The organism is Rhodanobacter lycopersici (assembly GCF_040812335.1).
Lineage (GTDB): Bacteria > Pseudomonadota > Gammaproteobacteria > Xanthomonadales > Rhodanobacteraceae > Rhodanobacter_A > Rhodanobacter_A lycopersici.
Genome location: NZ_JBFOHK010000001.1, coordinates 945,795 through 1,001,683, shown reverse-complemented (window position 1 = coordinate 1,001,683; position 55,889 = coordinate 945,795). Strand labels below are relative to the sequence as shown.

Sequence of the window (55,889 nt, the reverse complement as noted above, 5' to 3'; positions counted from 1 at the left end):
CCAGCAGCACCGCCACCCCCGCGGCGATCGACAGCAGGCTGTAGCCGAGCAGGGCGATCGCCACGTGCAGGCTGATCTGCCAGTCCAGCGGGTTCGGCGTGGTGGGCGGCGCGAGGAACACGTCCAGTCCCAACAATAGCGCCGCCAGCGGGAACACGATCACGCCCAGCCCCGCCACCGGCCGTGACAGGTTCACCAGCAGGGTCAGCGCCGCCACCACGCAGGCGACCAGCGACAGCGCGGCGAAGAAGTGCAGGTCCAGCCGCCCGCCGTGCGCGCCTAGCAGCACTGCTATATGCAGCAGCACGGCCAACGTGGCGATGGACAGGCCCAGCCGCTGCGGCGTGCGCGGGCAGCCGGTCAGCGGAGCCGCCAGCAGGCTGGCGCCGCCGAGATAGAACACGATGGCGAGGATGGAAAGCAGGGCGAGCGACATAGCTTGGAAGTGTCGCACAGCCCTTCACCAAGCCGGAATGGTTCTCATCGGCACACGATGCTTGACATATTTAGAAAAATATCTAAATATCTAGACAAGTTCCGCGAACGATGTACCTCATGAAGCAGCAGGAAGTGTTCAAGGCCATGGCCGATCCCACCCGGCGCGCGATCCTCAAGCGCCTGCAGGATGGCCCGCTCACCGCCGGCGAAATCGGCGAGGCGTTCGACATCACGCCGGCCTCGCTGTCGCACCACTTCGCCGTGCTCAAGCACGCCGACCTGGTGCGCACCGAGCGGCGCGGCCAGTACATCGTCTATTCGCTCAACAGCACCGTGTTCGAGGATCTCACGCGCATGGTGCTGGATCTGTTTCCGTCGGTCGGGAGTCGTGGGGGCAAATGATGAAACTGCAACGCAATCTGTGGGTGTCCGTGGTCTTTGTCGCGGTGGCGGTGGCTGCGGGTGCGTGGCTGTATCCGCAGTTGCCAGCCGAAGTGCCCACGCATTGGGATCTGCACAACCACGTCAACGGCATCACGTCGCGCTTCTGGGCAGCCGCCTTCCCGACGCTGGGCGTGCTCGCCGTGGCAGTGCTGTCCGTGGTGTTGCCGGCGGCTTCGCCGCGCCAGTTTGCGATCAGGCGGTTCGGAGACGTGTGGGGCGTGCTGATGCTGGTCATGCAGGGTTTCGTGCTGGTCGCCAGCCTGGGCATGTTGCTGGCCGGGGCCGGCTATGCCGTGTCGATGCCGACCATCGTCATGCTGGCGACCGGCGTGTTGTACCTGCTGCTCGGCAATTACATGGGCAAGCTGCGCCGCAACTTCTTCATCGGCATCCGCACGCCATGGACGCTGGCCAGCGATGCGGTGTGGGAACGCACGCACCGCTTCGGCGGCCGCCTGTTCATGCTGGGCGGCCTGGTGACGGTGCTCATCGCCCTGGTCGATCCCGCACCGTGGCTGCTGCTGATCGTGCTGGCGGCGATGTGGCTGATCGCGGCGGGTTATTCGTATTTCATCCACCTGCGGCTGGAAGGCAGCCGCTGATCGGGAGGGTCGGGACATGGTCAATCGGGCAAAGGGCATGATGACGGCGCTGCTGGGCCTGACGCTGGCGGCACCTGCGGGGGCGAAGCCGGCCGATGCCTGCCGCGCACACGGACAGGCGGCGCTGGAAGCGTGGACGCAGGGACACTACGACCAGGCCGGCAGGGATTTCGCCCCGGCGATGGCCGCCAAGCTCACGCCGGAGATGCTGCGCCAGGTCTGGGGGCAGCTGCAGGTGCAGGCCGGCAGCTTCAAGTCGTTGGGTACCCTGGTGCCACGGTCGCTGGGCGGGCAGGACGTGCTGGTCGCGCCGCTGACGTTTTCCAGTGCGTCGCTGGCGGCGGTCCTCCACTGCGACGCGCAGGGCCGCATCGACGGTTTCCGGGTGGTGCCGGCCGCGTCGGTGGAGCCAGCCGCCGCCGCGCCGGAGCCGGCGATACCCGGCGCGGTGTCGCGGGCATTGCCGGTGCCTTCGCCGCTGGGACCGCTGCAGGGCACGCTGACCCTGCCCGAAGGCGAGGGGCCGTTCCCGGCGGTGCTGCTGGTGGCCGGCTCCGGGCCGCACGACGAGGACGAGACGATCGGCCCGAACAAGCCGTTCCGTGATCTGGCCGAGGGACTGGCCAAGGCGGGCGTGGCCACGTTGCGTTACGACAAGCGCACCTACGCCTACGCCGCACAGGTCGCCGGCAAGCCCATCACCGTGGACGACGAGGTGACCGACGACGCGCTGGCTGCCGCGCGCCTGCTGGCGCGGCAGCCGGGCATCGATCCGCACCGCGTGTTCGTGCTGGGGCACAGTCTGGGCGGGTTGATGGCGCCCCGCATCGGCGAGCGTGACCCGCACCTCGCCGGCCTGATCCTGCTGGGAACGCCGGCGAGTTTCGGCCTGGATACGCTGGTGCGCCAGATGCGATACATCGGGCACCTGCAAGGCACGCCCACGGCCGAACTGGACAAGGAGCTGGCGCCTGTCATCGACGCCCGTGACGCGATGGCCCGCGCCAATCCCGCCAAGCCGCCGGAAGGTTCGTTCCTGAATGCGCCGGCCAGCTATTGGCTGAGCCTCCGGGACTACAACGCGGTCACTGCGGCGGAATCCCTGCACATGCCGATGCTGGTGCTGCAGGGCGGCGGCGATTACCAGGTGACGCCCGAAGGCGACTTCGTCCATTGGCAGGCGGCTTTCGCGCACAGCCAGAGAGTGCGGCTGAAGGAGTATCCGGGCCTGAGCCACCTGTTCATGCCCGCCGGCCAGCCGCCATCACCGGCGGATCTCTACAAGCCTGGGCATGTCGATGCCCGGGTGGTCGACGATGTCGCCCGCTGGATCAAGGAGCAGCCTGCCAGTTCCTGAGGCGGCGATCCGGACCGTCACGCCGGCAGCGGTGGTGCTGCGTGGTCTCAAGGCCTGGCGCCGGCCTCCGGCAGACGGAGTGGTTCTCATCGGTGCAATGGCATTTACAATATTTAGAAAGATATCTAAATATCTAGATAATCTCCCCGGGCGATACATCCGATGAAACAGCAGGAAGTGTTCAAGGCCATGGCCGATCCCACCCGGCGCGCGATCCTCAGGCGCCTGCAGGACGGCCTGCTCGCCGCCGGCGAAATCGGCGAGGCGTTCGACATCACACCGGCGTCGCTGTCGCACCACTTCGCCGTGCTCAAGCAAGCCGACCTGGTGCGCACCGAGCGCCGCGGCCAGCACATCGTCTATTCGCTCAACAGCACCGTGTTCGAGGATCTCGCGCGGACGCTGATGGATCTGTTCCCCGCCAAGGGCAAGGCTGGAGGCAAGTGATGAAACCCGCACGTACCTTGATCGTTTCCGCCATTTTCGTGGCCATCGCCGTCGGCATGGCGGTCTGGCTCTGGCCGCACTTGCCGGCACGCATACCTTTCCACTGGGGTCCTGGCGGACAGGTGGATGGATACGCCCCGCGGTTTCAGGTCGCGGCCATGTGGCCTCTGGTGATCATCGGGATGGCCGTGCTCACGGTGGCATTGCCGCGCATCTCGCCGAAGCGTTTCGAGATGGAATCCTTCGCCGGCATCTACGCCGTGCTGATGCTGGCAGGCCAGGGCATGGTGCTGGTGCTCGGCATCGCGATGCTGCTGGCCGGCGCCGGCCATGCCGTGCCGATGGCGACCATCGCGCCGCTGGCAGCCGGCGTGCTGCTGACGGTACTGGGCAATTACATGGGCAAGCTGCGCCGCAACTTCTTCGCCGGCATCCGCACGCCATGGACGCTGGCCAGCGAGGCAGTGTGGGAGCGCACTCATCGGCTGGCCGGCTGGATGTACGTACTGGCCGGCGTGGCGATGGCCGTCCTCGGCTTGGCAGGCGCCCTGTTGGGCTGGGGGCTGGCGGTCGTGGTGATCCTGGCGCTGCTTCCTCACGTGTGTTCGTACTTCATCTATCGACGCCTCGAAGGGCGCCATCTGTCGGAAGGAGATGTGCCATGAAGCTGTGTTCGATCATGCCGGCTGTTGCAGTCGCAGCCATCCTGTTCACGCCGGTGGTTCGCGCCGCCGATGCGCTCTCGCCGGCTTGCCTGGCCCGTGCAACTGCGTCGCTGGATGCCTGGGTGCACGGCGATTATGCCGGTGCGCGCAAGGATTTCGGCGGCACGCTCGCCAGCAAGGTGGATGCTGCCAAGCTCGAGCAGGGGCGGGAGTTGCTTCAGGATACGCTCGGCGCCTACCGCTCACACGACCCGCTGCAGCAGAAAGTCCTCGCTGGCCATGTCGTTGCCGTCTCGAAGCTGAGTTTCGCCAACATGCAGTTGGGCTTCATGGCGGCATGCGACATGCAGGACAAGATCGTCAGTTACAACTTCATGCCTGTGGAGGAGCTTGACGCCACTGCCGTGCAGGCGCACGTCGAAGCCGATGGCGTGCGGGTGTTGCCACTGGACGTGCCGACGCCGGTCGGTCCATTGCGCGGCGCATTGACCCTGCCATCGGGAAGCGGGCCGTTTCCCGCCATGGTGCTGTTGGCAGGCTCCGGCCCGCACGACATGGATGAAACCGTTGGACCGAACAAGCCGCTCCAGGACATCGCCGAGGGGCTGGCACATGCGGGCATAGCCTCGCTGCGCTACGACAAGCGCACTTTCGATCACCCCAAGAGCGGCGCCGGTCTCGTGGTCGATGCAGAGGTGACCGACGATGCCGTGGCGGCGGCCCGGCTGCTGGCGCAGCAGAAAGCGGTCGATCCGAGACGCGTGTTCGTACTCGGCCACAGCTTGAGCGCAATGATGGCGCCACGCATCGGCCAGCGCGCCCCGCAACTGGCTGGATTGGTGCTGCTGGGGGCGCCGGCCCGATCCTTGCTCGACGTATCGGCCGAGCAGGTGCGCGTACTGGGGCAGCGGGATCACGCTACGGCGGCGCAGATTGCTGCCCGCGAACAGGCGATCGCCGCGGAGCAAAAACTGCTGGCTGGCGCCGATCCGCGGCATCCGCCGGCCGGTTCGTTTGCGAGCATACCGCATGCCTACTGGCTGAGCCTGCACGAATACCATCAGGTAGTAGCGGCGAAGGCGCTGTCGATGCCCATGCTGATCCTGCAAGGTGGTAGCGATTTCCAAGTGTCGCCCACATTGGACTTCGCGCGCTGGCAGCAGGAACTGGCCGGTCGACCGCAGACGACGTTCCGCCTGTATCCCGGCCTCAGTCACTTCTTCATGCTTGCGGGCAAGACGGGGACGGCGGCCGACTTCAAGGTACCTGCCCATGTGGATGCAAAAGTGATCGACGACATCGCTACATGGGTCAAGGCGCAGCCTGCGCATTGAGCGTCGAACAGGCCCCGGGCGGCCTCGGTTATAATCACCCGTTCGCTCATACCGATGCCGCGCCCATGTTCGAATCGCTCAGTCAACGCCTCTCCACCACCGTCAACCGCCTGCGCGGCCGCGGCCGGTTGACCGAGGAGAACATCCGCGAAGCCCTGCGCGAAGTGCGCATCGCATTGCTGGAGGCCGACGTGGCGCTGCCGGTGGTGCAGGCGCTGATCCAGCGCGTCAAGGTGCGCGCGGTGGGCCAGGACGTGATGAGGAGCCTGTCGCCGGGCCAGGCGCTGGTGAAGGTGGTCAGCGACGAGCTGACCACGGTGATGGGCACGGCCAACAGCGAGCTGAACCTCGCCGCCACGCCGCCGGCGGTGGTGCTGATGGCCGGCCTGCAGGGCGCCGGCAAGACCACCACGGTGGCCAAGCTGGCGCGCCTGCTGACCGAGCGCAAGAAGAAAAAGGTGATGGTGGTGAGCTGCGACGTCTATCGTCCGGCCGCCATCGAGCAGTTGCGCACGCTGGCCGGGCAGGTAGGCGTGAAGTTCTTCCCGTCCGAGGCCGGTCAGGATCCGGTGCAGATCGCGAAGGACGCGATCGCCGCGGCCCGCCGCGAGGTGGTCGACGTGCTGCTGGTCGACACTGCCGGCCGCCTGCACGTGGACGAGGCGATGATGGCCGAGATCAAGGCGCTGCACGCCGCGATCACGCCGATCGAGACCCTGTTCGTGGTCGATTCGATGACCGGCCAGGATGCCGCCACCACGGCCAAGGCCTTCGCCGACGCGTTGCCGCTCACCGGCGTGGTGCTGACCAAGACCGACGGCGATGCCCGCGGCGGCGCGGCGCTGTCGGTGCGCTACATAACCGGCCGGCCGATCAAGTTCCTCGGCGCCGGCGAGAAGACCGACGCGCTGGAGCCGTTCCATCCGGACCGCCTGGCGCAGCGCATCCTCGGCATGGGCGACGTGCTGTCGCTGGTCGAGGAGGTCGAGCGCAAGGTTGACCACGAGAAGGCGCAGAAGCTGGCCCAGAAGGTGATGAAGGGCAAGCGCTTCGACCTCGAGGACATGCGCGACCAGCTGGAGCAGATGAATAACATGGGCGGCCTGGCCGGTCTGATGGACAAGCTGCCCGGCGTCTCCGGCCTGCCCGACAGCGTGAAGTCCAAGGTCAACGACGGCGAGATCAAGCGCATGGTGGCGATCATCGGCTCGATGACACCGAAGGAGCGCCGCCACCCCGACCTGCTGAACGGCTCGCGCCGTGCCCGCGTGGCCAAGGGCTCGGGCACCCAGGCCGCCGACGTCAACCGTCTGCTCAAGCAGTACATGCAGATGGAGAAGATGATGTCCAAGCTCTCCCGCGGCGGCGGCAAGGGCCTGCTGCGCCAGATGAGCGGCGCGCTGAAGGGCATGGGCGGGATGGGTGGCATGGGCGGACTTCCGCCGCGCTGACGCGAATGCGGAGGCGGGCCATGGATGGCCCGCGCGTTCCCATCGCCATGGCGATGGGAACGGAGCCAAGGCCGGCGAGCCGGCCTTGGCGAGCCCTGGAAGGGCAGGAAAGCCCTTCCAGGGCTTTCAGGCAAGGCTTTGGCTTTTCGAGCCAAGCTGCGTCGCGAACCGCGTAACCTCTTCCTTTTTCAATCACATCCCCCTAAAATGCCGCGTTTACCGCGCACGTCCACGTGCGTGTGGCCGGCGATTCCGGCATCTCTGGAGCTTTCATCATGGTCAAGATTCGTCTTTCGCGCGGTGGCGCCAAGGGCCGCCCGTTCTACCACGTCGTGGTCACCGATCAGCGCAACAAGCGCGACGGCCGCAACATCGAGAACGTGGGCTATTACAACCCGGTTGCCTCGGGCAAGGACAAGCGCCTCGAGCTGAACGTCGCGCGCGTGCAGGAGTGGGTGGGCAAGGGTGCCCAGCTGAGCGACAAGGTTGCCGCGCTCGTCAAGGAAGCCGGCAAGCAGCAGGCGGCCTGAACGTGACGACAGCCGGTCGGCGCGTCCCGGTCGGGCGCATCGTCGGGCTGTATGGCGTGCAGGGCTGGGTCAAGATCGAATCCTGGACCGAGCCGCGCACGAAGATCTTCGACTACCACCCCTGGCTGCTGGCAACGGCGCCGGGCGAGGTCACGGAGATCGCGGGAGCGAAAGGGCGCCCGCAGGGCAAGGGCCTGGTGGCCTGCCTGCCCGGCGTGGACGACCGCGACACGGCAGCCGCCCTCGTCGGCAGCGACATCCACGTCGCCCGCGAGCAGCTGCCGCCTCCTGGCAAGGACGAGTATTACTGGGTCGACCTCGAAGGGCTTGAGGTCGTCACCATCGAAGGCGCGGTGCTCGGACGGGTCAGCCACCTGTTCGCCACCGGTGCCAACGACGTGGTGGTGGTGCGGGACGGCGAGCGCGAGCGGCTGATCCCCTTCGTCCAGGGCAATTACGTGCGTGCGGTGGACTTGTCCGGCGGACGCATGGTGGTGGACTGGGACCTCGAATTCTGAAGACTGGAGTTTGAGGTCCATGCGCATCGACGTCGTCACGCTGTTTCCCGACTTCATGCGCCAGTGCGCCGCGGTCGGTGTGGTGGGACGCGCGCAGCAACGCGAGCTGCTGCAGGTGGAAACCTGGAACCCGCGCGACTACGCCACCGACAATTACCGTACCGTGGACGGCCGCACCTGCGGCGGCGGCCCTGGCATGGTGATGCTGATCGAGCCCTTGCGGACGGCCCTCAAGGCCATGCGCGAGGCGGCACCGGAACCGGTGCGCGTGATTTACCTCAGTCCGCAGGGAGCGCGGCTGACGCAGGGCAGGGTGGAGGCGCTGGCAAAGCTGCCGCGCATCGCCTTGCTCTGCGGGCGTTACGAGGGCGTGGACGAGCGCCTGCTGGCGCACGAGGTCGACGAGGAGCTTTCCATCGGCGACTATGTGCTGTCCGGCGGCGAGCTGGGTGCCGCGGTGGTGATCGATGCGGTGGGCAGGTTGCAGGATGGCGCGTTGAACGATGCGCAGTCCGCCGAGCAGGACTCGTTCTCGAACGGCCTGCTGGACTGCCCGCATTACGCGAAACCGGTGCGGGATGCCTACGGCGAGGTGCCGGCGGTGCTGCTCTCCGGCGACCACGCGGCGATCCGCCGCTGGCGCCTGAAACAGGCGCTGGGCCGGACTTGGCTCAGGCGTCCGGAGCTGTTGGCGCAACGCGCGCTGGATGCGGAATCCCGCGCGTTGCTGGAAGAATTCCGTCGCGAATATTTCGCGGTGGGTAGACAATAAACAATCGCGGTCATGGATGGCCGCTGACAGAACTACCGCGGCATGGAACGTCGCAAACCACTGAGGTCGCCATGAACAAGATCATCCAGCAGTTCGAAGCCGAGCAGATCACCCGTCCCTTGCCGGAGTTCGGCGCCGGCGACACCGTGGTGGTCAACGTCAAGGTGAAGGAAGGCAATCGCGAGCGCGTGCAGGCCTTCGAGGGCATCGTCATCGCCAAGCGCAACCGTGGCCTGCATTCGGCCTTCACCGTGCGCAAGATCTCGCACGGCACCGGCGTGGAGCGCGTGTTCCAGGCGCACAGCCCGGCGATCGACTCGGTCGAGGTGAAGCGCAAGGGCAAGGTGCGCGGCGCCAAGCTGTACTACCTGCGTGGCCTGGAAGGCAAGGCCGCCCGCATCAAGGAAGACATCGCCGCCGCCGCCGCGATCAAGGCCGCGAACAAGGCGGCTGCCAGCGCCGAGTAAGCGCGGGCGCTGCCGTCGCACAGAACAAGAAACCCGCGGAGCGATCCGCGGGTTTCTTGTTGTCTGGTACCTGCGGCGGATGCCTGGAGGCGTCGCGATCAATCCAGCCGCTGCGGCACCTGCAGGAAGTTGCCCTGCACGAAGTCCACGCCGGCAGCGAACAGCAAGGATGTGCTGGTCGCGTCCTCGACCCACTCGGCGATGGTCTGCTTCTTCAGTGCGTGCGCCTGCTGGCAGAGCTCGGCCACCTTCTTCTGGTTCTCGGGATGTTGCGGCAGATCGGCCATGTAGCTGCGGTCGATCTTGAGGTAGTCCGCGTCGATGTGGTTGAGCAGCTGGAACGAGTTGAGGCCGGAGCCGAACTGTTCCAACGCGAAACGGCCGCCGAGCTGCTTCCATGCCGTGACGAACTCCTGCGCGGGGCGCAGCAGGGTCATCACCTTGCTCTCGGTCATCTCCAGCACCAGTCGGCTACGCTTGAACCCGGCCTGGCCGAGGCGTTCGCCCAACCACTTCAGCAGCGTGTTGTCCTGCAGCGAGGCGGCGGTGAGCTTGACGAAGAACGTGGTCTGCTGGCCCTGGCCTTCGCGCTGCCGCAACGCACTGATGGCATGGTCGAGCACCCAGCGGTCGACCGCACCGGTGAGGCCGTGCTTCTCGGCGATCGGCATGAAGAATCCCGGCAGCACTTCGCCCTGCGGGCCATTCATGCGCAGCAGGATTTCCGAATAATCGCCTTCGGCGTCCTGCAGGCTGATGGTCTGCTGGTGGTAGAGCACCAGGCCCTCACCTTCGAGTGCCTTGCGCAGCAGGTCCAGCCAGTAGCGCTCGCGCTCCTCGTCGGCCTTCTCGCGCGCGGCGGGATCGTGCAGCTCGACCTGGCTGCTGCCCAGGCTCTGGGCGGTGCGCAGGGTCTGGCTGGCCTGGTTGAGCAACAGTTCGGTATTGGCGTTCTTCTCGCCGAGCAGGCTGCCGCCAACGCTGGCGGTGACCGTGATCGAGCGCGATCCGGCGTCGAAGATCCCGCTGCCGATGTCGTGCTGCAGCCTGGCGATCCATTCCCTGATCGCCTCGTCCGGGCGAGAGTCGAGGATCACGCCCAGCGTGTGCTCGGCCAGCATGCCGGCGACGTCGTCGGCGCCCAGCAGCATGCGGACGCGGTCGGAGAAGCCGGCCAGCAGTTCGTCGGCCTTGGCCAGGCCGATGCTGCTCACCAGCGCCGTCCAGTTGTCCGGTTCGATCAGCAGCAGCGACTGGCCCTTCTTGCCCTTGGCGGCGTCGATCACGGCGTGGTCGATGGCTTCCAGCATGTGCGCGCGGTTGTACAGACCGGTGACCGGGTCGCGCTGCAGCTGCTCGAGCATGGCCGGATCGATCGCCTGGCGGCGGAACACGATCTGCAGGCAGGGTTCGCCCTCGAACGTGGCGGGGGCGAATTCCACGGTGGCGTCGAACGGACTGCCGTCGGCGCGGCGGGCGCGCAGGCTGACCTGGTTCGGCAGCTTTTCCTGGCGGGTGTGGCCGCGCAGCAGGTTCTTGAACTCGTCGACGTTGGCGGCATCGATCATGTCGAGGATCGGCATGCCGAGCAGGTCGTCGAAGCTGGCGTGGCCGAAGGTCTCCAGGTAGGCCTGGTTGGCGCGTACATGCACGCCTTCGTGCACATAGGTGATGGCATCGCGGGAAGAGTCGAGCAGGGCGTCGCAGCGGCGTTCCAGTTCGCGTTGCGTGGCCTCCAGCCGGCGCAGCTGGCGCCGGGTCTGCAGGGCCTCGAACTCGCGCCGCAGCACGGCCAGCAACTGACCCGGCATGCTGCGCGCGGCGACGCCGTGCACACCCTGTTCGAACAGCTCCGCCACCTCCCGGTTGTCCACCGAGCCGACCAGGCCGAGCAGGGAGTAGTCGCTGCCCAGGGCGTCGAGCATGCGCGTCACCTCGGGCAGGGTGATGGCGCCGTTGGCAGGATCGAACATCACCAGGTCCGGCTCCAGTTCGTTCAGCGCGGCCTGTACCTGCTCCCCGGTGGTGGCGCGTGCCGGGCGCACCGCGATGCCGGTATTGCGCAGCAGGCTGATGATCTGCTCCGCCTCCTCGACCGAGTGCTCGATGAAGAGAATCCTGATGACGAAGTCTTTTTTCATGGGCTGCCGGTGTCGCGGAAAACTGGAAGGATCGCTCGCCTTCCGGACGGGACGATCCGCAGGCTCGTTGTAACGGATTGGCGGCGGAACTGCCAGCGAATGGCCGAACGGACGTGACCTGTCGCCAGTTTACAGCGGGCGTTTGGACGGCTCGCCGCCGACTTCGCGCACCAGCTTCGGCACCAGGTAGCCGGGCAGGCGGGCACGGATCGCTTCCAGCAGCGCCAGCGCACGGTGGTCGTCCACCTCGAAGTGCGAGGTGCCCTGCACGCGATCGAGCTGATGCAGGTAGTAGGGCAGCACGCCGGCGGCGAACATGCGCTCGGACAGTGCGGCCAGCGCCGCGGCATCATCGTTGACGCCGCGCAGCAGCACCGACTGGTTCAGCAGCGTGGCGCCCGCCGCGCGCAGGCGCGCGCAGGCGGCATCCACCTTGGCGTCGAACTCGTTCGCGTGGTTCGCGTGCAGCACCACCACCTTCTGCAGCGGCAGGGCCTCCAGCCAGGCGGCGAAGGCGTCGTCGATGCGCTCGGGCAGCACCACCGGCAGGCGGGTATGGATGCGCAGGCGGGTGACGTGCGGGATGTCGGCGAGGCCGCGCGACAACTCTTCCAGCTTGGACGTGGACAGTGCCAGCGGATCGCCGCCGGACAGGATCAGCTCGCCGATCGATGCGTCCTGGCGCACGTGTTCCAGTGCCTGCCGCCATTGGCCGGCGGCGGCCATTTCCTCGCCGTAGGGAAAGTGCCGGCGGAAGCAGTAGCGGCAGTTGATCGCGCAGCTGCCGCTGGCGATCAGCAGGGCGCGGCCGTGGTACTTGTGCAGCACGCCCTGCGCCTCGCGGGCGGCCAGGTCGCCCACGGCGTCGGCGACGAAGCCGGGCACCTCGTCCAGCTCAGCCAGCTGGGGCAGCACCTGCAGCAGCAGGGGGTCGCGCGGATCGCCGTGGCGCATGCGGGTCACGAAGCCGCGAGGCACGCGCAGGGCGAAACCGGCGTCCGCCGGTGGCAGTATCGCGGCGTGTTGCGGCAGGCCCAGCAGGGCGAGCAGCTCGGACGCGTCGGTGACCGCCTCGCGCCACAGCTGCCGCCAGTCGCCGGCACGCCCGGCGGGGGCAGGTGTAATGCGTGCGCCGGGGCTTGCGGTTATCATGTGTGGCCTTGTCCGGGCCGTACCGGACCCTCGAACCGTCCATTCTAGCCGCCCGCGGCGGCGCAGGGGGCCGTTCGGGCCCTGACCATTCACCTCCTGGAGTTCACCGCATGGCCACCGCTGGTCTCAACGACGTCAAGAAGGGCATGAAGATCCTTCACAACAACGATCCGTGGATCATCACCGAAGCCGAGTTCATCAAGCCCGGCAAGGGCCAGGCGTTCACCCGCATTTTCATCCGCAACCTGAAGACCGGCCGCACCACCGAGCAGACGATGAAGTCCAGCGACAGCTTCGAAGTCGCCGACGTCACCGACACCGACATGCAGTACCTGTACTCCGACGGCGAGTTCTGGCACTTCATGCACCAGGAAAGCTTCGAGCAGCACCAGGCCTCCAAGGCGGGTATCGGCGATACCGCGAAGTGGCTGAAGGGCGAAGAGGAGTGCGTGGTCACGCTGTTCAACGGCGAGATCATCGCGGTGCAGGCGCCGAACTTCGTCGAACTGAAGATCACCGAGACCGACCCCGGCGTGCGCGGCGACACCTCCGGCGGCGGCGGCAAGCCGGCCACGCTGGAAACCGGCGCCGTGGTGCGCGTGCCGCTGTTCGTGAGCCAAGACGAGCTGATCAAGGTCGATACCCGCACCGGCGAATACGTCAGCCGCGTCGGCAAGTGACGAACCGGCGCGCGGGCGCTGCCCGCGCCTTTGCCGGTTCGTCATCCCGGCGAAAGCCGGGATCCAGTAAAACACTCGTGCGCAGCACCCATTACTGATTGATTTCGTGTGCTTCGCACGAGTACCAAACTGGATTCCGGCTTTCGCCGGAATGACGAGCCAAGGGGCGGCGCCGCAAGGTTGGCCGCCCTTCGCTTATCCGCTTGATGGAGTTTTTCATGAGCGACACGCAGCCCCAACCCGTCGACCTCCTGATCGAAGCCCGCTGGGTCGTCCCGGTGGAGCCGCATGGCGTGGTGCTGGAAGACCATGCAGTGGCGGTGCAGGGCGACCGCATCGTCGCGTTGTTGCCCATCGCGCAGGCACGTGCGAACTACGCCCCGCGCGACACCGTCCGCCTGCCCGAGCACGCGCTGATCCCCGGCTTGGTCAACGCCCATACGCACAACCCGATGACCCTGCTGCGCGGCCTGGCCGACGACCTGCCGCTGATGGTGTGGCTGCAGCAGCACATCTGGCCGGCCGAAGCGAAGGTGATCGGATCGGAGTTCGTGCGCGACGGCGTGGAACTGGCGGTGGCCGAGATGCTGCGCGGCGGCACCACCTGCGCCAACGAGAACTACTTCTTCCCCGACGCGATCGGCGCCACCTACCGCAAGCTGGGCTTCCGCGCCGTGGTCGGCCTGCCGGTGATCGAGTTCCCCACCGCGTGGGCGAAGTCGCAGGACGAATACTTCGAGCGTGCCAGCGAAGTGCACGACAGCTTCCGCGGCGACGCGCTGGTCTCCACCGCGTTCGCGCCGCACGCACCCTACACCGTCTCCGACGAAAGTTTCGCGCGCATCCGCGTGCTGGCCGACCAGCTCGACATCCCGGTGCACCTGCACCTGCACGAGACCGCGCACGAGGTCGAGGAAGCGAAGCAGAAGAGCGGCCTGCGCCCGTTCCAGCGTCTGCAGAAGCTGGGCCTGGTCAACGATCGCCTGATCGCCGTGCACATGACCCAGCTCACCGACGGCGAGATCGCCGCCTGCGCCGAGGCCGGCGTGTCGGTGGTGCACTGCCCGGAATCCAACCTCAAGCTTGCCTCCGGCTTCTGTCCGGTGGAGAAGCTGCGCAAGGCCGGCGTGAACCTCGCCATCGGCACTGACGGTTGCGCCTCCAACAACGACCTGGACATGTTCGGCGAATTGCGCACCGCTGCGCTGCTGGCCAAGGCGGTGGCGCAGGATGCCGCCGCATTCGATGCTGCCAGCGCGCTGCGTGCGGCCACGCTGGGCAGCGCCAGGGCGATGGGGCTGGATGCGAAGATAGGCTCGATCGAAGCGGGCAAGCAGGCCGACCTCGCGGCGGTGCGCCTATCGGATCTGGAAACCCAGCCGCTGTACCAAGTGGCCTCGCAGCTGGCCTATGCCACTGGCCGCCACCAGGTCAGCGACGTGTGGATCGCCGGCCACCGCAAGCTCGCTGCGCGCGAGCTGGTGGACATGGACGTCGATGCGATCCTTGCCCGCGCACGCGCCTGGCGCGAGCGCATCGCGAGCCATTGAGCTGGCGCCCGGTCCCGGGTGCGAGGATCAAGAAGCGGCCATCCCTGGCCACACTTTTCAATGGACTCTCACGATGAACCGTTATCTCGTCATGCTGATGCGCCGGCCACAGTGCGATCCGGCGGTCGTCCCGCTGCACCGCGACTTTCTCGAGACCCTGCGTGCGCAGGGGCGCAATGAAATGTCCGGTCCGTTTGGCGACAAGAGCGGTGGCGCCTACCTGCTGCATGCCGACTCGCTGGATGAGGCGCTGGCGATAGCCCATCGTGATCCGGCCCACACCAGTGGCGGCTGGAACGTCACGGTGCATGAATGGCTTGTGGCTTAGGCTTTTCGCTCATCCTTGAGCGCGAAATTCGGGAAGCGGCCATGCATGGCCACACTTTCAATAAACTCATGTGCTCACCGTGGACCAGAACATGACCGCTGCCAACGTCAGCCCCGCCGAGATCGCCCGTTTCGACCAGCTGGCCGCGCGCTGGTGGGATCCTGACGGCGAGTCGCGCCCGTTGCACGACCTCAATCCCGTGCGCGCCGACTACGTCGCCGCGCGCGTGGACCTGCGTGGCGCGAAGGTGGCCGACGTGGGTTGCGGTGGTGGCCTGCTGAGCGAGGCGCTGGCACGCGCTGGCGCCCAGGTCACCGGCATCGACATGGGCCTCAAGGTGATCGAGATCGCGCGCCTGCACCTGCACGAATCCGGCCTCAGGGTGGACTACCGCAAGCAGTCCTCGGCCGAGCTGGCCGCGGCCGAGCCGGCAGCGTTCGACGCGGTGTGCTGCATGGAGCTGATCGAGCACGTGCCCGACCCCGCCGCGCTGGTGCATGACCTCGCCGCCATGCTCAAGCCGGGCGGCCGGCTGTTCCTGTCCACGCTCAACCGCACGCCCGCCGCGTTCGGCGCGGCCATCCTCGGCGCGGAATACCTGATGCGCCTGCTGCCGCGCGGCACCCATCACTACGCGCAATTCCTCAAGCCCTCCGAATTGGCACGCCTGCTGCGCCACACGGGCCTGGAACTGGAGGACGTCAGCGGCCTCGGCTACAACCCGCTCAGCCGCAAGGCATGGCTGAGCCGTATCACGGCCGTGAATTACATCCTCTGCGCAAGGAAGCCGGCATGAAACCGTTGTCTGCGAAGCTCGAGGGCGTGCTGTTCGACCTCGACGGCACCCTGCTCGACAGCGCTCCCGACCTCTACGCTGCGCTCGCGGCCTATTGCGCGGAAGTCGGCGAGGCCGCGCCGGATTACGGCGCCATGCGCGAGGTGGTTTCGCGCGGCAGCCGGGCGATCCTGCGTTGCGCGTTCGCCGAGAGCGACGAGGCGCTGATGGCGCGCATGCCGCGCTATCTCGAGATCTACCAAGGCATGCTGGCGATGCACACGCGACCGTTCGACGGCATCGCGCCATTGCTGGAAGCGATCGAGGCGCAGGAGCTGCGCTGGGGCATCGTCACCAACAAGCCAGGCTTCCTCACCGAGGAGCTGATCCAGCGCATGGACTGGGATCTGCGCGCCAGCGCGGTGATCTGCGGCGACACCCTGCCGGTGAAGAAGCCCGACCCCGCGCCGGTGCTGCTGGCCTGTGAGCGGGCCGGGATCGAACCCGCGCGCTGCGTGTTCGTGGGCGACGACGCGCGCGATGTCGAGGCTGGTCGCGCCGCCGGCCTGTACACCGTGGCGGTGCGCTGGGGCTACCTCGACGGCGGCAACCCGGAAAGCTGGGGAGCCGATGCGGTGCTCGACCATCCGCGCCAGCTGGCCGAGCTGCTGAAACTGCCGGTGACGGTGTGAGCGAGCTGGCGATCCCGCACGGCGCGCTGCAGAGCTACGTCGACAAGTGGCTGGCGGTGCAGCCGGCCCAGCGCATGGCGCTGGTCTTCGTCGATCCGGCGAAGTATCCAGGCCACATCGCGCTGGCCGCGCTGGAGCAGGAACTGCTTTCCGCCGCCTACGGCATCCGCGAGCCGCAGGTGGCGCTGGGCAAGCTCAACTGGTGGGCTGAGGAGCTGTCCGCCGCTGCCGCCAGCGGTGGCCGCCATCCGTTGACCCAGGTGCTGTTCGACGACGAGCGCGCCCAGGCCATCCCTGCCGAATGCTGGCTGGCCCCGGTGTTGGCCGCGATGACGCAGCTGGAGGAGGGCACGGCAGCGGATTTTTCCGCCCAACTCGCGGCGGCGGGTCAGTTGCACGGTGCGCTGGCGACGCTGGAAACCGCGTGGTGGTACGGCACCACGGCGGTACCGGAGCGCGCCGCGCGGGTGGCTGCACTCAGTCATTTGTTGTACGCCCTGCGCCGGCTGGAGGACGACGCCGAGCGCGATCGCCTGCCGCTGCCGATGGCACAACTGGCCCGCTACGGCCTTGCCCGCACCACCCTGCGCCAGCGCAGCGCGGTGCGCGACGAGGCGGTCAAGGCGCAGTTGGCCGATCTGCAGTCGGCCTGGCGCGAGTCGGCGCGTCTGCCTGGGCCGCTCAGCGTATTCCGTGCGCTGGAGTCGCGCGAATCCGAACGCCTGCTGCGTCGCGCGCGTAGTGCGGGCGATCCGCTGGAGGTGCTGCAGAAGGGCGGCCAGGGTGGTTTTGGCGCGACCCTCGCCGCATGGCAGGCGGCTCGCCGCTGGCGTGCCGGCGAAGCGGGCTGAACGCAGCGTTTCCCCACCATCGGCTGTTGCAATGCGGCAGGCCGGCCCAAAATAGATGCCTTCGACGGCGGCAACGCCGCAGCGCTTCGCGAGAACATCCATGCACAGCCACGAAAACACTGCTCGCCTGATGCCCGACGTCGCCGTCCAGGCGCAGCCGCATCTGCGTGGTGCGCTGGACTGGGTGGGCATGGACGGCATCGAGGTGCCGGTGCGCTTCGACGCCGGCGACGGCGAGCTGCAGCGCGCCAACGCCCAGGTCGGCGCTTTCGTCAACCTGGTGCATCCGGACAAGCGCGGCATCCACATGTCGCGCCTGTACCTGCTGGTCGACCACCATCTCGGCACGCAGCCGCTGAGCGCGGCGATGCTGGAAAACCTGCTGCGCGCCTTCCTCGAATCACACGTCGGCTTGTCCGACCACGCCCGCCTCAGCATCCGCTTCGACGCCCTGGTACGCCGCAACGCCCTGCGCAGCGGCCACAGCGGCTGGCGCAGCTACCCGGTGTCGGTCGAGGCCAGCCTTGGTCCGGACGGCTTCCGGCTGGAGCTGGGCACCGAGGTGGTCTACTCCTCCACCTGTCCCGCCTCCGCCGCGCTGTCGCGCCAGCTGATCCAGGAGCAGTTCGCCAGGGACTTCGACGCGGCGCAAGCCGTCGACCATGCCGCCGTGCTGGCCTGGCTGGGCAGCGAGCGCGGCATCGTCGCCACCCCGCACGCGCAGCGCAGCGTAGCTCGGCTGCTGGTGCGCCTGAAGGAAGGCGTACCGTTCGACCTGATCGATACCCTCGACCGCGTGGAGCAGGCGCTGGGCACGCCCGTGCAGACCGCGGTCAAGCGCGAGGACGAACAGGCTTTCGCGCTCGCCAACGGCGGCAACCTGATGTTCTGCGAGGACGCCGCGCGCCGCATCCAGCTTGCACTGGACGCCGACGAGCGTCTCGCCGATTTCCACGTGCGCGTCGAGCACCAGGAAAGCCTGCATCCCCACGATGCGGTGGCCTACGCCAGCAAGGGCGTGCCCGGCGGTTTCGGCGCCTGATTCCCAGTTTCCTTCGCGGGGCGCCACATCCCATGCGGGACGTTGGTCCGGCGGCGGTGTGGCCGCGCATGCCGCGCATTTCTAATGCGCGTGGTGATCTCCCTGCGGGCGGCAGGGCCGGAAATGGAAGCGCTCGGGCACGGGATCCTCGCCGCCCTCGCATAGCGGCTGGCATCGCAGCAGGCGCCAGGCAGTGAGCAGGCAGCCGCGCCAGGGGCCAAAGCGCGTGACTGCGATCCGTGCATAATCGGAGCAACTGGGGTAGAAACGGCAGCGTTGTCCCAAGAGGGGGCTGAGCCAGCGTTTGTAGAGGCGCAGCAGGAACAGCAGGAATCGGGTCAGGACATTCACGTTGCCGGAACAACTCGTCGCCGGTAGTGTTGCCAAGTATCCCGGAAACCGGCTTGCCGGTGTAGGGTACATGGGCTATAACACCCGGCCGCCAAGACCAAAAATGGTGAAGGAATATGGCGAAAACCACGCGCAGTTCGACCACCGCCAAGGCTTCGAAAGGGAAAACGCCGGCCCGGTCGCGTGATGCTGCGTCCGCCAAGGCGAAAGCCGCCGGCGCGCGGGCATCGAAGGCTTCCGTGAAAGTGCCCGCGAAAAAGGCTGCCGCAAAGAAGGCGGCCAAGCCTGCCGTGAAGAAGCCGGTGGCGAAGAAGGCCCCGGCAAGGAAAGTGGCGCCCGCGCACAAGCCGGTTGCGAAACCGGCATCGAAAAAGGTGGCCAAGCCGGCAGCGAAGAAAGCGGCGGTCAAACCTGCCGCTGCCCGCAAAGCGGTGGCCAAGCCGGCGCCGAAGCCGGTTGCCAAGAAGGTCGCGAAGCCGGCGGCCAAGCCGGCAGTGAAAAAAGTCGCCAGCAAGCCGGCAGCCGTCGCCAAACCGGTCAATGGCAAGTCCGCCGCTTCCCGGCCGGTGACAGCGCCGGTCAAGGCGACACCCGTCGAAAAGAAACCATCCCCGCCCGCTGCCTCGCCGTTCAAGGGCAAGGTGGCGAGTGCCACGGCCATGGTGCTTCCGCGTACCGCGGGCACCACGGCTCACGCATCCCCCAAGCAATCGAAAAACGCATCGCCATCAATGAATAAACAGGCTGCAAAGATCCTCGACAACGGCGTCACCCGCGAAGACGGGCGCTACGCCTTGCCCGCCACCACCCAGATCGCATTGCCCAAGGGTTACCGCCCCTCCAGCAAGGAGGAGTACATGAACCCGATGCACCTGGCCTATTTCCGCAACAAGCTGCGTGACTGGCGCGACCAGCTGGTCGAAGAGTCGCGCCAGACCATGGACAACCTCCGCGACGAGGTGCGCGACGTGGGCGACGAGGCCGAGCGGGCCACCCGCGAGACCGAGAACTCGCTGGAACTGCGCACCCGCGATCGCTACCGCAAGCTGATCTCCAAGATCGACAAGGCGTTGCGCCGCATCGAGGAAGGCAGCTACGGCTACTGCGAGGAGACCGACGAGGAGATCGGCGTCGATCGCCTCGATGCGCGCCCGATCGCCACGCTGTCGCTGGATGCGCAGGAGCGCCGCGAACATCTGCAGAAGCAGATGGGGGATTGATGGCGGTTCTTTTGCGCTCCTCCATGAGCGCAAAGATCAAACCGGCATCCATGCCGGACTCCTCAATCAAGGCCCCGCCTTGAGCGGGGCTTTTTGTGGCCGCCATCCCTGGCTGCTGCCCGTGGGCCATCGCTGGCGCGATGTCAAAAATCGCTCCCGGCGATTTTTTGTGAGCGGGAAACGGAAAAGGGGCTGTTCTTTTCTTATTCCTTGCTACCTGTGGCCGCAGCGGCATAGCCCTTCAGCTTGGCCAGCATCGCGGCCAGGCCGTTCGAGCGTGTCGGCGAGAGGTGCTTGGCCAGGCCGATGGCCTGGATGAAGTCCGGCTCGGTGGCCACGATCTCGGCGGCCGGGCGGTCGGAATACACGCGCAGCACCAGGGCGATCAGGCCCGAGACGATGGCCGAATCGCTGGCCGCCTCGAAATGCATGCGCGAGGCATCACCGCTGGGCACCAGCCATACCATCGACTGGCAGCCGTGCACGCGCCAGGCTTCGGTCCTGGATGCCTCCGGGAACGGCGGCAGTTGCTTGCCGAGGTCGATCAGGTACTGGTAACGCTCGCTCCACTCGTTGAAGTAGGCGAATTCCTCGGCGATCTCGCGCTGCGCCTCGTCGGCGCTGTGGGTGGTGCTCGTGACGATGTCGTTCATGCGTACATTATCGCGCGCATGCCGGCGATGCGCGAAATGTCCCCGGCACGGCAGTCACGCCTTGGCCACGCTCCAGCGCGTGCCCTGCGGGCCATCCTCGATCGCCACGCCCATTGCGGCCAGCTCGGCGCGGATCGCGTCGGCACGGGCGAAGTCGCGGGCGGCGCGGGCGGTGTGGCGTTCCTCCAGCAGGGCTTCCACCTGGGCGGCGTCGATCGCGGCACCGCCGGCCTGCTTGAACCACGCTTCCGGATCCTGCTGCAGCAGGCCAAGCAGGGCGCCGCCGCCAAGCAGGGCGGCCTTGGCTTCCGGCGTGCCTTGCACGCGCGCGGCATCGGCCAGCACGGCCAGTTCGGCCAGCGCCTGCGGCGTGTTGAGGTCGTCGCAGAGGGCGGCCTCGATCGCTTCCGGCACCGGCAGCTGCGCGGTGTCCACGGCGAGGTCGGCGAGGTCACGCAGCACGCGGTACCAGCCGTTGAGCGTGCTCACCGATTGCGCGATCGCGGCGTCGGACCAGTCCAGCGGCTGGCGGTAGTGGCCGCTCATGAGGCGCAGGCGCAGTGCCTCGGCCGGATGGTGCTTGAGCATCTCGTGCAACTGCAGCACGTTGCCCAGCGACTTGGACATCTTGCGACCGTCGAAGGTCAGCATGCCGTTGTGCAGCCACCAGCGTGCGAAGACCTTGCCGCCATGGGCGCAGGTGGACTGGGCGATCTCGTTCTCGTGGTGGGGAAACAGCAGGTCGTTGCCGCCGGCGTGGATGTCGATGGTTTCGCCCAGGTGCTTCTCGGCCATCGCCGAGCACTCGATGTGCCAGCCGGGCCGGCCGCGGCCCCAGGGGCTGTCCCAGCCCGGCAGTTCGGGCGTGGAAGGCTTCCACAGCACGAAGTCGCCGGGCGATTTCTTGTACGGGGCCACTTCCACGCGGGCACCGGCGATCAGCTCCTCGGTGTCGCGGCCGGAGAGCTGGCCGTAGGCGGGGAATGAGCCCACGTCGAACAGTACGTGGCCTTCCGCTGCATAGGCGTGGCCACCGGCAATCAGCCGCCCGATCATCGCGATGATCGGGCCGATGTGCGCGGTGGCGCAGGGCTCCACATCGGGCGGGGCGATGCCGAGCCTGGCCATGTCCTCGCGGTAGGCGGCAGTGAATTTGCCGGCGATCGCCTCGATGCCCACGCCCTGTTCCAGCGCGGCGCCGTTGATCTTGTCGTCCACGTCGGTGATGTTGCGGGCGTAGACCACGTCCGGGTAGTGCCGGCGCAGCAGCTTGGCCAGCACGTCGAACACCACCGGGCCGCGCGCGTTGCCGATATGCACGTAGTTGTACACGGTGGGGCCGCACACGTACATCGTGACGCGCCCGGAGTCGAGCGGAGCAAACGATTCGGTACGGCGGGTCAGGCTGTTGTAGAGCGAAATCGGCATCGTCGGGGTCCGGGCGGTGGCGGCGGATGCAGGCCAGCCGCACATCTTAACAAGGTGTAAGTGGTGCGGCGGCATGGCGTCGCACCCCGGGAATTCTAAGCCGCGATTCAGTGTCCATTTGCTGCAATCAGCCATGTGCCGAAGTTGCGCCCAAAACACCTTCCGGAGTCCGTGAGATGCCCAAGTTTCTCCTTGCCACACTGGTGCTGGCCCTGGTGGCCACCGGCGCCCAGGCGCAGGACGCGCGTTACCCGAGCCAGCCGCCCCCGGGTAGTCAGCCTCCCCCGGGCCAGGACGACAATGCCCATTACGGCTGGGCCGACGTGCTGCGGGTCGATCCGGTCTACGGTGTCGTCCGTACCGAGGTGCCGCGCCAGGAATGCCAGGATCAGACCGTGGTCCAGCAGCACCCGGGCAACACGACGGCCGGCTCGATCCTGGGTGCCGTCGTGGGCGGTGTGCTGGGCAGCACGGTCGGGCGGGGCAACGGCCGTACCCTCAGCACCGCGGTGGGTGCCGTGGCCGGTGGTGCGGTAGGCGGTCAGGTGGCGGCAAACAGCGGCAGCCAGACCGCGCAGACAGTGACCAGTTGCCGTCAGGTCAGCGCGGTCAGCGAGCAGCGCCAGATCGTGGGCTACGACGTGGAATACCGCTATCGCGGCGATGTCTACGAGTCACGCCTGAACTATGACCCCGGCGAGCGTTTGCGCGTGCGGGTGAGTGTGACTCCCGCCGATTGACGATATGCCGCCGCCTCCGGGCGGCGTCTTTGCCTATGCCTTTGCGATCATCCTTGATCGCAAAGATCAAACGGGCGGCCATCCATGGCCGCACTTTCAATGGCATGTTGCATGGCAGCGAAAATCCCGTCATGATGGCGCTTCGCCCGACTGGAACCCCCATGTCCACAGCCGTCTATACCGCCAATGTCCTGACCAGCGCCCGTATGGCCGCCGGCATGACCTCGCGCGCGCGCCGACCGCTGGATGAACATCCGGCCGGGTAGGCTGTCGCACGCTGCTGCATCACGTATCGACGAAAACCCGGCCAATGCGCCGGGTTTTTTTGTTTTTGGTTTCTGGAGTCACTTCACGCGGTTCCATCCGCGAACGGCAAAACCGGCCATCCATGGCCGGACTACTCACCAAGAGCGATCCCATCCATGAGTATTCGTCATTTCCTCACCACCCAGGACTGGAGCCGCGCCGAGATCGATGCGCTGCTGGAGCAGGCCGCCGCGTTCAAGCGTTCGCCCGCGGGTACGCAGCTGGCCGGCAAGTCGGTGGCGCTCTTGTTCTTCAATCCCTCGATGCGCACCCGCACCAGCTTCGAACTGGGCGCGTTCCAATTGGGTGGGCACGCGGTGGTGCTGTCGCCCGGCAAGGATGCATGGCCGATCGAATTCGAGGTGGGCACGGTGATGGACGGCGACACAGAGGAGCACATCGCCGAGGTGGCACGCGTGCTCAGCCGTTACGCCGACCTGATCTGCGTGCGCGCCTTCCCGAAGTTCCAGGACTGGTCGGTGGATCGCCAGGACAAGGTCGTCAAGGCGTTCGCGCAGTACGCCACGGTGCCGGTGATCAACATGGAAACGATCACCCATCCCTGCCAGGAGCTGGCCCACGCGTTGGCGCTGCGCGAGCACCTGGGTGACCTCACGAAGAAAAAGTACGTGCTCACCTGGACCTACCATCCCAAGCCGCTCAACACCGCGGTGGCGAACTCCGCGCTGCTGATCGCGACCAAGATGGGTATGGACGTGACCCTGCTGTGCCCCACGCCCGACTACGTGCTGGACGAGCGCTACATGGAGTTCGGACGTCTGAATGCCGAGCAGAACGGCGGCTCGCTCAAGGTCAGCCACGACATCGAGGAGGCCTACAGCGGCGCCGATGTGGTGTACGCCAAGAGCTGGGGCGCGCTGCCGTACTTCGGCAAGTGGGAACAGGAGAAGCCGATCCGCGACGCGCACAAGCACTTCATCGTGGATGAGGCCAAGATGGCGCTGACCAACCACGGCCTGTTCAGCCACTGCCTGCCGCTGCGCCGCAACGTCAAGGCCACCGACGCGGTGATGGACGCGCCGTACTGCATCGCCATCGACGAGGCCGAGAACCGCCTGCACGTGCAGAAGGCGGTGATGGCGTCGCTGATCGGCCAGCGCTGAGCCGCCCATGTACGTGCCAAAGCATTTCGCCGAAACGCGTGTCGAGGTCCTGCACGGGCTGATCCGCGACTGTCCGTTCGCCACCGTGCTGGTGAACACCGCGGACGGCCTGGCCGCCAACCACCTGCCGTTCGAGCTGGTGGGCAACGCGCTGCACGGCCATGTGGCGCGCGGCAACGAACTGGCGCGGCTGGATGGTGCCGAGGTGCTGGCGGTCTTCCGCGGCCCGGACGGCTACGTCAGCCCGAACTGGTATCCGACCAAGCAGGAAACGCATCGCGAAGTGCCCACCTGGAACTACGCGGTGGCGCACGTGCACGGGCGGCTGAAGGTGGTCGAGGACGCGGCCTGGCTGCGCGCCTTGCTGGAGCGCCTCACCGACCATCACGAAGCCACCGAGCCGCAGCCATGGCGCGTCGGCGACGCGCCGACGGATCATGTCGAGAAGATGCTGCACGCGATCGTCGGCATCGAGATCGCCATCGAGCGCATCGAGGGCAAGTTCAAGCTCAGCCAGAACCACCCGGAACGCAACCGCCTCGGCGTGATCGCCGGCCTGCGTCGCCGCGATGGCGATGGCGACGCGGAGCTGGCCGCGCTGATGGCCCTGCAGGAGGAGTCGAAGGCATGAGCCACCCGCATCGCTATCGCGTCGACGTGGAATGGACCGGCAACCGTGGCACCGGCACCGACGGCTATCGCAACTACAGCCGCAACCACGTGATCCGCGTGCCCGGCAAACCGGAGCTGGCCGGCTCGTCCGATCCCACCTTCCGCGGCGATGCCACCAGACACAACCCGGAAGACATGCTGGTGGCTGCGCTGTCCGCTTGCCACATGCTGTCCTATCTGCACATGGCCACCGTGGCCGGCGTGGTGGTCGTGGCCTACGACGACGCTGCCGAAGGCACGATGGCCACCGAAGGCGACGGCGGCCGTTTCACCGAAGTGGTGCTGCGCCCGGTGGTCACCATCCGCGCCGACAGCGACCCCGGCAAGGCATTGGCCGCGCATGAAGACGCGCACCACGCCTGCTTCATCGCCAACTCCGTGAATTTCCCGGTGCGCTGCGAACCGCGCATCGTCGTTTCCTCCAACTGACATCTTCCCCGACCAGGATTCGCAAGCCATGAGCAAAGACATCGTCCTCGCCTTTTCCGGCGGCCTCGACACCAGCTTCTGCGTGCCCTACCTCAAGGAACGCGGCTGGGCCGTGCATACCGTGTTCGCCGATACCGGCGGCGTGGATGCGGAGGAGCGCGCCTTCATCGAGAACCGCGCGAAGGAGCTGGGTGTGGCCAGCCATGTCACGGTGGACGGCGGCCCGGCGATCTGGAACGGTTTTGTGAAGCCCTTCGTGTGGGCGGGCGAGGGCTACCAGGGCCAGTATCCGCTGCTGGTGTCGGACCGCTACCTGATCGTGGAGGCTGCGCTGAAGCGCGCCGCGGAACTCGGCACGCGGGCCATCGCACACGGCTGCACCGGCATGGGCAACGACCAGGTGCGCTTCGACCTCGCGGTGAAGTCGCTGGGCGACTACGAGATCGTGGCGCCGATCCGCGAGATCCAGAAGGAGCACACGCAGACGCGCGCCTACGAGCAGAAGTTCCTTGAAGAGCGCGGCTTCGGCGTGCGCGCCAAGCAGCAGGCCTACACCATCAACGAGAACCTGCTGGGCGTCACCATGTCCGGCGGCGAGATCGACAAGTGGGAAGCCCCGGGCGAGGGCGCGCGCGGCTGGTGTAAGCCGCGCGCCGAATGGCCGGCTGCGCCGCTGCGCGTGAAGATCGGCTTCGAGCAGGGCGAGGCGGTGTCGCTGGACGGCGAGAAGCTCGCCGGTCACAAGATCCTGGCGAAGCTCAACGCGCTGTTCGCGCCCTACGGCGTGGGCCGCGGTCTCTACACCGGCGATACGACCATCGGCCTCAAGGGCCGCATCATCTTCGAGGCGCCTGGCCTGATCTCGCTGCTGACGGCGCACCGCGCGCTGGAAGAGGCCGTGCTGAGCAAGCAGCAGAACCGCTTCAAGCCGGACGTGGCGCGCAAGTGGGTGGAAGTGGTGTACGAAGGCTTCTTCCATGATCCGCTGAAGGCCGACCTGGAAGCCTTCCTCGCTTCCAGCCAGTCCACCGTCAACGGCGAGGTCACGCTGGAGACGAACGGCGGCGTGGTCAACGCCGTGGCCGTTGCATCGAAGCACATCCTCAACGCCAAGGGCGCCACCTACGCGCAGTCCGCCGACTGGGGCGTGGCGGAGGCCGAGGGCTTCATCAAGCTGTTCGGCATGAGCAGCACGCTGTGGGCGGAGGTCAACCGCTGACATGTTCGCTTCCCTGTTCGCGTACAAGGCGTGGGCGAATGCGCAGATGCTGGAAGCCATGACCGCCATCGACGGTGATCGTCATGCGGAGCAGCGCCGCAAGGCCATCCGCGTGATGAACCACACGTTCGTGGTGGACCGGATCTTCGCGGCGCATCTGCTGGGCGAGCCGCATCCGTACACCGCCACCAACACCGGGGAAACGCCGGAGCTTCCGGCGTTGACGGCAAGCATCCGCGCCAGCGATGCGTGGCTGGTCGACTATGCGCGCGAATTGCCTGCGGAACGCATGGACGAACGCATCCGCTTCCATTTCACCGATGGCAAGGCGGGCGAGATGTCGCGTGCCGAAATGCTGCAGCACCTGATCGTGCATGGCGCGTATCACCGCGGCGCGGTCGGGCAGATCCTCGATGCCTTGTCGCTGCCGCGTCCCGCCGACACGATCAACGTCTACCTGCATGCGGCGGAGCCGTGGCGCCGCGAACAGGGAGGCGCTGCCGGATGAGCGCATTGCAGGTCAGCACGGACAAGGACAGCCTCGATATCGGGCTGATCCACCGTTTCCTCACCACCGAGGCTTACTGGTGCCGCGGTATCCCGCGCGAGACGGTGGAGCGGGCCATCGCCGGTTCGCTGTGCTTCGGCGGTTACGTCGACGGACGCCAGGTGGCGTTCGCGCGGGTGGTCACCGATGGCGCCACGTTTGCCTACCTGGCGGACGTGTTCGTGCTGCCGGAGCATCGTGGGCAGGGCCATTCCAAGGCTCTGATGGTGGTAGTGATGGCGCATCCGCAGTTGCAGGGGCTGCGGCGTTTCAGCCTGGCCACCGGTGACGCGCATGGCTTGTATGCCGGCTTCGGTTTCACCGCGCCCGAGCGGCCGCAGAACCTGATGGAAAAACTCGATCAGGACGTCTACACGAGAGCATCAGGCCAGCCATGAATCCGTTGCTGCAATCCACCCTGGAACACCTCAAGGCGCTGGTGTCGTTCGACACCCGCAACCCGCCGCGGGCGATCACCACGGGCGGCATCTTCGACTACATCCGCGCGCAGTTGCCGGGCTTCGACATCACGGTGACCGATCACGGCGCCGGCGCGGTGGGGCTGCATGCGGTGCGCGGCCGGCCGAAGCTGCTGTTCAACGTGCACCTGGACACGGTGCCCGACTCGCCGGCATGGACAGCCAGCCCGCACGAACTGCGCGTGACGGCGGATCGCGCCATCGGCCTCGGCGCCTGCGACATCAAGGGTGCAGCGGCAGCGCTGCTGGCGGTGGCGAACGCCAGCAGCGGCGACATGGCGCTGCTGTTCACCACCGACGAAGAGGCCAACGATCCGCGCTGCATTGCCGGTTTCCTCAAAGACAAGCCAGCCTACGACGCGGTGATCGTGGCCGAGCCCACCAAGGGCGAAGCGGTGCTGGCCCATCGCGGCATCCAGTCGGTGCTGATGCGCTTCGCGGGCCACGCCGGGCATGCCTCGGGCGAGCAGAAGCCCCGCGACAGTGCGTTGCACCAGGCGGTGCGCTGGGGCGATGCCGCGCTGGATTTCGTGGCCGCGCAGGCGCACGAGCGTTTCGGCGGGCTCACCGGCCTGCGCTTCAACATCGGCCGCATCGAGGGTGGCATCAAGGCGAACATGATCGCGCCCAGCGCCGAGGTACGCTTCGGCATGCGGCCTTTGCCCACGATGAGTCCCGACGGTTTGCTGGAGCGTTTCCGCACCCTGGTCGAGCCCATGCCGGCCGAGTTCGCCGAGACCTTCCGTGGTCCGTCGCTGCCGGCGGGCGACACCGCCACCGCCGAGGCACGCCGGCTGGCGGCACGCGACCTTGCCGATGAATTGGATATCCCCGTGGGCAATGCGGTGGATTTCTGGACCGAGGCCTCGCTGTTCTCTGCCGCCGGTTACACCGCCTTCGTCTATGGCCCCGGTGACATCGTCCAGGCGCATACCGCCGACGAGTGGGTGGCACTCGACCAGTTGCAGCATTACGCCGAAGTGATTTTTCGCCTTATCGAGAAGTGCGGTCAGGGACAGCCGCTTTTTGACTCTCGCGTCCAGGGATGAACGCAAAGGACATGACCGTGGAAACGCACAAGCACACCCGCAAGACCATCGTGCGCCTGCTCTCGGCGATGGGCAGCGCCAAGGAAATTCAGCAGTACCTCAAGCGCTTCTCCGAGGTGGACGCCAAACGCTTCGCCGTGGTGAAGGTGGGCGGCGCGGTGCTGCGTGACGAGCTGCAGGATCTCGCTTCCTCGCTCACCTTCCTGCAGCAGGTGGGCCTCACGCCCATCGTGCTGCATGGCGCCGGCCCGCAGCTCGATGAGGAGCTGTCCGCCGCCGGCATCGAGAAGCGGACGGTGAACGGCCTACGCGTCACCTCGCCGAAGGCACTGGGCATCGTGCGCCGCGTGTTCCAGCAGCAGAATCTCAAGCTGGTCGAGGCGCTGCAGGCGATGGACACGCGCGCCACCTCGGTAGCCTCCGGCGTGTTCATGGCCAGCTACCTCGATCGCGACGCCCTGGGCATGGTCGGCAAGGTGGAGAGCATCAACCTCGCGCCGATCGAGGCCGGCCTGCGCGCCAATTCGATCCCGGTGATCGCCAGCCTTGGCGAGACCGACGAGGGGCAGATCCTCAACATCAACGCCGACGTCGCCGCCAACGAGCTGGTCCGCGTGCTGCAGCCGTACAAGATCGTGTTCCTCACCGGTACCGGCGGCCTGCTCGACGGCGAAGGCAAGGTGATCGACTCGATCAACCTGAGCACCGAATACGAGCACCTGATGGCACAGCCATGGATCAACGGTGGCATGCGCCTGAAGATCGAGCAGATCGCCGACCTGCTGAACAGCCTGCCGCTTACCTCGTCGGTGTCGATCACGCGCCCCGCCGAGCTGGCCAAGGAGCTGTTCACGCACAAGGGTTCGGGCACCCTGGTGCGGCGTGGCGAGAAGGTGCAGCGCTTCGAGTCGTGGGAAGGCATCGACCGGGCGCGCATGCGCGACCTGATCGAATCCAGCTTCGGCCGCGAACTGGTGTCGGATTATTTCGAGCGCACCAGGCCGTACCGCATCTACGTGAGCGAGAATTATCGCGCCGCGATGATCCTCACCATGGAGGATGGCCTTCCTTATCTCGACAAGTTCGCCGTGCTCGACGACGCGCAGGGCGAGGGCCTCGGCCGTGCCGTGTGGCAGGTGATGCGCGAGGAAAACCCGCAACTGTTCTGGCGCTCGCGCCACGGCAATCAGGTCAACATTTTCTACTACGCCGAATCCGAGGGTTGCCTCAAGCAGCCGAAGTGGAAGGTGTTCTGGTACGGCCTCGACGGCAACTTCGACACCATCGCCCGTTGCGTGGCGCATTGCGCGCAGCGCCAGCCGACGTTGATTGGGTGAGAGTGAAATGACGCAGCAGAAAAAAAGCATCGGCATCGTCGGCGCGCGCGGCCACACCGGTGCGGAACTGATCCGCCTGATCACGGCGCATCCCGCGCTGGAACTGGCCTTTGTCTCCTCGCGCGAGCTGGACGGCCAGCGCGTAAGCGAGCACAGCGACGCCTACGCAGGCGAGTTGCGCTATGAGAACCTTGACCCGGCCGCCGTGGCGGCCAAGCGCGCCGACGTGGTGATCCTGGCCCTCCCCAACGGCAAGGCGGCGCCCTATGTGGAGGCCATCGACAAGACCGCGCCCGATACGCTGGTCGTCGATCTTTCCGCCGATTACCGCTTCGACAAGGCCTGGTACTACGGCCTGCCCGAACTTACCCGCGACAAGTGGCGTGGCGAGAAGCGCATCAGCAACCCCGGCTGCTACGCCACCGCGATGGAACTCTCCATCGCGCCGTTGAAGGACCTGCTCGCCGCGCCGCCGGTGTGCTTCGGCGTCTCCGGCTATTCCGGCGCCGGCACCACGCCCTCGGACAAGAACGACCCCGAGAAGCTGCGCGACAACCTGATGCCGTATGCGCTCACCGGCCATACCCATGAGAAGGAAGTGAGCTTCCAGCTCGGCCTGCCGGTGGAGTTCATGCCGCACGTGGCGCCGCATTTCCGCGGCCTCACCGTCACCACCAACCTCTACCTCGCCAGGCCGTTGAAGCGCGAGGACGTGCTGGCGCGTTTCCACCGCGCCTACGACGGCGAGAAGCTGGTGTCGGTGCTGGACGAGGCGCCCTGGGTCAGTCGTATCGCCCACCGGCACCACGCCGAGGTCGGCGGCTTCGCGCTGTCGGCCGACGGCAAGCGCGTGGTGGTGGTGGCCACGCTGGACAACCTGCTCAAGGGGGCGGCCACCCAGGCAATGCAGAACATCAACCGCGCGCTCGGCGTGGACGAATACACCGCGATACCGCTGTAGCCGACGAAGCGTAGGAGCGGCTTCAGCCGCGATGCCTTTCGCCCGTGTTGCAAAAGAAAGAGCATCGCGGCTGAAGCCGCTCCTACAAAAAAAGCGCAGCACGACCATTCTCCAGGACGCGAACATGACCCAACCCCTCTGGCAAAAGTCCGGCATCCAGATCGATACGAAGATCATGCGTTTCCTCGCCGGCGACGACGTGGTGCTGGACCGCGAGTTCTTCCTGCACGACATCGCCGCCAGCAGGGCACACGTCGAAGGCCTGGCGAACATCGGCGTGGTGAGCGCCGACGAGGCCGCCGCGCTGAAGCGCGAGCTGCATGCGCTGGCCGATGATTTCAAGAGCGGTGTCTTCGTGCTGGACGAGCGCTACGAGGATTGCCACTCGGCCATCGAGGCGCGCCTTACCGAACGGCTGGGTGATGCCGGCCGCCGCGTGCATGCCGGCCGCAGCCGCAACGACCAGATCCTGGTGGCCACGCGCCTGTGGCTGAAGGAAAAACTCGAAGCACTGGAAGCGCACTGTCGCGTCATCGCCGGGGTGTGCCTGGAGCGTGCCGCGCAGCCGGCGATTCCGCTGCCGGGCTATACCCATCTGCAGCGCGCGGTGGTGTCGTCCACCGCGATGTGGTTCGCCGGCTTCGCCGAGGGCTTCATCGACAACGCCTTCCGCGCCCGCGGCACGCGCGAACTGATCGACGCCAACCCGCTCGGCACCGCCGCCGGCTACGGCGTGAACCTGAAGCTGGACCGCGATCACACCACCGCTGCGCTCGGCTTCATGCGCATGCAGGTGTCGCCGATCTACGCCCAGCTCTCGCGCGGCAAGTACGAGATGGCGGTGCTGGAGGCGATCGGCGCGGCGATGCTGGACGTGCGCCGCATGGCCTGGGACCTGTCGCTGTTCACCACCGCCGAATTCGATTTCGTGAAGCTGCCGGCCGAGTACACCACCGGCAGCTCGATCATGCCGAACAAGCGCAACCCCGACGTGGTGGAGCTGCTGCGCGCCAGCTACGCCAGCGTGGCCGCCGCGCGCACCGAGATCGAGCAGCTGCTCTCGCTGCCTTCGGGCTACCAGCGCGACCTGCAGTTTTCCAAGGGCTCGATTTTCCACGGCGTGCGCCACGGTCTGATGGCGCTGGAACTGGTGCCCGACCTGCTGGCGCGCCTGCAATGGAACGAGGCGCCGATGCGTGCGGCGATCGAGCCCGCGATGTACGCCACCGACGTGGCCATCGAGCAGGCCGCGGCCGGCGTGCCGTTCCGCGATGCCTATCGCGCCGCCGCCGAAACGGCGGCTTCGGCAGGGCAGGGGCGCACGCCCGAAGGCAGCCTGGCGCAGCGCGTATCGCCAGGCGCAGGCAACGATCTCCGCCTGGGCGAGCTGCGCGCCAGGCTCGGGCATCTGGACGGCTGAACGGGAGGATTCATGGGGGCGATCGGTACGGGGAACGCCGAGCACTACCGCTGGGGGCAAGGCTGCGACGGCTGGCACCTGCTGGCCGGTGACGACCTCAGCGTGATCGAGGAGCGCATGCCGCCGGGCACGACGGAGCAGCGTCACAGCCATGCGCATGCGCGCCAGTTCTTCTACGTGCTGGACGGCGAGGCCGTGCTGGAGATGGACGGCGTGCCGCACCGCTTGCGCCGTGGCGAGGGCCTGCACGTGCCGCCGGGCGCGGCGCACCAGATGCGCAACGAGAGCGGTGCCGACACGCGCTTCCTGGTGGTGTCGTCGCCGAAGAGCCACGACGACCGTGTCTCTGCGCCCATGGATGCCGTGTCGTGAGCAGATCGTCTTCCGCACACGGGCCGCGTGGACAGTCGCTGCCGCATTGGCGGCGCGCCGTGCTCAAGGTCGGCAGCAACCTGCTGGCGGCCGACGGGGGCGGTCTCACCGCACGCCACGCGTCGACGCTGGCCGATTTCGTGGCCGCCAGTCACGCCGTGGGACGGCAGGTGGTGCTGGTCTCCTCCGGCGCGGTGGCCGCAGGGCGTGCGCTGTTGCGCGAGCACGCGCCAGCCACGGGCGACCTGGCGGCGAGGCAGGCGCTGGCGGCGCTGGGCCAGGCGCCGATGATCGCGCTGTGGCAGTCGCTGTCCGCACGGCCGGTGGCGCAGGTACTGCTCACCCACGACGATCTGCGCAACCGCCGCCGCTACCTCAACGCGCGCGCCACCCTGCGCGGCCTGCTGGCGCTGGACGTGTTGCCGGTGGTGAACGAGAACGACACCGTGGCGGTGGACGAGCTGAAGCTGGGCGACAACGACAACCTCGCCGCCATCGTCGCCGCCCTGGTCGATGCCGACCTGCTGCTGATCGCCTCGGACATCGATGCGCTGTACAGCGCCGACCCGCGGCGCGATCCCGCGGCAGTACCGCTGCCGCATGTCGCCGCGCTCACGCCGGATATCCTTGCCATGGCCGGCGGCAGCGGCAGCATGGTCGGCACCGGCGGTATGCACACCAAGCTGGAGGCCGCGACCAAGGCCGCCGCGGCGGGCATTCGCACCGCGCTGTTCAGCGGCCGCGAGGCGGCGACCGTGGCGGCGCTGGCGGAAGGACGCCTGCATGGCACCCTGATCGACGCCGCCGCCACCCGCATGCAGGCGCGCAAGTACTGGCTGCGTCACGCACCGTCCGCACCCGGATGCATCCGCGTGGACGCCGGCGCTGCGCGCGCGCTGGCCGGTGGCCGCGCATCGCTGTTGCCGGGCGGCATCGCCACCGCACAGGGCGAGTTCCAGCGTGGCGACCTGGTGGAAATCGTGGATGCCGACGGCAAGCCCGTGGCGCGCGGCCTCAGCCAGTACGCCGCAGCCGAGGTGCGCCGGCTCGCCGGGCGGCACAGCAGCGACATCGAAGCCGTGCTGGGCTACACCCATGGACACGAGATCGTGCACCGCGACGATCTGGTCACCCTGGCCATCGCCGAAACCACAGGAGGCATCGAGGCATGAGCGACGTCCGTACCCTGGCGCTGGCCTGCCGCGACGCGGCGCCGGCCATCGCTGCGCTGGACAGTTCCGCCAAGGCCGCCTTGTTGCGCGGCATGGCGGCCGCGCTGGAAGCGCACTGTGCCGATGTACTCGCGGCGAACGCACGTGACATGGCGCAGGCCGCGGCGAAGGGTGTGCAGGGTGCCCTGCTGGACCGCCTGCGGCTGGACGAGGCACGCGTGGCGGGCATCGCCAACGCCCTGCGCGAGGTGGCCGGACTGCCTGATCCGGTCGGCCTGGTGACGCGTCGCGAGACACGGCCCAGCGGTCTCATGGTGGAGCGCGTGCGCATCCCGCTCGGCATGGTGGCGATGATCTACGAGGCACGCCCCAACGTCACCGCGGATGCCGCCGCGCTGTGCCTCAAGGCCGGCAACGCGGTGATCCTGCGCGGCGGCTCCGAGGCCATCCATTCCAACACCACCATCGCCGCCGCGCTGCACGAGGCCCTGCGCGCACACGACCTGCCGGAAGCAGCGGTCACGCTGGTGGAAGACCTGCGCCGCGAAACCATGGTCGAGCTGCTGCAACTGACCGACATCGTCGACCTCGCCATCCCGCGCGGCGGTGAGGGGCTGATCCGCTTCGTGGCCGAGCATGCACGCGTGCCGGTGATCAAGCACTACAAAGGCGTGTGCCATCTCTATGTGGACCGCGCCGCCGACTTCGACCTTGCCCTGAACCTGCTGATCGACGGCAAGACCTCGCGCCCCGGCGTGTGCAATGCGCTGGAAACCCTGCTGGTGCATCGCGACGCGGCTACCGATTTCCTGCCGCAGGCGGCACGGGCGTTGCGCGAACGTGGCGTGGAGTTGCGTGGCGACGCAGCCAGTCGTGCGCTGTTGCCCGACATGCGCGCGGCGACCGACGACGATTACGCCGCCGAGTTCCTCGACCTGATCCTCGCCGTGCGCGTGGTGGACAGCCTGGAGGAGGCCATCGCGCACATCCGCCGCTACGGCTCCGACCACACCGAAGTCATCGCCACGCGCGACGAAGCCGCCGCACGGCGTTTCGTGCAGGCGATCCGCTCGGCCGTGGTGATGGTCAACGCCTCCTCGCGCTTCAGCGACGGCGGCGAGCTGGGCCTGGGCGCCGAGATCGGCATCTCGACCACCCGTCTGCATGCCTATGGCCCGATGGGCGCCGAATCGCTCACCATCGAACGTTTCGTGGTGCGCGGCGAAGGGCAGATCCGCCACGTGGAAAGCCGTATGCGCTAGTTGGCGGGACATGCGGGAGCGGGGTCGCTCCCCGCAGTCCCGGTACCGCGGATCAATAGCCCGCGGCGAGCCCGGCCGGCGTCCTGGGGTCGCTGGCACCTTGCAGCAGTCCGGTGCGGGGATCGATCAGGATCGCCTCGTCGTCGCCGATCGCCTTGCGCATCTTGAACTGGTAGCCCATGGATTCCAGCGACTGCCGGGTCTGCGGCGTGAGCAGGCCGGGTTCGACATAGACGACGTCTGGATACCACTGGTGATGCATGCGCGGCGCGTCGATCGCCTGCTGCACGTTCATGCCGAAATCGATCACGTTGACGATGCTTTCCATTGTGGTCGAGATGATCGTCGCGCTGCCGGGGCTGCCGGTGAGCATGAACGGCTTGCCGCCACGCAGCACGATGGTGGGCGTCATCGAACTGAGCGGGCGCTTGCCCGGCTCGACCTGGTTGACCACGCCCTGCACCAGCCCGGCGCCGTTCGCCACGCCGGGCTTGCCGGTGAGGTCGTCCATCTCGTCGTTGAGGAAGAAGCCGGTGTCGCCGGCGATCTGCCGGATGCCGAACAGGTAGTTGATGGTGTAGGTCACCGCGACGGCGTTGCCGTCCTTGTCGACCACCGAGTAGTGCGTGGTATGGGTGCCTTCGGGCTGGCCCAGGCTGCCCTTGATCTCGGACGAGGGCGTGGCCTTGTCGGGCAGGATGCCGGCGCGCACCTGGGCCAGGTGGCCGGCCGAGAGCAGCCGGTCGATCGGGTTGTGCACGAAGGCCGGGTCGCCGAGGTAGGTGTTGCGGTCGGCGAAGGCGCGGCGCTCCGCCTCGACCAGGTAGTGCAGGCTCCTGGCCGATCCGTAGCCCCACTGGCCGAGCGGATAGGGTTCGACCAGCTTGAGGATCATGCAGACCGTGACGCCGCCTGAGCTGGGCGGTGGCGCGGACACGATGGTGTAGCCGCGGTAGTCGCATTGCACCGGCTTGTCCCACTGCACGGTATAGCTGGCGAAATCCTGCATCGAGAGGATGCCGTGGTAGGCCTGGCTCGCCTCCACCACCCTGCGCGCGATCGACCCCTTGTAGAACGCGTCGGTGCCGCCCTGGGCAATCTGTTCCAGCGTGTGCGCCAGCTGCTTCTGCACCAGGCGCTGCCCGGCCACCCAGGGCTTGCCGTGGTCGAGGAAGATGGCCGCCACGTTCGGGTACTTGGCGAAATCCTTGACGCTGTCGTCCAGGAAATCCACGTCGCCCTGTTCGAGCACGTAACCATCCTTCGCCAGCTTGATCGCCGGCGCGATGACCTGCTGCAGCGACATCGTGCCGTATTTCTTCAACGCCTCGTCCAGACCCATCACCGTGCCGGGCACGCCCACGCCGAGGTAGCTGTCGGTGCTGAGCCCCGGGACCAGGTTGCCCTTGGCGTCCTGGAACATGGTCGGCGTGGCCTTCAGCGGGGCCTTCTCGCGGAAGTCGAGGAAGACGTTGCGGCCGTCCTTGAAGTGGATGGTCATGAAGCCGCCGCCGCCGATATTGCCGCAGCAGGGGTGCACGACGGCTTCGGCATAGCCGACTGCCACCGCGGCGTCGATGGCGTTGCCGCCCTGCCTGAGGATATCCAGCCCGACCATGCTGGCCAGGTGCTGCGCGCTGACCACCATGCCGTGTTTCGCGGTGATCGGCTTCGCCTTGGCCAGCGCCGCCTGGGTGGCGGTGGGCGCACTGGCGATCGCGGGAGCCTTCGGGGCGGCATCGCGGGCGTGCAGCGGCAGGCAGCATGCGGCGATGGCGATTGCCAGCAGATGGCAGCGCCGTCCCGGAAGGACGCGATGCCTGCGCGGTGTGCGGTTCGATCCAGCCTGGGTTTGCTCGGACATGTGTTCGATCTCCACACTATCCCGGGGCAGCATAGTCACATGCGCGGCGGCCGCTCCAATGAAAAGACGCACATGTGGCATAACCGGCGATTGTGGGCATGCGAGTCGTGTTCCGCGGCGGGTCGGGGATGCGGCTCAGTCCACCGGTATGCCGGCATCGCGCAGGCGCCGGCGCAGGCCGTCCAGCTTGTCGCCGTAACGCGTGCTGCGTGCGGTGTCGCGACGCATGGGCTGGCGTACCTGCGCCGCGCTGGGCGCGCTCAACACGGCGCGCGAGGTCTTGTGGAATTCCAGGCAGGCGGGATCGAACGGCAGGTTGCAGAAATCCAGCAGTCGGCGGATGGTCGGCTCCGGTTCGGCAACGAGCGTCTCGTATTCGAGATCGAACACCTTGTCCGGATACCGTTCCAGCCAGAAGCGGGTCAGGCGAATGAAGTCGATGCAGTAATCGGCCATCTCGTCGAGGTCGCAGGTGAAGCCGCTCAGCTCGGTGAAGCACTGGCGGTAGCAGGCCAGGCAGGTTTCCACCGGATCGCGCCGGACCACCACCACGCGTGCCGCCGGCAGCATCGCCAGCGCCGCGCCTACCAGATACCAGGTCACCAGGCTCTTGTCGGTGAAGCGGGGCCTGGTCTTGCGCCATGGCGCGGTGCGTGCGAGGTATTCCTTGCCCAGGCGCTGCCAGTCCGCGGCGCTGGCGTCCGGCGCCCACACTGGGAAGGCGGAGTGGCGGCGGCGCGTTTCCGCGTCGATCACCTGGGGCAGGTCCTTGATCTCGTTCGCACCTTCGACCTCGGGATGCGAGGCGAGGATCTGCTCGACCAGGGTGGAGCCGGAGCGCGGCACGCTGACGATAAGGATGGCTTCACGGCCCAAGGCAGGATCCAGCGGCATCGGCATATCGTGCGCGAAGATGCGCTGGATCGCATCCACGCGCCGGTGCTCGCCCGCGGCGTCCCAGCGCACGCGCTGGCGTCGCGAGGCGTTGGCCTGGCGGAACGTTTCGAAGGCCTGCGCGTAGTCGCCCTGGTCTTCCTGTGCCTTGGCCAGGGTGAAGCCGAGCAATTCACGATGGCGGGGCGATTGCCCGTCGCGCGCCAGCGCCTGGCGCAGGTTTGCCGTGTCAGTGGCGTCGAAGCGCACGGTGTTGAGGTTGGACAGGCCGAACCAGCCTTCGGCATGGCCCGGGTCGAGGCGCAGTACCCCGCGAAAGCCGGCCACCGCGTCCTCGACCTGGCCCAGGCTGGCCTGCGCCTTGGCCAGCGAAAGCCGGGCCGGCAGATGCGTGGGTGCGAGTTCCAGCGCGCGCCGCAACGCCGAGATCGCCTCTTCCGTGCGCGCCTGCCGCCATAACGCCTCGCCGAAATTGAACCAGGCCGACGCGGAAGCGGGTGCCAGCTCGCAGGCACGCTGCAGATGCGCCATGGCGGATTCGACCTCGCCGCACTCGTGCAGGGCGATGCCCAGCCCCACGCGCAGCTCGGAATCGTCGGGCCACACAGGCAGCACACGCCGGAAACAGTCGGCGGCCTTGGCATGGTCGCCGCGGTGCTGGGCCATGATGCCGAGCATGCGCAATGCGTCCGCATTGTCCGGTGCCAGCGCCAGCACTTGCCGGACCGAGCGTTCGGCGGCGTCGAATTGCCGTTGCTGCCATTCCCCGCGTGCCCTTGCCAGCAACTGGGCGGCCGTGGTCGGCATTGGATGCGGATGCATGGTTTCGCTGCTCATGTCGCCAAGCTACACAAGTCGCCCCCATGCTGCAAAAAATCGCCGGGAGCGATTTTTGACATCGCGCCAGCGATGGCCCGAAGGGCGACTGCCATGGATGGTGGTCGCCAAAAATCGCCGGGAGCGACATGACATCGCGCGAGTGATGGCCCCGGGGGCGACCGCCATGGATGGTGGTCGCAAAAAAACGCCGGGCAGAGCCCGGCGCGAGGGGGGGATGTCGCATCGTTCAGAAGTCGTAGGCGACGGAGAGACGCACGCTGCGTGGCGGGTAGGTGTCCTGTACGCGCCCATAGTCGGGGTTGGGACCGCTGGTGGTGCCGAAGACGTCGTTGAAGAAGATCGTCGTCTGGTCGTTGAACACGTTGAACACCGCGAGGTTGAAGTCGAGCTTGTGCTGTGCCCAGGCCGGCTTGTAGTCCAGGCTGAGGTCGACGTCGTGGACCCACGGCGTGTCACCGAGCGAGCCGGGTGGCACGGGCACACCGCCGCACCAGTAGTAGGTGTGCGAGCCGTGCAATGCCAACTGGGCCGGGCCGTAGCCGCCGCGGCACATCACCGGCGTGCCCGAAGTGATGTACAGGTTGGCGCCGACCGTCCATTCCGGGCTAAGCGCGTAGGAGCCGAAGAACTTGAACTGGTGCTGGCGGCTGTTTGGCAGCACGCCGCCCGACCATTGCATGCGCTCCGGGAAGTCCCACGCGGTGGTGAGTGATTCGTAGGAGCCGCCTTGTTGCGAATACGTGCTCACCGGGCCTTCGGTATTGCCCCAGGTGCGCGAGAACACGTAGTCGAACTTGGCGAACCACTTGCCGTCCCATGCGTGTTCCAGCGACAGGTCCAGCGAGTAGTAACGGCGTTCCGGCCCCTTGGGGAACTGCTGGTCGGCAGCGCTGAGCGTCACTGGCACGAGGCCGCCGCTGGGCGATTTCATCCAGAGGTAGTTGGTCACGCCCGGGTTGATCAGTACCAGGCTCTGCGCGTAGTTGGAGCAGGCATCCGGCGTCATCCAGGAGTAACCCTGCGCGAGACCGGCCGCGCACTCGATCTGCTCGTCGTCGAAGTCGTCGATGATGCGGCTCATCCGCTGGTAGGTGCCGGTGGCGCTGAACACCCAGTTCGTGCCCAGCATGTGGAACTGCTGCTGCATGCCCAGGACGTAGTTGTCGGAGAACTCGGCCCTGGCGTTCCGCGCGGCAGAGACGCGCGGATCCTTCGCCTGGCCGTATTCGCTGTCGATCGACACGCCGGTCGAGGGGCTCTGTGGCAGGGGCGTGAAGCCGGTCGGCACGCCGGTCGCCGGATCGATCCCGGTATAGGTGCCGTACACGCCGGCATTCGTCACCGGAGCGGCGATGGACAGGGCGACCTGGGTGGGCAGCGCCAGGTAGTACCTGCCGGCATTGCCGAACACCTTCATGCTGGAGTCGCCGTGCACGTCCCAGCTGAAGCCGAGGCGCGGCGCCCATTGCGGCTTGGTCTCGCGGATGTAGGGCACGCCGGAGGCGTCGTAGTTCACGAACTGGTCGTTGCGCAGGCCCAGGTTCAGCAGCAGGTTCGGGGTGACCTGCCAGTTGTCCATGATGTACTGGGCGCGTTGTGTCACGCGCACGGTGGCGACACTCAGGTCGACGTGCTTCTGCACGTAGTAGCAATGGTCCTTGCCGTCGTAGCCGATACCGCACTGGGTGGACGGCGCGACATAGGGCGGGACGCTGGGATCGGTACCGAACACCGGCTGGCCAGGACCGCTCTCGCCGTATATCCACTGGTAGCCCGGGCCGGTGTCCTGCGCGCCGTCGTCGATGTCCCAGGAGTTGATGTTGTCGATGCCGACCTGGAAGTCGTGGTTGCCCAGCTTCCAGTCGAGGCTGAGGCGGTAGTTGGTGATCGACTCGCGATGGTCGGGGTCGGAGAGTTCCGAATTGAATTGCGAGTTGATGATGCCGCCCGGCGGGGCGAACGCCGGATCCTGCATGGAGGCGCTGGCGATGTGCGGCAGCGTGGGGTTGTAGCCGGGCTGTATCGAGTAGTACTGGCCGTGCATCTTGCCGTAGGTCGCGTTCAGCGTGAGGTCGTCGGTGAGGTAGGAGGTGTAGTTCAGCACTCCCATCTTGAACACGGTCTTGTAGCTCTGGTTGTAGCTGTTGAAGGCGCCGTTCTTCAGCGTGTCGTAGTCGAAGTCGTAGAAGGAGCCCTGCGTGTCGTGCGCGTTCTGCAGGTAGCTCAGCGTCAGCACGTTGCTGTCGTTGATGTTCCAGTTCAACTTGCCGTAGAACTTCGGATCCTGCTCGTTGGTCACCGTGGTGATATTGGTGCCGAATTCCGAGGTGTTGCGGTACTGGCTGTTGTCCTTCTCCGCGCTCAGGAAGAAGAACAGCTTGTCCTTGATGAGCGGGCCGCTGACGTAGGCGTCGTAGATCGTTTCCTCGGAGCTGTTGCCGTTGCGGTACACGGCCATGTCGCCAGGCGACTGGCCGGGCGTTCCCGCCATCAGCGGGTTGACATAGTAGAGGTTGTCCGGATCGGCACGCAGGCTGGCCGGCTGCCACAGCGCGCGCACGCCGAAGTGCCAGTCGTTGGTGCCGCTCTTGCCGATCTGGTTGATCACGCCGCCGATGGAGCGGCCGTAACGGGCGTCGTAGCCGCTGATGTAGGTCTGCTGCTGGTCGATGGCGCCGTAGGGCAGGGAGACGCCGCCCATGCTGTTGAGCGCCTCGGTGACGTTCATGCCGTCGACGTAGTACGCGTTCTCCGCCGCGGAGGCGCCGCCGAACACGTTGATCGGCGTGCCCAGCGGGCCGGTGCCCAGTTCGGGCGAGCCCATGTTGACACCCGGGGCCAGCAGGGCGATGTCTTCGGCGGTGCGCGCCAGCGGAAGCTGCTGCAACTGCTTGGAGGTGATCGTGGTGACCTGGTTGGTGGTGGTCACGTCGATCGGCGGGATGGCGTTGGCCGTGACGTTGATCGCATTGAGGTTCACCGCGTTCGCGGTGCCGCCCGCCGTAGACGAAAAATCAACGGCCACCGCACCTGCCGCCACCGGTGTGACGTCGGTGCGGCTCTGCACGACCTTGCCGTTCTGCAGCAGGGATACCGTGTAGGTGCCGACCGGCAAGGTGATCGAGTACCTGCCGGACCCGCTCACCGGGATGCTGCGGTTGAAGCCGCCACCGCCGGTGATCTGGATCATTTCACCGGGCGCCAACGGCACCGATCCATAGATGGTGCCATTGGTCGCCTGTGCCCAAGCCGTGCCTGCGGCGCCACAGGCGAGCAGGCCGATGGCAAGAGGCAGCGCCTTGCGCCTGAGAACATCGTTGCGATGCAGCGCGCTGCGGGATTTGCCCTTCATGTATGCACTCCACTGTGGTGAAACGCCAGGTACGGCAGCTTGCGGCCCCTCGGGGCCCGTTGTTTCATCGCATTGCGTGCGGAGCGATCGCGTGTGGAACCCGCATGGTCGCAGCAGTCGCAATGTCTTCAGCCATGGATGCTCTGCGCTCCGGCTCCGACAGAGGCGGGTGCAGATCGAACGCGGGCTTGGCGTGGCCGGAATGCGGCGGCATCGCGGCATGGATGCGGCGTGGCGGAGTCTCGTGGACGACGCCCGCGCCTGCCAGCGACGCGCATCAAGCGGACACCCTCCATGCCCACAATGCTGAGCGAGCGTAGTCCGCGGCAAGCAAGACCCGCCAATGAAAAATCTTGCTCGCGCCATAACTGAGGGTTATGCGTGCCATTCGGCGCTTGAAAATTTTTCCGCAAGGGGTTCCATTCGGCGTACTCGCATTCCGTTCGAGCACCGGGGAAACACATGAAACGTTGGCCATTGCTGCTGGGCATGCTTGCCCTCTCCACGTCCGCATCCTGCATCGCGCATGCGGATGCAGGCGTTCCCGCCGGATCCGTTGCCTTGACGGTGAGCCTGCCCGATCCGGCGCAGAAAGTGCTGTACGTGCACGAGACGATGCCGGTCGCGCCTGGCAGGCTCACGCTGTACTACCCGAAATACATTCCGGGCGACCACTCGCCCGACGGGCCCATCGGCACGATGATGGGTCTGGAAATCAGCGCTGGCGGCAAGCGCATTGCGTGGCAGCGCGATCCGGTGGACATGTTCACCTTCCACCTGGATGTACCGGCCGGCGTGGACAGCATCGACATCCGCTTCCAGTTTCCGGACACGGACCGGATCACGCCGAACCTGATGGATCTCACCTGGGATCACGTGGCGCTGTATCGCGCGGGCGAACCGACCAAGGATCAGCTGTTCCAGCCCACACTGGAAATGCCGGCGGATTGGGGCTACGGGACGGCGCTGGAAACCGAGGCGCGCGATGGCGGGCGCATCCGCTTCAAGCCGGTGCCGTTCAACACGCTGGTCGATGCACCGGTGATCGCCGGCAAGCATTTCCGGCAGATCGACGTCACCCCGGTGAATTCCAGCGTGCATCGCTGGCTGGACCTGGTGGGCGACAGCGAGGCCGCGTTGCAGATCAAGCCCGAACAGCTCGATGGTTACCGCAACCTGGTCGTGCAGGCACAGGACCTGTTCCATTCGCACCACTACACGAACTACCACTTCCTGCTGACGCTGAGCGATTACACCTCGGTCGGCGGACTGGAACATCACCAGTCCAGCGACGATCGTGCGCGCGGCGGCTCGCACATGTTCGCCGATCCCGAGCATTTCATGCTCGACGGCTCGTTGCTGCCGCACGAGTACACGCATTCGTGGAACGGGAAATTCATGCGCCCGAAAGGCCTGTGGCAGCCCGACTTCGAACAGCCCGAGATTGCCGACGGGCTGTGGGTGTACGAGGGCCTCACGGTCTACCTGGGCGACGCGCTGACCGCGCGCAGCGGCCTATGGTCGGCGCAGGACTGGCGCGACGCAGTGGCCTATCGCGCGGCGACGTTCGCGCATCGCCCCGGCCGCGAATGGCGTCCGCTGTCGGACACCACCCGCGCCGCGCAGCTGCTGTACGGCGGTGACCCGGGCTGGGTGAACTGGCGCCGCGCCACCGACTTCTATCGCGAAGGCCAGTTGCTGTGGCTTGCGGTGGACACGAAGATCCGCGCGCTCAGCCACGACAAGCACACGCTGGACGATTTCGCGCAACGCTTCTTCAGCGTGGATGATGGCAGCTATGTCACCCGGACCTACACCTTCGACGATGTCGTTGCCGGATTGAACGCGGTACAGCCCTGGGACTGGGCGAAGTTCCTGCATGGCTGGATGGACGGTGTGGGCGACGAGGTGCCGCTGTTGTCGGGCATCGAGCAGAGCGGCTGGAAGCTGGTCTACACCGATACACCTTCGCGCTACCAGAACGCCGTCGAAAACGTGGGCAAGAGCGAGTTCAGTGCGTCCGGTGTCGACGAGACATTCTCGGTGGGCCTGTTCATCAGGCACAACGGCAGCATCATGGACGTGCTGTGGCAAGGGCCGGCCTTCAAGGCCGGGCTCGCACCGGACATGAAGCTGCAGGCGGTCGACGGACACGCATACACACCGCGCGTCCTGCGCGATGCGATCGTGCGTGCGCAGAAGGACAGGCAGCCGATCCAGATCCAGGCGGAGATCGACGGCGTCAGCCGCACGTATGCGGTGCACTACGACGGTGGGTTGAAATATCCGCATCTGGTGCGCGTGCCAGGTACGCCGGATTACCTGAGCGAGATCCTCGCGGCGAAGAAATGAGTGTCTTGCTTCCCTCTCCCTCTCCCGCTTGCGGGAGAGGAGTTGGGGGAGAGGGGCTTTATGATTTTGCAAGGAACCAGGCGATTTCGTGCGCCTGCCGGCGCCTGAAAGCCCGCCACAGGCGAGCCAAGCTGCGGAAGCGGAAGTTCATCGCGGGCACCGCCCCTCAATCCAGCTCTCTCCCCAATGGGGAGAGGGTGATTTCGCCGCACGACCGGACCGACTCTGTCATTGGCGACAGACGATCGACGTTGCTTGCCCAAGGCAAGGCTGCAATCAATGCCAGCCGTTCACGAACCCCGTGATGATGATCGCGTTGGTGAAGTCGATGAGAAACGCGCCCACCACCGGTGCCACCAGAAATGCCCGGGGCGCAGGTCCGTAGCGCTCGGTCAACGAGCTCATGCAAGCCACTGCATTCGCGGTGGTACCCAGCATGAAACCGGTGAAGCCGCTGGCCATCACGGCGGCATCGTAGTCGCGCCCCATCAGCTGCAGCAGCGGCCAGCAGCAGAACGCCAGTACCAGGATCGACTGCACCACCAGGTTCGCCAGCAGCGGCAACGCCAGCCCGGCCAGATCCCACAGGTGCAGGTTCATCAGCGCCACGACGAGGAACAGCGACAGCGCGATGCTGCCGATCAGTTCCATGCTGCGCGTCGACAAGCCAAACCAGCCCAGGGTGTCGTCGATGTTGCGGATGGCTGCGCCGACCAGCATGGCGCCGATGTAGCTGGGCAAGGTCACGCCAAGCCGGCTCAGGCCGCCGCTGATCCACGCGCCGATGCCCATCGCCAGCAACATGAACACCAGGCTTTTTAGTCCTGCGTAGGCAGGATCGATGGTGCGCCTGGGTTCCGTCGCCACGACCACTGCAGGCGCATCCACACCGGCATCGCCGGTCGCATTGGGCGGACGCAAGTTGAAGCGCTTGATCAGCACCGCCGCGATCGGCGAGCCGAAAATGGAACCGAGGACGATGCCGGCCATCGCGTTGGCCAGCGCCACGCTCTGTGCGCCGTGCACGCCCACCTTTTCGAACAGCGGCGCGAAAGCCATTCCAGTGGCAGGACCGCCCGCGAGCGTGACCGAGCCGGTGATCACGCCGAACAGCGGCGGCAGGCCGAAGGCCCTGGCCATGGCGATGCCCAGCAGGTTCTGCGCCACCGCGAGTACGCTGGCCAGCGTGAGGAAGAGCAGGATCTGGCGGCCGCCGACCCTGAGCAGGGTCGCGCTGGCGTTGAAGCCGATGCCGGTGAAGAACGCGATCATCAGCGGTTGCTGCCACGCGGTGTCGAAGCGTACCGGGGTGACACCCCAGTGCCTGCACGCGAGCATGAACAGCGCCACCAGCAGGCCGCCAATCACCGGCGCGGGAATGCTGAAACGCATCAACAGCGGCACACGTCGCCGGACCATGTAGCCGACCAGCAGGAACAGGCCGCCGCAGGCCAGGGTCTGGATCGAATCGAGTGTCAGCACACGCGGTTGTCCCGGGCAGCGGCGCTCATGCCGGCGAGGGATCACTATGCCGGATGTTCAACCCGGGAAGCATGCGACGAGGTTGTCCACGATGGCCTCGACACCCATGGTGACCGGGTCCTGGCAGGGCAGGCCGAACAGCGCACCGACCCGCCCGCAGGTGGCCTGCGCTTCGTGCGCCGGCATCTTCGACGTGTTCAGCGCGATGCCGACAGGCCGCACCGCGGGATTGGTCAGGCGCGCGGCGGCAAGGTTGGCCTCCATGCAGGCCACCAGCTCCGGGATCGGATAATGCGGCAAGCCGCGCATGTGCTGCCGCGTCGGCTCGTGGCAGAGCACGATCGCGTCGGGCTGCGAGCCATGCAGCAGGCCCAGCGACACGCCGGCATAGGAAGGATGGAACAGCGAGCCCTGGCCTTCGATCAGATCCCAGCCGCCGTCGGCACGCGCAGGCGAGATCGCCTCGGCGGCGCCGGAGATGAAATCCGCCACCACCGAATCCACCGGGATGCCGGCGCCGGCGATCAGGATGCCGGTCTGCCCGGTGGCGCGGAAATCCGCCGCATGGCCACGTGCGCGCAGCGAGCGCTCCAGCGCCAGCGTGGTGTACATCTTGCCGACCGAGCAGTCCGTGCCCACCGTGAGCAGGCGCCGGCCGGCGCGCGGCTTGCCGTTGCCGACCGGGATGTTCGGCCCGGGCGCGCGTGCATCGAACAGTGCGCGGCCGTTGCGGTGTGCGGCGGCCACGATGTCGGCGTTGTCGCGCAGCTTGTGGTGCAGGCCGGAGACCACGTTGAGCCCGGCGTCCAATGCGGCGACGGCATCGGCGACGATCTCCGGGCCCATCACGCCACCCGCGTTCGCCGCGCCGATCACCATGGTGTCGGCACCCATGGCCTTGGCCTGGGCGAAGCCGAGATCGGGCAGATCCAGCGTCACCGCACAATCGGGGCGGCGATGCTGGCCAAGGCAATGCCCGGGCCGCCAGTGCGCCAGCCCGCGTGCCGTCTTGATCGAGAGGTCGTCGGTCGCGCTGCCCAGGTACAGCAGATACGGCGGACCCCAGCGGACTGCGGTTTCTGCGCCTTGGTTCGACATGTGGCCGTGGCTCCGTGGGTTGCGCGCCGCCCCGCGCGGCGCGCCGAGCATAGTCATTGGCGGATGTGCGTCGCCAATGAAAAGACGGGCAGATGGCATAACCGGTGGTTGTGGATGTGGCATGTTGCGCGACGCGGCAGATTCATGTCATCCGCGTGGTTTGCCTGCAAAAACACAATGTGTTGCACTCGGCGCGGATTGTCGCCGCGAACCGGACGGGAAGAGACATGCGCCTGCGCTACATCGAACTGTTCCATGCCGTGCTGAGCACTGGCAGCCTGACCGGTGCGGCGAACCTCCTGAACATCTCGCAGCCCGCCGCGAGCAAGGCGCTGCAGCAGGCCGAGAACCACCTGGGCTTCCCGCTGTTCAGTCGCGTCCGCGGCCGTCTGCAGCCCACGCAGCAGGCGTTGCTGATGCGCCACCACATCGACCGCATCATGCGGGAGATGTACGACCTGCAGCGACTCTCGGCCAACATCACCCGGCCCGAAAGCCATCCGCTGCGCGTCACCTGCACGCCCACGATGGCGCAGATGCTGGTGCCTGACGCGATCGCCCGGCTGGGCAAGGTCTATCCCGGTGCCATCGTCGAGCTGTACACCCAGCACTCGGCGGCCATGAGCGAATCGCTGATGCTGCGGGAGAGCGACATCGGCCTCACCCTGCAGGACATGAGTCACCACGGCTTGCTGGAGCATCCGCTATGCGGTGGCAACGTCATGGTGATCGCCCCGCCGGGCTGGTGGTCGGCGCGCGAACTCGACAAGCCCTTGCCGATCGCTGCGCTGGCCGGCCAGCCGATGATCGGCATCACCGTGCAGGACGCGCTGGGCAACATGCTGCAAGGCCACCTCGCCAAGGTCGATCCCGCGCCGCGCGCCAACGTCTGGGTGCAGACCTACCAGCTGGCCTGCGCGCTGGTCGCGCGCGGGGGCGGGCTGGCGCTGGTGGACCCCTTCACCGCGCGGTGCAGCAGGGAGGCGGTGCAGATGCGCCCGCTGAAACTGCAGCTGGATGTCACCCTGCGCGCCGTCTACCGGCCGGACAGTCCATTGAACGGCGTGCAGACGCGCTTCCTCGACTACGTGCGCGAATTTGCGCAGGGGTTGCTGGCAGAGGGAGCGGCATAGGCGCCTGTTCAAGGTCCCGCCGTGGCTGCGGCGAGACCTTGAACCAGCCCTCAAGCGTTGCCACGACTCCGCCGATATGGAGACGGGAGGCCATATCGGCCAGAAGGGGAGACGCGACGTGGATATCGAAAGGTTCAAGAAGGAGCACGTGGACCTGTTGGCGGCCATGACGTCCCTGCGCGAGCTGGTGCAGCAAGGAGTCAGGGAGCGGGCCGAGCCGATCCACCGGCAGCTGTCGGCGATGAATTCCGCGATCAAGCTGCATCTCGCCGCGGAAGACCGGATGCTCTACCCGGCCCTGATGAAAGCATCCGATCCGGCGATCGCGCGAACCGGCCAGCAGTTCCAGGAAGAGATGGGCGGGCTGGCCTCCACCTACCTGGCATTCGCCGCGCGCTGGAGTCTGGCCGGCAAGATTGCCGCGGACCCGCAAGGGTTCCGCGACGATGCCAACGGCGTGTTCAAGGCGTTGCACCTGCGCGTGCAGCGCGAGAACCGGGAGTTGTATCCGCTGGCGGAGCGGTTGTAGGCGTAAGAGCCTGTTCAAGGACACGAGCTGCGCAAGTCCGCGACCGAGCCGCGGGCTTGCCCCGTTTGCATTCACGCGTGGCGATCATTTCGATGCGGAAGAGCCGGGCCGTTCTTCCTTGGCGATAGCCACTGCCTGATTCACCGCATCGATCACGACCTGTGGATGGTCGTACTGGATGTAGTGCCCGGAGTTCGGCACGATCTCGTTCACGCCGCGCGTGGACATTGCAGCTACGTCCAGATGCAGCGACTCCCACAGCAACGTGCGCTGGTTGCGCTCGTCCTGGGTCTCGTCCTTCGCCTTCGGATAGGGCGAGTGGGTCAGCACGATGATCGGCATATCGCCGTAATGCTTGCGCGTGGCGCGCGTCTGGTCGGCGCTCGCGTAAGCCACGGCCTGGCGTTCGGAGGCGGCCGCGGCCTGCCAGCGCACGGTCGCGGCGTAACGCGCCTGCGCCGCGTTGATGGCCGGGCTGAAGCGTGGATCGGGATCGCCGACGCATTTCCTGTAGGCCGGCGTGCCGGGAACAAGACCGCGTCTCGCCTCATCCACGCAACTGCTGTATTCCTTCAGGAATGCGTCCCACTTGGCTTGCTGGCCCGGTGCGCCGATGGCCCATCCGCGCACCCACTGGTCCTCGTGCGAGCCTTCGACCGAGACCATGCCGACCACTTCGCCGGGATAGCGGTCGGCATACACGCGGATGTACATGCCTGCGGCGGAGTGGCCGGCCAGCACGTAGGGAGGAGCGATGTGCGCGGCCTTCAGCAGCTTGTGCAGATCGTCAGCGTTGTTGCTCGCCGTGCTTGGGCGGTTCGAACCGTCGCTGAAGCCCAAGCCGGCGCGGTCGTAGGAGCAGACGCGCGTTCGGGTGGCGATGGCTGGTTGCACCAGCGCCCATGAAATCGTGGAGTCGCCCATGCCCGCATCCAGGATTACCGTCGGCGAGCCGGAACCGAGACAATAGATGTTCATGCGACGCCCATGCCCCACGTCCACCAATTGCTGCGGCTTCGTATAGACGGGGTCGGTAACCAGCGGCTTGGCGGCCTCCTGGCCGATACATGGATGTGCGAAGAGGACGCTCGCGAGGAGGCTTGCCATCCTGGTACCGCGTGCCTTCATGCATTCCCCCTGTTTCAACAATTGGCCCAGGCAGCTTGGCGGGCATCCTGCACGGTACGACTGGATCGGGCAGTTGTGACGCAGCGGTGCCTCAGCTGATTGGACTCCAGGCCCGCACCCTCTCCGCGAACGCCAGGCAATCCGCGTGGCGGTTGTACAGCGGTGCGGGCGAGATGCGGATCACGTCGGGTTCGCGCCAGTCGCCGACCACGCCGTGTTCCATCAGGTACTCGAACAACGCGCGGCCCAGCTCGCGGCCGCCGAGCACGCGGATCGAGAGTTGGGCGCCGCGGCGCCCGGGATCGGCGGGGGTCACCACCTTGAGCACGTCAGCGAGCTGGCTCTGTACCAGCCACTCCAGGTAGCCGGTGAGCTTGAGCGACTTTTCGCGCAGCCGCGCCATGCCGGCGCGATGGAAGATTTCCAGCGACACGCGCAGCGGCGCCAGCGCGAGGATCGGCGGATTGGACAGCTGCCAGCCGTCGGCACCGGGCGTGGGCACGAACTCGGGGCCCATGCGGAAGCGGGTAGTCTTGTCGTGGCCCCACCAGCCGGCGAAGCGCGGCAGCGCGGCACGCGCGTGGCGCTCGTGCACAAAGGCGCCGCCCACCGCGCCGGGGCCGCTGTTGAGGTACTTGTAGCTGCACCAGATCGCGAAGTCGGTGCCGCTGTCGTGCAGTCGCAGCGGCAGGTTGCCCACGGCGTGGGCAAGGTCGAAGCCCACCGTGCAGCCGTGCCGGTGGCCGAGTTCGGTGATGGCTTCGAGGTCGAAGGCCTGGCCGGTGCGGTATTGCACGCCGGGCAGCATCACCAGCGCGATGCGCGAGCCGTGCTCGGCCAGCGCGCGCTCGATGGCGGCCAGCGAGAGCGTGCCGTTCGGCTCGTCGGCTTCCAGTTCGATCAGTGCCTCGGCCGGGTCGAAGCCGTGGAAGCGGATCTGCGATTCCAGGGCGTAGCGGTCGGTGGGGAAGGCACCGGCCTCCATCAGGATGGCGGACCGCCCGGGCACGGGTCGGTAGAAGCTCACCATCATCAGGTGCAGGTTCACGCCCAGCGTGTTCATCGCCACCACTTCGGAAGGCTTCGCGCCCACGACTTCGGCCAGGTGGTCGCGCACGAACTCGTGGTAGTCCATCCACGGCAGGCGGCCCTTGAAGTGGCCTTCCACGCCCAGTCGCGCCCAATCGTCCAGCTCGGCCGCGAGCGCGGCACGCACCGCGCGCGGCTGCAGGCCCAGCGAGTTACCGCAGAAATAGGTGCTGTCGCGGCCTTCGTGCGGCGGGATCAGGAACTCGTCGCGGAACGCGCGCAGCGGATCGGCGGCATCGGCAGCCTGGGCCCAGGCGGCGGTGGCTTGATAGTCGGACATCGGGGTTCCTGCATGGACACGTGCTGGCCGTAGGAGCGCACTCTGTGCGCGAATGCTTTTGGCTTCGATCAAGCGCCAGAGCCATCGCGCACAGGGTGCGCTCCTACGGGCTCTTATTGCAGTCGCGCGGCGATCGCATCGCAGCCACGGTCGAAGGCGGCGATCCAGCCGGCACCAGCCTGGCTCTGACTGGGGCGCACGCAGCGCAGCTGGATCGCGAGGCCATCCCGGTACCAGTAGCGCTCGCGGTAGCTGGAGGCCACGCCAGCCTCGCGCGCGGTGTAGCTGAAGCTGCCGGATGCGGGGGCCTTGGCCACGGCCTGGTAGCCGGGCAGCGCCATCGCCTTGGCGGTGGCCTGATCCATGTAGTCGTGGAAGTCGTTGACGTCGGGCTCCTGCTTCACCGTCACCGTGATGCGGGCCAGCGTGGTGTGGCCGGTGGGCGAGGGATCGGGCACCTGGAACACGCGCACTTCCGGGTCGCCGTCGGTTTGCATGATGTCCAGCCAGCCGTCCGGCGTGCTGAAGTTCACGCTGCCGTTGGCCATGCTGATATCGGCGGCCGGGGCCGGGGCGGTTGCCAGCAGGCCGACGGCGAGCGCGACGGCGATGACGGTGGAGCGCAGAAGGGCCATGCAAAGTCCTCAGACGGTGGTGTCGGATGCGAAGCGGTGCCTGGGCAGACCCAGCCATTCCAGCGCGGTGCCATGGAACAGGCGCACACGGTCGGCATCGTCCAGCCCCAGGGCCTCGATGCCGCTGCCGGGTTCTTGTTCCCCCAGCGGGAAAGGATAGTCGGTACCCAGCATCACCTGCTCGACGCCGGTCACATCCAGCAACCAGCGCAGCGCCTGGTCGTCGTGCACGCAGGAATCGAAATAGAAGCGCTTCAGGTATTCGCGCGGGTTGCGCGGGTTGTCGGTGGCCACCAGGTCGGGGCGCATCTTGAAGCCGTGCTCGATGCGGCCGATCGTCCAAGGGAAGCTGCCGCCGCCATGGGCCAGCATCACGCGCAGCTTCGGCAACCGCTCCAGCACGCCGCCGAAGGCGAGGCAGCAGGCCGCGCGCGCCTGCTCGGCCGGCATGCCCACCAGCCAGGGCAGCCAGTACTTGGGCATGCTGGCCGTGCCCATCATGTCCCAGGGGTGCACCAGCACGGCGGCGCCGAGGTCGGCGGCGGCCTCGAAGAACGGGAACAGCTCCGGCGCATCGAGGTTCCAGTCGTTGCAGTGCGAGCCGATCTGCACACCCTGCAGGCCCAGCTCGTCGATGCAACGCTCCAGTTCGCGCACGGCGAGACTCGGCGCCTGCAGCGGCACTGTGCCGATGCCGGCGTAATGGCGCGGGAAGTCGCGGCAGATGCCGGCCATGTGCTCGTTCAAATGCCGGTGCAGCTCCAGCGCCTGGTGCCCCGGCGCCCAGTACGAGAACAGCACCGGCACGGTGGAGATCACCTGCACATCGACGCCGAAGCGGGCGTAGTCGTCGATGCGGGTCTGTGGATCGAAGGCGGAGTCCCACACCTCGCGAAAGAACTTGCCGTCCTTGTAGATGCGGTGGCGGCCGTCGGTGTGGGTCATCACCGGGAAGCGCTCGTCGCCATGCTTGGCGGCGAGGTTGGGCCAGTCGCGCGGGAGGATGTGTGCGTGGGTGTCGATCTTGAGCATCCGCGCAGTTTAGGACCTTGCGGCATATGCGTCGTGCGGCGAGCGCACAACACCGGGCAGGCATGCTGCCGACCCGGCGGGACGGGGCCGGACCTGCCCGGGGCGGCACGTGTGCAGGGGATGGCGGAAGCCTATACTCGCCAGCCTGAGAGCGTGTCAGGGAGCGACGCGCACAGGGGGAATGCCGTGAACGAGGAGCGTCGGTTACGTTACCTCCGTGCGAAGCCGATCGCATTGGCGGCGCTGGATCTGGCCGAGACGGAGCGCGAGCACTACGTCGCCGCGAACTGCGGCGACGACGAGACCCTGTGCAATGAAGTGCGCTGGATGCTGGAGGCTGCCGAGGCGACCGTAGGCAGCACGAGCTTGCCACGGCTGGCGGTGGTGCCAAAAGTCGTCGGCACCACGATCAGCGCGGCCGGCAGCAGCGGCTACCGCATCCTGCATCGGCTGGGCGAGGGCGGGGGCGGGGTGGTCTATCTGGCGGAACGGGCGCTGGGCGAGGGGACGCCGGATGAATTGCGCCAGCGGGTGGCGATCAAGTTCCTGCACACGGGAGGCATTTCCGGCCGCGAACCGTTGCGGCGTTTCGCGGAAGAGCGTCGCATCCTCGCCACGCTGAACCACCCCAACATCGCGCACCTGATCGATGGTGGTACCACCAGCGACGGCCATTCGTTCCTGGCACTGGAATATGTGCAGGGCGAGCGCATCGACCGCTGGTGTGAACGCCAGGGGTTGCCATTGCGCGAGCGGGTGGTGCTGTTCCTCAAGGTGTGCGCGGCGGTGCATTACGCGCACCAGCATCTGGTGATCCATCGCGACCTCAAGCCGGGCAACATCCTGGTGACCGACGAGGGCGAGCCGAAGCTGCTGGACTTCGGCATCGCCCGGCTGCTTGACCATGTAGGCGGCGTGGCCGCCACGCAGACGCAGACGGACATGCGCAGCCTCACCCTGGCCTATGCCAGCCCCGAGCAGTTGCGTGGCCGGCCGCTGGGTACCGGCGCCGACGTGTGGTCGCTGGGCGTGGTGCTGTACCAGCTGGTTTGCGGCGCGCGCCCGTTCGGCGACGGTGACGAGGTTTCGCCGGTGAGCCTGTCGCAGGCCATCGATACCGGCAAGCTGCTGCCGCCGAGCAGGCGTCTGCGCAAGTCGGGCGCGACGTCGCTGCGGCGCGAGGTGCCGGCCGACATCGATGCCATCGTGATGAAGGCATTGCGTCGCGATCCGTGCGAGCGCTATGCCGGCGTGGATGCGCTGGCTGCCGACCTGCAGCGCTACCTGGCCGCGCGGCCGGTGCGTGCCCGGCACGGGGCGGCCTGGTATCGCACACGACTGTTCCTGCGCCGCCACGCGGTAGGGGCCAGCGCGGCAGTGCTGGTGCTGGCGCTGCTGGGGTCGTTCGCGATGCAGCGGATGCAGCAGCTGCATCGGCTGGAACTGGAGCGCGACAAGACCGCGGCGATCGCCGGCTTCCTGCAGAACCTGTTCGAGAACGCCGATCCCACCCATGCACACGGCAGCCAGGTCACGGTGCGCGACGTGCTCGACCGCGGCGCGGCGACGCTGATGTCCCGGCACAACGTCGCGGCGCCGGTGCGAGTCAGTCTGCTGCTGTCGATGGGGCGCGCCTACAACCAGCTGGGATTGGGCGGCCAGGCGATTCCGCTGCTGCAGGAGGCGCGCAGGCTGCAGGCTTCCTACGATGCCGGCGTGCTGGAGCGCGGCCGGGTGCTGGCGGCGCTGGGACGCGCCTATTCGACAGTGATCAATTTGTCCGCGGCGATTCCGCTCGATCGCGAGGCCATGACGCTGCTGGCGCAGGCGCACGGCGACCACGCCGACGAGATCCTGCGGGTGCGCATCAACCTGCTGTACAACGAATTGGGCGGCTCGGCCGGGACGGCCGAGTCGATCGCGCGCGGGGCGCGGCAGGTGCTCGCCGTGCTCGATGCGCGCTCCTCGCCGGACCGCGAGCTGCACCTGCAGGCCGAGGCCGTGCTGGCGATGGCGCAGGGCTCGCTGAGCGACGACGCCGGCGCGATCGCCAGCGCACGGAATGCGCTGGCCGAGGCGCAGCACCTGTACGTGAAGGATGATCCCACGCTGGTCTACTACCGCTTCGTGTTGGCGCTGGTATCGATGCGGCAGGACCCCGCTGGCTCGGTGCAGCTGTTCCGTCGCGCCATCGCCGACTACGACCGGCAGGTGGGTTCGGTCGGCCCCGGCATGTCCGGTCTGCTCACCTATTTCGGCGTGGCGCTGACCCGGCTCGGCAGCCTCCCGGACGCGCGCGACGCGCTGGAGCGCTCTGCGAAGCTGACGCGTTCCTTCGCGCACGAGTCGCCCGACTTCCAGCTGTACACGCTGACCGAGCTGGCGAAGGTGTACATGGAGATGGGCCGCGGCGCCGATGCCGTCGCCTTGCTGCAGCCGCAGCTGCCACAGCTGGACGCGCGGGCGCGTACCGGCCTGGCATGGGCGCGGGACAACCGCGCGAGCGCCCTGGTCGTGCTGGGCGAGGCGGCGCTGGCCCGCGGCGAGGCGGCATCAGCCATGCGCAGTTTCAGCGCGGCGCAGGTGCAGATGGGTGCACAGGGGCCGCAAGAGATGCCCGATGAGTGGGGCCGCATGCTGGCCGGACTGGGTGAGGTGGCGTTGCTGGATCGCCATCCCGGGCAGGCGGCGCAATGGCTGGTCCAGCTGACCGACTTCAATCGCGTGAGCAAGGCCGCACCCACCGACCCCCGTGCACTCGATGCGACGCTGCTCGATGCCAAGCTGCGCCAGGCGACCAGCGGCACGGCCCAGGTGGCTGCCGTGGCCGAGTCGACATCCGGGACGTCACTACGGGGTGGGAGGTGTCATCGCCAGGAGGTCATGCAGCCGCTGCCGGGCCGTTCGCTCGTGCCGGCCGATTCGGCAGTCGATTCGTCATCGGTGCCGTGTCACGATCCGGTGCTCGTGGTCGCCGAGAAGGCAAGTGGTGGAACAGGAGCGAAGCATTGAACGACACGGTTGAGGTGACCCGGTTGCTGCACGACGCCCAGGCTGGCGATCCGGAGGCCCTGAACGAGGCCCTGCGCCAGATGTACGACGCGCTGCACGGCATCGCCCGCGCCCAGCTCGGCAACGAGCAGATGGAGCGCACGCTGAGTGCCACGGCCCTGGTCAACGAGGCCTACCTGAAGGTCTTCGGCG

General features: G+C 67.1%; 55 protein-coding genes (2 of these 55 cut by a window edge). 40 read left to right on the top strand and 15 right to left on the bottom strand.

What is annotated here, in order from left to right:
- A protein-coding gene (locus ABQJ54_RS04525; RefSeq protein ID WP_367853071.1) for a cytochrome C assembly family protein crosses the window boundary here: on the bottom strand, window positions 1–436 show its 5' portion. The gene continues 362 nt to the left of window position 1, outside the view; the window shows 436 of its 798 coding nt (coding positions 1–436); its start codon is at window positions 434–436; its stop codon lies beyond the left edge, outside the window.
- 119 nt (window positions 437–555) lie between these two features.
- Here ABQJ54_RS04525 and ABQJ54_RS04520 point away from each other — a divergent pair, with 119 nt between their 5' ends.
- From ABQJ54_RS04520 to rplS, 11 genes are all read left to right on the top strand, one after another.
- Window positions 556–840, top strand: a complete 285-nt coding sequence (locus tag ABQJ54_RS04520) for an autorepressor SdpR family transcription factor (protein WP_367853070.1) — start codon at window positions 556–558, stop codon at window positions 838–840.
- Window positions 840–1,484, top strand: coding sequence for an SdpI family protein (locus ABQJ54_RS04515; RefSeq protein WP_367853069.1), 645 nt, complete (start codon window positions 840–842; stop codon window positions 1,482–1,484). The genes ABQJ54_RS04520 and ABQJ54_RS04515 overlap by 1 nt, the downstream gene beginning before the upstream one ends.
- 16 nt (window positions 1,485–1,500) lie before the next feature.
- Complete coding sequence (locus tag ABQJ54_RS04510; RefSeq protein WP_367853068.1) at window positions 1,501–2,841, top strand: alpha/beta hydrolase; 1,341 nt, start codon at window positions 1,501–1,503, stop codon at window positions 2,839–2,841.
- A gap of 162 nt (window positions 2,842–3,003) precedes the next feature.
- The gene (locus ABQJ54_RS04505) at window positions 3,004–3,288 is read left to right on the top strand and encodes an autorepressor SdpR family transcription factor (RefSeq protein WP_367853067.1); all 285 of its coding nucleotides are present in this window, start codon (window positions 3,004–3,006) and stop codon (window positions 3,286–3,288) included.
- Window positions 3,288–3,953, top strand: a complete 666-nt coding sequence (locus ABQJ54_RS04500) for an SdpI family protein (RefSeq protein ID WP_367853066.1) — start codon at window positions 3,288–3,290, stop codon at window positions 3,951–3,953. The genes ABQJ54_RS04505 and ABQJ54_RS04500 overlap by 1 nt, the downstream gene beginning before the upstream one ends.
- The gene (locus tag ABQJ54_RS04495; RefSeq protein WP_367853065.1) at window positions 3,950–5,287 is read left to right on the top strand and encodes an alpha/beta fold hydrolase; all 1,338 of its coding nucleotides are present in this window, start codon (window positions 3,950–3,952) and stop codon (window positions 5,285–5,287) included. The genes ABQJ54_RS04500 and ABQJ54_RS04495 overlap by 4 nt, the downstream gene beginning before the upstream one ends.
- Window positions 5,288–5,352: 65 nt before the next feature.
- Window positions 5,353–6,738: a signal recognition particle protein gene (gene ffh / locus ABQJ54_RS04490; RefSeq protein WP_367853064.1), complete on the top strand. Its 1,386-nt coding sequence runs from the start codon at window positions 5,353–5,355 to the stop codon at window positions 6,736–6,738.
- 275 nt (window positions 6,739–7,013) lie between these two features.
- Window positions 7,014–7,268 carry a 30S ribosomal protein S16 gene (rpsP, locus tag ABQJ54_RS04485; protein WP_367844200.1) on the top strand — a complete coding sequence of 85 codons (255 nt, stop codon included), beginning with the start codon at window positions 7,014–7,016 and terminating at the stop codon, window positions 7,266–7,268.
- A gap of 2 nt (window positions 7,269–7,270) precedes the next feature.
- The gene (gene rimM / locus ABQJ54_RS04480) at window positions 7,271–7,786 is read left to right on the top strand and encodes a ribosome maturation factor RimM (RefSeq protein ID WP_367853063.1); all 516 of its coding nucleotides are present in this window, start codon (window positions 7,271–7,273) and stop codon (window positions 7,784–7,786) included.
- Window positions 7,787–7,805: 19 nt separating this feature from the next.
- Entirely contained in the window at window positions 7,806–8,558 is a 753-nt protein-coding gene (gene trmD / locus ABQJ54_RS04475) for a tRNA (guanosine(37)-N1)-methyltransferase TrmD (RefSeq protein ID WP_367853062.1), read from the top strand.
- Between the two features lie 71 nt (window positions 8,559–8,629).
- On the top strand, window positions 8,630–9,025 hold the full coding sequence (gene rplS / locus ABQJ54_RS04470) for a 50S ribosomal protein L19 (RefSeq protein WP_077482024.1): 396 nt from the start codon (window positions 8,630–8,632) through the stop codon (window positions 9,023–9,025).
- A 98-nt stretch (window positions 9,026–9,123) separates the two neighbouring features.
- On the opposite strand, the gene ABQJ54_RS04465 is transcribed toward rplS, so the two are convergent.
- Window positions 9,124–11,166, bottom strand: coding sequence for an EAL domain-containing response regulator (locus tag ABQJ54_RS04465; protein ID WP_367853061.1), 2,043 nt, complete (start codon window positions 11,164–11,166; stop codon window positions 9,124–9,126).
- Window positions 11,167–11,295: 129 nt separating this feature from the next.
- Window positions 11,296–12,318, bottom strand: a complete 1,023-nt coding sequence (epmB, locus tag ABQJ54_RS04460; protein WP_367853060.1) for an EF-P beta-lysylation protein EpmB — start codon at window positions 12,316–12,318, stop codon at window positions 11,296–11,298.
- A 110-nt stretch (window positions 12,319–12,428) separates the two neighbouring features.
- Here epmB and efp point away from each other — a divergent pair, with 110 nt between their 5' ends.
- The 7 genes from efp to folE2 all read left to right on the top strand — a co-directional run bounded on the left by efp (window position 12,429) and on the right by folE2 (window position 18,236).
- Window positions 12,429–12,998, top strand: a complete 570-nt coding sequence (efp, locus tag ABQJ54_RS04455; protein WP_367853059.1) for an elongation factor P — start codon at window positions 12,429–12,431, stop codon at window positions 12,996–12,998.
- A gap of 218 nt (window positions 12,999–13,216) precedes the next feature.
- Window positions 13,217–14,548, top strand: coding sequence for a TRZ/ATZ family hydrolase (locus ABQJ54_RS04450; protein WP_367853058.1), 1,332 nt, complete (start codon window positions 13,217–13,219; stop codon window positions 14,546–14,548).
- Window positions 14,549–14,621: 73 nt separating this feature from the next.
- On the top strand, window positions 14,622–14,876 hold the full coding sequence (locus tag ABQJ54_RS04445) for a YciI family protein (RefSeq protein ID WP_367853057.1): 255 nt from the start codon (window positions 14,622–14,624) through the stop codon (window positions 14,874–14,876).
- 91 nt (window positions 14,877–14,967) lie between these two features.
- Complete coding sequence (gene ubiG, locus ABQJ54_RS04440; protein WP_367853056.1) at window positions 14,968–15,672, top strand: bifunctional 2-polyprenyl-6-hydroxyphenol methylase/3-demethylubiquinol 3-O-methyltransferase UbiG; 705 nt, start codon at window positions 14,968–14,970, stop codon at window positions 15,670–15,672.
- Entirely contained in the window at window positions 15,669–16,343 is a 675-nt protein-coding gene (gene gph, locus ABQJ54_RS04435) for a phosphoglycolate phosphatase (protein ID WP_367853055.1), read from the top strand. Before ubiG ends, gph begins: the two co-directional genes overlap by 4 nt.
- On the top strand, window positions 16,340–17,194 hold the full coding sequence (locus tag ABQJ54_RS04430) for a squalene/phytoene synthase family protein (RefSeq protein ID WP_367853054.1): 855 nt from the start codon (window positions 16,340–16,342) through the stop codon (window positions 17,192–17,194). The genes gph and ABQJ54_RS04430 overlap by 4 nt, the downstream gene beginning before the upstream one ends.
- 100 nt (window positions 17,195–17,294) lie before the next feature.
- Window positions 17,295–18,236: a GTP cyclohydrolase FolE2 gene (gene folE2, locus ABQJ54_RS04425; protein WP_367853053.1), complete on the top strand. Its 942-nt coding sequence runs from the start codon at window positions 17,295–17,297 to the stop codon at window positions 18,234–18,236.
- An 81-nt stretch (window positions 18,237–18,317) separates the two neighbouring features.
- Here folE2 and yidD read toward each other — a convergent pair whose 3' ends face one another.
- On the bottom strand, window positions 18,318–18,659 hold the full coding sequence (gene yidD / locus ABQJ54_RS04420) for a membrane protein insertion efficiency factor YidD (protein ID WP_437343313.1): 342 nt from the start codon (window positions 18,657–18,659) through the stop codon (window positions 18,318–18,320).
- Between yidD and ABQJ54_RS04415 the strand changes: the two genes are divergently transcribed.
- On the top strand, window positions 18,589–18,774 hold the full coding sequence (locus tag ABQJ54_RS04415) for a hypothetical protein (protein ID WP_367853051.1): 186 nt from the start codon (window positions 18,589–18,591) through the stop codon (window positions 18,772–18,774). The two genes, yidD and ABQJ54_RS04415, sit on opposite strands and share 71 nt — an antisense overlap.
- Window positions 18,704–19,807: an RNA polymerase-binding protein DksA gene (gene dksA / locus ABQJ54_RS19120; protein ID WP_437343312.1), complete on the top strand. Its 1,104-nt coding sequence runs from the start codon at window positions 18,704–18,706 to the stop codon at window positions 19,805–19,807. Before ABQJ54_RS04415 ends, dksA begins: the two co-directional genes overlap by 71 nt.
- Window positions 19,808–20,010: 203 nt before the next feature.
- On the opposite strand, the gene ABQJ54_RS04405 is transcribed toward dksA, so the two are convergent.
- Both ABQJ54_RS04405 and cysS read right to left on the bottom strand, forming a co-directional pair.
- On the bottom strand, window positions 20,011–20,460 hold the full coding sequence (locus ABQJ54_RS04405; RefSeq protein ID WP_367853050.1) for a SufE family protein: 450 nt from the start codon (window positions 20,458–20,460) through the stop codon (window positions 20,011–20,013).
- Window positions 20,461–20,514: 54 nt separating this feature from the next.
- Window positions 20,515–21,888: a cysteine--tRNA ligase gene (gene cysS, locus ABQJ54_RS04400; protein WP_367853049.1), complete on the bottom strand. Its 1,374-nt coding sequence runs from the start codon at window positions 21,886–21,888 to the stop codon at window positions 20,515–20,517.
- Between the two features lie 176 nt (window positions 21,889–22,064).
- Between cysS and ABQJ54_RS04395 the strand changes: the two genes are divergently transcribed.
- From ABQJ54_RS04395 to ABQJ54_RS04325, 15 genes are all read left to right on the top strand, one after another.
- Window positions 22,065–22,628: a glycine zipper 2TM domain-containing protein gene (locus tag ABQJ54_RS04395; RefSeq protein ID WP_367853048.1), complete on the top strand. Its 564-nt coding sequence runs from the start codon at window positions 22,065–22,067 to the stop codon at window positions 22,626–22,628.
- Window positions 22,629–22,681: 53 nt separating this feature from the next.
- Complete coding sequence (locus ABQJ54_RS04390; protein ID WP_367853047.1) at window positions 22,682–22,894, top strand: hypothetical protein; 213 nt, start codon at window positions 22,682–22,684, stop codon at window positions 22,892–22,894.
- Window positions 22,895–23,050: 156 nt separating this feature from the next.
- Window positions 23,051–24,058 (top strand): N-acetylornithine carbamoyltransferase, encoded by a 1,008-nt coding sequence (locus ABQJ54_RS04385; protein ID WP_367853046.1) that lies wholly within the window; start codon window positions 23,051–23,053, stop codon window positions 24,056–24,058.
- A gap of 7 nt (window positions 24,059–24,065) precedes the next feature.
- Entirely contained in the window at window positions 24,066–24,689 is a 624-nt protein-coding gene (locus ABQJ54_RS04380) for an FMN-binding negative transcriptional regulator (RefSeq protein WP_367853045.1), read from the top strand.
- Entirely contained in the window at window positions 24,686–25,159 is a 474-nt protein-coding gene (locus ABQJ54_RS04375) for an OsmC family protein (RefSeq protein WP_367853044.1), read from the top strand. Before ABQJ54_RS04380 ends, ABQJ54_RS04375 begins: the two co-directional genes overlap by 4 nt.
- 28 nt (window positions 25,160–25,187) lie before the next feature.
- Window positions 25,188–26,378: an argininosuccinate synthase gene (locus ABQJ54_RS04370; RefSeq protein WP_367853043.1), complete on the top strand. Its 1,191-nt coding sequence runs from the start codon at window positions 25,188–25,190 to the stop codon at window positions 26,376–26,378.
- Window position 26,379: 1 nt separating this feature from the next.
- Window positions 26,380–26,886, top strand: a complete 507-nt coding sequence (locus tag ABQJ54_RS04365) for a DinB family protein (protein ID WP_367853042.1) — start codon at window positions 26,380–26,382, stop codon at window positions 26,884–26,886.
- Entirely contained in the window at window positions 26,883–27,323 is a 441-nt protein-coding gene (locus ABQJ54_RS04360) for a GNAT family N-acetyltransferase (RefSeq protein ID WP_367853041.1), read from the top strand. Before ABQJ54_RS04365 ends, ABQJ54_RS04360 begins: the two co-directional genes overlap by 4 nt.
- The gene (locus tag ABQJ54_RS04355) at window positions 27,320–28,453 is read left to right on the top strand and encodes an acetylornithine deacetylase (RefSeq protein WP_367853040.1); all 1,134 of its coding nucleotides are present in this window, start codon (window positions 27,320–27,322) and stop codon (window positions 28,451–28,453) included. The genes ABQJ54_RS04360 and ABQJ54_RS04355 overlap by 4 nt, the downstream gene beginning before the upstream one ends.
- 11 nt (window positions 28,454–28,464) lie before the next feature.
- Window positions 28,465–29,790, top strand: a complete 1,326-nt coding sequence (locus tag ABQJ54_RS04350; RefSeq protein ID WP_367853039.1) for an acetylglutamate kinase — start codon at window positions 28,465–28,467, stop codon at window positions 29,788–29,790.
- 7 nt (window positions 29,791–29,797) lie between these two features.
- Entirely contained in the window at window positions 29,798–30,751 is a 954-nt protein-coding gene (argC, locus tag ABQJ54_RS04345; RefSeq protein WP_367853038.1) for an N-acetyl-gamma-glutamyl-phosphate reductase, read from the top strand.
- A 124-nt stretch (window positions 30,752–30,875) separates the two neighbouring features.
- The gene (locus ABQJ54_RS04340) at window positions 30,876–32,171 is read left to right on the top strand and encodes an argininosuccinate lyase (RefSeq protein WP_367853037.1); all 1,296 of its coding nucleotides are present in this window, start codon (window positions 30,876–30,878) and stop codon (window positions 32,169–32,171) included.
- Between the two features lie 12 nt (window positions 32,172–32,183).
- Window positions 32,184–32,543 (top strand): cupin domain-containing protein, encoded by a 360-nt coding sequence (locus ABQJ54_RS04335; RefSeq protein ID WP_367853036.1) that lies wholly within the window; start codon window positions 32,184–32,186, stop codon window positions 32,541–32,543.
- Window positions 32,540–33,715: a glutamate 5-kinase gene (gene proB / locus ABQJ54_RS04330; protein ID WP_367853035.1), complete on the top strand. Its 1,176-nt coding sequence runs from the start codon at window positions 32,540–32,542 to the stop codon at window positions 33,713–33,715. The genes ABQJ54_RS04335 and proB overlap by 4 nt, the downstream gene beginning before the upstream one ends.
- Entirely contained in the window at window positions 33,712–34,977 is a 1,266-nt protein-coding gene (locus ABQJ54_RS04325) for a glutamate-5-semialdehyde dehydrogenase (RefSeq protein ID WP_367853034.1), read from the top strand. Before proB ends, ABQJ54_RS04325 begins: the two co-directional genes overlap by 4 nt.
- A 52-nt stretch (window positions 34,978–35,029) precedes the next feature.
- Here ABQJ54_RS04325 and ggt read toward each other — a convergent pair whose 3' ends face one another.
- The 3 genes from ggt to ABQJ54_RS04310 form a co-directional block, all read right to left on the bottom strand.
- Window positions 35,030–36,841, bottom strand: a complete 1,812-nt coding sequence (gene ggt / locus ABQJ54_RS04320) for a gamma-glutamyltransferase (RefSeq protein WP_367853033.1) — start codon at window positions 36,839–36,841, stop codon at window positions 35,030–35,032.
- A gap of 135 nt (window positions 36,842–36,976) precedes the next feature.
- Window positions 36,977–38,557, bottom strand: a complete 1,581-nt coding sequence (locus ABQJ54_RS04315) for a tetratricopeptide repeat-containing sulfotransferase family protein (protein ID WP_367853032.1) — start codon at window positions 38,555–38,557, stop codon at window positions 36,977–36,979.
- A 244-nt stretch (window positions 38,558–38,801) separates the two neighbouring features.
- Entirely contained in the window at window positions 38,802–41,927 is a 3,126-nt protein-coding gene (locus tag ABQJ54_RS04310; protein WP_367853031.1) for a TonB-dependent receptor, read from the bottom strand.
- Window positions 41,928–42,389: 462 nt separating this feature from the next.
- Between ABQJ54_RS04310 and ABQJ54_RS04305 the strand changes: the two genes are divergently transcribed.
- Entirely contained in the window at window positions 42,390–44,279 is a 1,890-nt protein-coding gene (locus ABQJ54_RS04305) for a M61 family metallopeptidase (RefSeq protein ID WP_367853030.1), read from the top strand.
- Between the two features lie 276 nt (window positions 44,280–44,555).
- Here ABQJ54_RS04305 and gltS read toward each other — a convergent pair whose 3' ends face one another.
- Window positions 44,556–45,761, bottom strand: a complete 1,206-nt coding sequence (gene gltS / locus ABQJ54_RS04300; RefSeq protein ID WP_367853029.1) for a sodium/glutamate symporter — start codon at window positions 45,759–45,761, stop codon at window positions 44,556–44,558.
- A gap of 57 nt (window positions 45,762–45,818) precedes the next feature.
- A complete protein-coding gene (gene dgcN / locus ABQJ54_RS04295) occupies window positions 45,819–46,859 on the bottom strand; it encodes an N-acetyltransferase DgcN (RefSeq protein ID WP_367853028.1) in 1,041 nt (346 codons plus the stop codon).
- 227 nt (window positions 46,860–47,086) lie between these two features.
- Between dgcN and ABQJ54_RS04290 the strand changes: the two genes are divergently transcribed.
- Both ABQJ54_RS04290 and ABQJ54_RS04285 read left to right on the top strand, forming a co-directional pair.
- The gene (locus ABQJ54_RS04290; protein ID WP_367853027.1) at window positions 47,087–47,992 is read left to right on the top strand and encodes a LysR substrate-binding domain-containing protein; all 906 of its coding nucleotides are present in this window, start codon (window positions 47,087–47,089) and stop codon (window positions 47,990–47,992) included.
- Between the two features lie 76 nt (window positions 47,993–48,068).
- Entirely contained in the window at window positions 48,069–48,521 is a 453-nt protein-coding gene (locus ABQJ54_RS04285; protein ID WP_367853026.1) for a hemerythrin domain-containing protein, read from the top strand.
- 84 nt (window positions 48,522–48,605) lie between these two features.
- On the opposite strand, the gene ABQJ54_RS04280 is transcribed toward ABQJ54_RS04285, so the two are convergent.
- From ABQJ54_RS04280 to ABQJ54_RS04265, 4 genes are all read right to left on the bottom strand, one after another.
- Window positions 48,606–49,499 carry an alpha/beta fold hydrolase gene (locus tag ABQJ54_RS04280; RefSeq protein WP_367853025.1) on the bottom strand — a complete coding sequence of 298 codons (894 nt, stop codon included), beginning with the start codon at window positions 49,497–49,499 and terminating at the stop codon, window positions 48,606–48,608.
- 241 nt (window positions 49,500–49,740) lie between these two features.
- Entirely contained in the window at window positions 49,741–51,018 is a 1,278-nt protein-coding gene (gene kynU, locus ABQJ54_RS04275; RefSeq protein WP_367853024.1) for a kynureninase, read from the bottom strand.
- A gap of 113 nt (window positions 51,019–51,131) precedes the next feature.
- Window positions 51,132–51,653 (bottom strand): hypothetical protein, encoded by a 522-nt coding sequence (locus ABQJ54_RS04270; RefSeq protein WP_367853023.1) that lies wholly within the window; start codon window positions 51,651–51,653, stop codon window positions 51,132–51,134.
- Window positions 51,654–51,662: 9 nt separating this feature from the next.
- Window positions 51,663–52,685, bottom strand: coding sequence for an amidohydrolase family protein (locus ABQJ54_RS04265; RefSeq protein ID WP_367853022.1), 1,023 nt, complete (start codon window positions 52,683–52,685; stop codon window positions 51,663–51,665).
- A 186-nt stretch (window positions 52,686–52,871) separates the two neighbouring features.
- Between ABQJ54_RS04265 and ABQJ54_RS04260 the strand changes: the two genes are divergently transcribed.
- Window positions 52,872–55,697, top strand: coding sequence for a serine/threonine-protein kinase (locus tag ABQJ54_RS04260; RefSeq protein WP_367853021.1), 2,826 nt, complete (start codon window positions 52,872–52,874; stop codon window positions 55,695–55,697).
- A protein-coding gene (locus tag ABQJ54_RS04255; protein WP_367853020.1) for an ECF-type sigma factor crosses the window boundary here: on the top strand, window positions 55,694–55,889 show its start. It continues 365 nt past the right edge of the window; 196 of the gene's 561 nt are visible here — the first part of the coding sequence; its start codon is at window positions 55,694–55,696; the stop codon falls past the right edge of the window. Before ABQJ54_RS04260 ends, ABQJ54_RS04255 begins: the two co-directional genes overlap by 4 nt.

Bases quoted from the DNA above. Each gene is read 5' to 3' on its own strand.
- ABQJ54_RS04520 (WP_367853070.1), top strand. From the start codon at position 556: ATGAAGCAGCAGGAAGTGTTCAAGGCCATGGCCGATCCCACCCGGCGC.
- ABQJ54_RS04515 (WP_367853069.1), top strand. From the start codon at position 840: ATGAAACTGCAACGCAATCTGTGGGTGTCCGTGGTCTTTGTCGCGGTG.
- ABQJ54_RS04510 (WP_367853068.1), top strand. From the start codon at position 1,501: ATGGTCAATCGGGCAAAGGGCATGATGACGGCGCTGCTGGGCCTGACG.
- ABQJ54_RS04505 (WP_367853067.1), top strand. From the start codon at position 3,004: ATGAAACAGCAGGAAGTGTTCAAGGCCATGGCCGATCCCACCCGGCGC.
- ABQJ54_RS04500 (WP_367853066.1), top strand. From the start codon at position 3,288: ATGAAACCCGCACGTACCTTGATCGTTTCCGCCATTTTCGTGGCCATC.
- ABQJ54_RS04495 (WP_367853065.1), top strand. From the start codon at position 3,950: ATGAAGCTGTGTTCGATCATGCCGGCTGTTGCAGTCGCAGCCATCCTG.
- ffh (WP_367853064.1), top strand. From the start codon at position 5,353: ATGTTCGAATCGCTCAGTCAACGCCTCTCCACCACCGTCAACCGCCTG.
- rpsP (WP_367844200.1), top strand. From the start codon at position 7,014: ATGGTCAAGATTCGTCTTTCGCGCGGTGGCGCCAAGGGCCGCCCGTTC.
- trmD (WP_367853062.1), top strand. From the start codon at position 7,806: ATGCGCATCGACGTCGTCACGCTGTTTCCCGACTTCATGCGCCAGTGC.
- rplS (WP_077482024.1), top strand. From the start codon at position 8,630: ATGAACAAGATCATCCAGCAGTTCGAAGCCGAGCAGATCACCCGTCCC.
- ABQJ54_RS04465 (WP_367853061.1), bottom strand. From the start codon at position 11,166: ATGAAAAAAGACTTCGTCATCAGGATTCTCTTCATCGAGCACTCGGTC.
- epmB (WP_367853060.1), bottom strand. From the start codon at position 12,318: ATGATAACCGCAAGCCCCGGCGCACGCATTACACCTGCCCCCGCCGGG.
- efp (WP_367853059.1), top strand. From the start codon at position 12,429: ATGGCCACCGCTGGTCTCAACGACGTCAAGAAGGGCATGAAGATCCTT.
- ABQJ54_RS04450 (WP_367853058.1), top strand. From the start codon at position 13,217: ATGAGCGACACGCAGCCCCAACCCGTCGACCTCCTGATCGAAGCCCGC.
- ABQJ54_RS04445 (WP_367853057.1), top strand. From the start codon at position 14,622: ATGAACCGTTATCTCGTCATGCTGATGCGCCGGCCACAGTGCGATCCG.
- ubiG (WP_367853056.1), top strand. From the start codon at position 14,968: ATGACCGCTGCCAACGTCAGCCCCGCCGAGATCGCCCGTTTCGACCAG.
- gph (WP_367853055.1), top strand. From the start codon at position 15,669: ATGAAACCGTTGTCTGCGAAGCTCGAGGGCGTGCTGTTCGACCTCGAC.
- folE2 (WP_367853053.1), top strand. From the start codon at position 17,295: ATGCACAGCCACGAAAACACTGCTCGCCTGATGCCCGACGTCGCCGTC.
- yidD (WP_437343313.1), bottom strand. From the start codon at position 18,659: ATGTACCCTACACCGGCAAGCCGGTTTCCGGGATACTTGGCAACACTA.
- dksA (WP_437343312.1), top strand. From the start codon at position 18,704: ATGGCGAAAACCACGCGCAGTTCGACCACCGCCAAGGCTTCGAAAGGG.
- ABQJ54_RS04405 (WP_367853050.1), bottom strand. From the start codon at position 20,460: ATGAACGACATCGTCACGAGCACCACCCACAGCGCCGACGAGGCGCAG.
- cysS (WP_367853049.1), bottom strand. From the start codon at position 21,888: ATGCCGATTTCGCTCTACAACAGCCTGACCCGCCGTACCGAATCGTTT.
- ABQJ54_RS04395 (WP_367853048.1), top strand. From the start codon at position 22,065: ATGCCCAAGTTTCTCCTTGCCACACTGGTGCTGGCCCTGGTGGCCACC.
- ABQJ54_RS04385 (WP_367853046.1), top strand. From the start codon at position 23,051: ATGAGTATTCGTCATTTCCTCACCACCCAGGACTGGAGCCGCGCCGAG.
- ABQJ54_RS04380 (WP_367853045.1), top strand. From the start codon at position 24,066: ATGTACGTGCCAAAGCATTTCGCCGAAACGCGTGTCGAGGTCCTGCAC.
- ABQJ54_RS04375 (WP_367853044.1), top strand. From the start codon at position 24,686: ATGAGCCACCCGCATCGCTATCGCGTCGACGTGGAATGGACCGGCAAC.
- ABQJ54_RS04370 (WP_367853043.1), top strand. From the start codon at position 25,188: ATGAGCAAAGACATCGTCCTCGCCTTTTCCGGCGGCCTCGACACCAGC.
- ABQJ54_RS04365 (WP_367853042.1), top strand. From the start codon at position 26,380: ATGTTCGCTTCCCTGTTCGCGTACAAGGCGTGGGCGAATGCGCAGATG.
- ABQJ54_RS04360 (WP_367853041.1), top strand. From the start codon at position 26,883: ATGAGCGCATTGCAGGTCAGCACGGACAAGGACAGCCTCGATATCGGG.
- ABQJ54_RS04355 (WP_367853040.1), top strand. From the start codon at position 27,320: ATGAATCCGTTGCTGCAATCCACCCTGGAACACCTCAAGGCGCTGGTG.
- ABQJ54_RS04350 (WP_367853039.1), top strand. From the start codon at position 28,465: ATGACCGTGGAAACGCACAAGCACACCCGCAAGACCATCGTGCGCCTG.
- argC (WP_367853038.1), top strand. From the start codon at position 29,798: ATGACGCAGCAGAAAAAAAGCATCGGCATCGTCGGCGCGCGCGGCCAC.
- ABQJ54_RS04340 (WP_367853037.1), top strand. From the start codon at position 30,876: ATGACCCAACCCCTCTGGCAAAAGTCCGGCATCCAGATCGATACGAAG.
- ABQJ54_RS04335 (WP_367853036.1), top strand. From the start codon at position 32,184: ATGGGGGCGATCGGTACGGGGAACGCCGAGCACTACCGCTGGGGGCAA.
- ABQJ54_RS04325 (WP_367853034.1), top strand. From the start codon at position 33,712: ATGAGCGACGTCCGTACCCTGGCGCTGGCCTGCCGCGACGCGGCGCCG.
- ggt (WP_367853033.1), bottom strand. From the start codon at position 36,841: ATGTCCGAGCAAACCCAGGCTGGATCGAACCGCACACCGCGCAGGCAT.
- ABQJ54_RS04315 (WP_367853032.1), bottom strand. From the start codon at position 38,557: ATGCATCCGCATCCAATGCCGACCACGGCCGCCCAGTTGCTGGCAAGG.
- ABQJ54_RS04310 (WP_367853031.1), bottom strand. From the start codon at position 41,927: ATGAAGGGCAAATCCCGCAGCGCGCTGCATCGCAACGATGTTCTCAGG.
- ABQJ54_RS04305 (WP_367853030.1), top strand. From the start codon at position 42,390: ATGAAACGTTGGCCATTGCTGCTGGGCATGCTTGCCCTCTCCACGTCC.
- dgcN (WP_367853028.1), bottom strand. From the start codon at position 46,859: ATGTCGAACCAAGGCGCAGAAACCGCAGTCCGCTGGGGTCCGCCGTAT.
- ABQJ54_RS04290 (WP_367853027.1), top strand. From the start codon at position 47,087: ATGCGCCTGCGCTACATCGAACTGTTCCATGCCGTGCTGAGCACTGGC.
- ABQJ54_RS04285 (WP_367853026.1), top strand. From the start codon at position 48,069: ATGGAGACGGGAGGCCATATCGGCCAGAAGGGGAGACGCGACGTGGAT.
- ABQJ54_RS04280 (WP_367853025.1), bottom strand. From the start codon at position 49,499: ATGAACATCTATTGTCTCGGTTCCGGCTCGCCGACGGTAATCCTGGAT.
- kynU (WP_367853024.1), bottom strand. From the start codon at position 51,018: ATGTCCGACTATCAAGCCACCGCCGCCTGGGCCCAGGCTGCCGATGCC.
- ABQJ54_RS04270 (WP_367853023.1), bottom strand. From the start codon at position 51,653: ATGGCCCTTCTGCGCTCCACCGTCATCGCCGTCGCGCTCGCCGTCGGC.
- ABQJ54_RS04265 (WP_367853022.1), bottom strand. From the start codon at position 52,685: ATGCTCAAGATCGACACCCACGCACACATCCTCCCGCGCGACTGGCCC.